Genomic DNA, 57,671 nt, shown 5'->3' on the forward strand with positions numbered 1-57,671 from the left:
ACGGCGTTCATGTTGTTTGCGATAGGCGCCCGGTTGCACGCCAATGGCCTTGGTGAACGCACGGGTGAACGCTGCAATGGATTGATAACCAACTGCCGCGCAGGCTTGTTCGACGGTATTGTCCTTCTGCAGCAACTGGCAAGCATGGCGCATGCGCAAGGCCAGCAACACGTGCCCGGGCGATTGCCCGGCATGTTCGCTGAAGCGCTTGAAAAACGCCGAACGCGACAGACCCGTACAAGCGGCCATGCTTTCAAGGGTCCACGGCTGCTCCGGGTGTTCGATCAATTGTTGCAACAGGTTGGAGAATGCCGGTTGGCGCGCCAGTGCCACCAGCCCCCCGAGGTCGGGGTTGTGGTTGACTTGCTGACGCAGCACGTACAGAAACAACAAATGACTCAAGCGCTCCAGCAAGGTGGCAGAAGGGGCCGGGACACGCTCGCACTCGTCCAGGATCAACTGGAACACGCTGCGCGCGGCGCTGGAGGACGGGTCGTTGGCACGCAGGATCAGCCAGGCGGGCAGGGCTTCGAGGATCAGGTCAGAAAGGCCCGGCTGAAAGTGAAAAAATCCGCACACCAAGCCGACGCCTTCTTCTGCGCGTGGATCGAGTGTTTGCATGGTCTGACGCGGCAACTGTGCGGCCACCTCAGCGTCACTCGCGCTGGAAAGCCGGTAGTTGATGTCTTGCAGCAAAAACAGCGCGTCCCCGCCATCCAGTTGCACACCGTGAGCCTGCCCTTCCACGTGTAGCCAGCAATGCCCTTGCACGACCACGTGAAAACTGGCGCGGGCCAGTCCTTGGGTGCTGCTGTGCCAGCCACCGCAATAGCGCCCGACATGGAACAGGCTGGCGTCTAGCTCAAGGCTTTCTAATAACCAATCGATCAGTGGACTGGACGAATTCATCTAATGGAAACACTCAGAAGCAAGTAATCGCTACTTTAGAATATGGAATCAAATTTTTATAACCAACAGACTGTTCAGACACCTTTTGCAGGAGTCACTTCATGTCTCGCGTCACGCTTCATACCCTCGATTCTGCCCCCGAAGCGGCTAAGCCCTTTCTAGACGCCGCGCAGAAAAATGCCGGGTTCATTCCAAACCTGTTGGGGATTCTAGCCAATGCGCCGGCTGCGCTGGAGACTTATGTCACGGTTTCGGGCATCAATGGCAAGGCCGAGCTCACCCTGCCAGAAAGGGAAGTGGTGCAATTGATCGCGGCAACGCGCCATGGTTGCGACTTCTGTGTCGCAGGTCATACCGCCGTAGCGCAGAACAAGGCCAAACTGCCCGACGACGTCGTCAGTGCCCTGCGTGGGCAAACCGAACTGCCTGTAGAACGCCTCGAAGCATTGGCCGCTTTCACCCGCGAAGTAATTGCCAAACGCGGGGACGTCAGCGACGCCACTTACAACGAATTCAAGGCCGCCGGTTTTACTGAAGGCCAGGCGCTGGAAGTCATTCTCGGCGTAAGTTTGGCGACCCTGTGCAATTTTGCCAACGTGTTCGCCCGCACCCCGTTGAACCCTGAACTGGCGCGCTATAGCTGGACACGTCCCGAGTAATCCGGCGGTCCCGATTTAAAGGAGAAATCGACATGCTAGACCCTGTACTGAGTCATTGGCTGGATGCCGAAGCCGAGGCGCTTGATCTCGGCCACAGTGACCCGCAACACGTCCTGTCGCAACTGGCATCGGCCAATGTGCTACGGGTCGGCATCAGCCCGCAGCTGGGTGGCACCGGCGGCAATCTGGCGGACGCACTGGAAGTGATGGCCAGTGTCGCCAGCCATTCGTTGGCCTCGGCGTTTGTGTTTTGGGGCCAGCGCGCATTTATCGAATACCTGTTGCACAGCCCGAACACCGGGCTGCGCGACCGGTTGCTGCCTGATTTGCTGAGTGGCCAATTGGCGGGCGCAACCGGGCTGTCCAACGCGATGAAATTTTTGTCCGGGATCGAATCCCTGCAAGTGCGCGCCCGTGCCGAGACCAACGGCTGGGCGCTGGACGGTCGCTTGCACTGGGTCACCAATTTGCGCAAAAGCGGGTTTGTGGTCGCGGCGGCCGTTGAGCGTGAAGAGGGCGGCGCGCCTTTTGTGCTGGCAATCCCGGATGGTCTGCCGGGCGTGAAGCGTTCCGATGACCTTGAGCTGATGGGGTTGCAGTCAAGTAACACGGCCGCGCTGGATTTCCAGGCGGTGCAGGTCGCACAAGAGTGGCTGTTGCACGACAACGCCAGCGTCTTTCTGCCTGCCGTGCGCCCGGCGTTTTTAGGCCTGCAATGCGGGCTGTCGATCGGCTTGGCACGGCGCTCGTTGCAGGAGGCCGAAGCACACTTGCAAGGCCCGCGCTCCGGGTTGCTTGAGCTGTTGAATGAACAAAAAACGCACTTGGAAGCGCAGGTGGATGCCTTGAAAAGCGGCCTGCTGGAAGGTCGCTTCCTGGCAAACCCTGCAGCATTGTTCAACATCCGCATTGCCTTGGCCCACGCCACGGCCAGCGCGGTCCAGTTCGAGCTGCAAGCCAGTGGCGGCAAAGCGTACCTCTGCGCCCATGGCAGCGCGTTTGCCCGACGCTGGCGCGAGTCGGCGTTTGTGCCGATCGTCACCCCGAGTCTGGTGCAACTGCGGGCCGAGTTGCTGCGTCAGGCCAAGGTCAGCGCGTGATGAGCCCGGTCGTGCTGGAGGCGCGTGATATCACCCTCGGGTATGCCCTGGGGCAGGGGTGGCAATCGGTATTGGAGGGTTTCGACCTGCAACTGGCGCCGGGGGAGATTGTGTCGGTGCTGGGGCCCAGCGGGGTGGGGAAATCCAGCCTGTTGCGGGTGTTGGCGGGGTTGCAATCCCCGTATTCAGGCACGGTCAAGCTGCTGGGCGAGGCGGTCACTGCGCCCCACCCTCGAGTTGCGGTGGCATTTCAGGACCCAAGCCTGTTGCCTTGGCTGAATCTTGAAAGCAACGTCGCTTTTGGTCTGGATTTCGAGCGCCAGCCTAACGTGCCCGCCGCGACGCGCAAGGCGCGGGTCGAGCAGGCCATTGCTGAGGTGGGCTTGCAGCACGCGTTGGGCCAGTACCCGGCCCAGTTGTCGGGCGGTATGGCGCAGCGTGTGGCGCTGGCCCGTTGCCTGGCGCGTCAGCCTCAAGTGTTGCTGCTCGACGAGCCGTTTGGCGCGCTGGATGAAGTCACCCGCGCCGACATGCAGCAGTTGTTGCTCCGTGTGATTGCGCGGCATAACACGGCGGCGCTGTTGATTACTCACGATATTGACGAAGCCCTGCTGCTCAGCGACCGGATTCTGCTACTGGGCCACAGCCCGGCGCGGACCGTCGGCGAGTGGCGCATCGACCTCGCGCAGCCGCGTGAAGACCGCATCGATGAGCTGGGTGCATTGCGTATCGATATTCTCAAAACTCTTCGGCGGGCGAGCCGCACCTCTGTCACTGAACCTTTACCCGACTCGCTGGAGCTAGCACATGTGCCTGGACGACTTCACTCACACACGGCGTGACATTTTAAAACTCAGCGCGATGCTTACCGCGGCAGGCGCCTTGCCGATGCTCAGCAGCTTACAGGCGCGTGCGGCGGCTGAACCCGATGCGCCGGTGCGCATCGGTTACCTGCCGATCACCGATGCCACCCCTCTGTTAGTCGCGCACAACAACGGCTTGTTCGAGGCCGAAGGCATCAAGGCCGAGCGCCCGGTGTTGCTGCGCAGTTGGGCGCAGGTGATCGAAGCGTTTATCTCCGGGCAGGTCAATGTGATTCACTTGCTCTCGCCGATGACAGTGTGGGCGCGCTACGGCAGCAAAGTGCCCGCCAAAGTCGTGGCCTGGAACCATGTCGGCGGTTCCGGGCTGACCGTGGCCCCCAACATCACGGCGGTCAGTCAACTGGGCGGGCAATCCATTGCGATTCCGTTCTGGTACTCGATTCACAACGTTGTGGTGCAACAACTGTTTCGCGACAACGGCCTGCAACCTGTGACGCGTCCGGTGGGCAGCGCACTGGCCGCCAATGAAGTGAACCTGGTGGTGATGCCACCTTCCGATATGCCACCCGCCCTGGCCACAAAACGTATTGCCGGTTACATCGTGGCCGAGCCGTTCAACGCATTGGCTGAAAACTTGAACGTCGGCCGCGTGCAGCGCTTTACCGGCGACCTCTGGCGCAATCACGCGTGCTGCGTGGTGTTTATGCATGAGCACGACCTGAACAACCGCCCCGACTGGTCGCAAAAAGTGGTTAACGCCATCGTCAAGGCGCAACTCTGGACCCGTGATAACCGGCAGGCGGCAGCTCAATTGCTGGCCAAGGACGGTGATAACCGCTATACGCCGCACAGCAGCGCTGTGCTGCAAAAAGTACTGGCCCCCGCAGCCAGTGATCGTGCGCGCTATGAGGCCGAGGGTGCGATCCAGCACAGCGAGTGGGATGAGCAGCGCATTGATTTCCAGCCTTATCCGTTTGCCAGCTACACCGAAGCGCTGGTCACGCGTCTTAAACACACGCTGATTCAGGGCGACAATCAATTTCTGGCGGGCCTTGACCCCCAGCACGTGGCCACCGATCTGGTAGACGACCGCTTCGTCAAAAACAGCATCGCCGCCGTGGGGGGGCTCAAGGCGTTCGGTTTGCCCGACAGTTTTGAGCGCAGCGAGGAGTTTGGCTTTTGAACAAGACAGCGCCTTCTGCGAAACGCCAGTGGCTCCTGGGTAGCGCAGGACTGTTAAGCCTGTTGCTGGTTTGGTGGCTGGGCATCGAACTGTTGGGCAGCGAGCAAGGCTTGGCCGCCCGGTTTTCGCCGCAGGCAACATGTGCCAGCCTGTATGAGTTACTGGGCAGCGCTCAGCTCTATGAAAACGTTGGCGTGAGCCTCAAGCGTATCGTCGTCAGTCTGGTGATGGCGTTATTGATCGGTGTGCCATTGGGGCTGCTGATTGGCGGTTCGCGCAATCTGGAAGCTGCCACTACGCCAGCCTTTCAGTTCTTGCGCATGATTTCGCCCCTGTCGTGGATGCCGGTGGTGGTGATGCTGATGGGCGTAGGCGATCAGCCCATTTACTTCTTGCTGACCTTTGCAGCGGTATGGCCGATCTTGCTCAACACCATCGCCGGGGTGCGCCAACTGGACCCGCGTTGGCTGCAACTGAGCCGCAGCTTGAGTGCCACACGCCGGGAAACCTTGCGTCGGGTGATCCTGCCCGGCGTAGTGGGGCATGTGCTGACCGGCGTGCGGCTTTCAATCGGCATTTTGTGGATCGTACTGGTGCCCTGCGAAATGCTCGGGGTGAGTGCGGGGTTGGGGTATTTCATCCTCGACACGCGTGATCGGCTGGCCTATTCGGAACTGATGGCCATGGTGTTGCTGATTGGCGTATTGGGGTTTGCGCTCGATGCAATCGCTCGCGGCGTGCATCGACGCTGGGTGCATGCAGCCTGACAACACTCAACGTTCGCTGAGCAGTCCGTTGCCCGGTGGGGTTCTGTGAGGCGCTGCGTGACGGCCAGTCAGGATGTACAACACGTCGACGCCGACCAGGGTGATAGCCGCCAGATAAGGCGCGCGCGGCAGGCTCATGTCGCGTTCATACAGGCTTTGCGCGTGCCGACCGACGCCCCCGGCCGCGGCCAATTGCTTTTGCGTGAGGTGAAGGCGCAGGCGCTCCTGTAGCAATCGTTTTCCGTATGTACTCATTTTGTCGCCTGTTCTAGGCACCGGTGGGATGTAAAAAGAGTAATAGAAGTGGGGAAAGAGGAAAAGGGTTGAAACATGGCCTGTAGCCATCGCGCCGAGGGTGTTCCAGGAAGGGGCAGGATCGCGGTGAGCGATCCTGCCCGTCGCCCGTGTTTACACGCGGTGTTTTTTCTCGGCCTCTGGCAGGAACCAGTTGAGCAGCAGGGCGCAAATACCGCCCGTCGCCACACCGGATTCCAGCACGTCGCGCAAGGAGGCTGGCATGTGCGCCAGGAACTCGGGCACTTGCGATACACCCAGGCCCAGCGCCAGCGACACGGAGATGATCAGCAGGGCTCGCCGGTCCAGCGTGGTACTGGCCAAAATATTGATCCCCGACGCGGCCACTGCACCAAACATCACCATGGCGGCACCGCCCAGCACAGGCTCGGGGACTGCTTGAATTGCCCCGGCAACGCTCGGGAACAGGCCGAGCAGAATCAGCATGGCGGCGATCCACACACCGATGTGACGGCTGGCAATGCCGGTCAGCTGAATCACGCCGTTGTTCTGGGCAAAGATCGAGCTGGGGAACGTATTGAAAATACCGGCCAGCAGCGAGTTGGCCCCGTTGACCAGTACGCCGCCCTTGATGCGCTGCATCCACAGCGGGCCTTCAACCGGCTGGCGCGACACTTTGCTGGTGGCCGTCACATCGCCAATCGCTTCCAGCGAGGTGACGAGGTAAATCACCAGCATCGGAATGAACAGCGCCCACGAGAACCCAAGGCCAAAATGCAGCGGCACCGGCACTTGAAACAGCTCGGCCTGATGCATGCCGGTAAAGTCCAGACGCCCCAGATAGCCTGCCAGCGCATAGCCCACGGCCAGTGCGATGACAATCGCGCAACTGCGCATCCACACCAGCGGGATGCGGTTGAGGATCACGATGATCGCCAGCACCACGCCCGAGAGCATGAGGTTTTCGCCATTGGCAAAAGTGCCATTGCCCATCGCGGTAAAGCCGCCGCCCATGCTGATCAGGCCGACCTTGATCAACGTCAGGCCGATCATTAGCACCACGATGCCAGTCACCAGCGGGGTGATCATCCGTTTGACGAAGGGCAGGACCCGCGAAATGCCCATTTCAACGAAGGAACCGGCAATCACCACGCCAAAAATTGCAGCCATTACGCTTTCCACGGGCGTGCCTTGTTTGACCATCAACGCGCCGCCCGCAATCAGCGGGCCGACGAAGTTGAAACTGGTGCCTTGCACAATCAGCAAACCGGCGCCGAACGGGCCGAAGCGTTTGCACTGCACAAACGTGGCGATCCCCGAGATCACCAGTGACATGGAGACGATCAAGTTGGTGTCACGGCTGGACACACCCAGTGCCTGACAGATCAGCAGGCCGGGGGTGACGATCGGAACGATGATGGCAAGCAAGTGTTGCAGGGCCGCCAGAAAGCCGATCCACGGCTTGGGGCGGTCCTCAAGGCCAAAGACCAGATCGCTGTTCTGGGACTCGGCTTCAAGCGGCGTTTTGGGAGTGGTCATGGCGAGCGCCCTTGGAAAAAAGAGCGCGATTCTACTGGTCTTGTGCCATGACGCCCAGCGTTTGCGTGCATAAGCGTTGCATTGAACCCGTCGCGGGCTTTAATCAGTCGAATGTTTAGGCCCGCCGACGGTCCGAAAGAATGCCGCCCCGGCTGTCAGTCCCCCTGAAACAAGGACCCGTGCCCATGCTTGAACCCACCTGGACCGCCCTCAAACACCACCGCCGCCTTCATCAGATCATTGCCACGCTGGTGCGTTTTGGCGCGCAGGACGTGGTGGTGCGACTGGGGCTCGGGCGTTTGCTCACTCAGGTCAGCGCAGAACCGGGCGAGTCGCTGCCTGCCAGCACCGCGCAGCGGGTGCGCATGGCGTTGGAGACCCTGGGCCCGACCTTTATCAAGTGCGGGCAGATTCTGGCCAGCCGCAGCGACATCCTGCCCCCGGCGTGGGTTACGGAGCTGCAAGGGCTGCACAGTCAGGTCGCGACCTTGCCATGGGAGGCACTGCAAGCGCAGGTGCTTGAGGATTTGGGCGGCGCGCTGGAGGAGGTGTTTGCGGCGTTCGACACTCATCCGCTGGCGGCGGCCTCAATGGCGCAGGTGTACCGCGCGCGCTTGCACAATGGCGAGGAGGTGGTGGTCAAGGTTCAGCGTCCCGGGTTGAGGGGCAAAATAACGGCGGACCTGCAACTGCTGGAAAGCGTCGCTCAGTTAATTGAACAAAATGAGGCACTGGCGGTGTATCAGCCACGCCAAATGGTGCGCCAACTGGCGCGGGCGATGCTTGAGGAACTCGATTTCACGCAGGAGGGTCAGCATTGCGACAGCGTCGCCCAGCATTTTGAACACGATCCTGCCATCGTGATCCCGCGTATTCATTGGGCCTATAGCAGTCAGCGCCTGCTGGTGCAGGAATTTCTCCCCAGCTTTACGCCGCTGGAGCGCGAGGCGTTGATTGCCCAAGGCCTGGACCCCGGTTTGTTGGCCCAACGCGGGGCCAAAGCGTTCATCAAAATGTTGCTGGAGGATGGTCTGTTCCATGGTGACCCGCACCCCGGCAACCTGCGGGCCATGAGCGACAATCGTGTCGGGTTTATCGACTTCGGCATGGTCGGGCGCCTGGATGAGCGGCGGCGGCTGGAGGTCATGACCTTTATGCGTGCTCTGACCCAGGGCAGCACCGAAACCCTGATCTCGGTCTTGATCGACTGGAATGGCGAGCGGGTGCAGGACGTGACGCTGATCGAACGCGCGGCGCGCCAATACATGGCACGGCACACCCGGCCACCTTTGAAGATGAGCGCGCTGATTACCGATTTTCTGGATGTGATGCGCGAATACCGCTTGCTGTTGCCCCCGGACCTGCTGGTGTTGTTCAAGGCGTTGATCACAGCGGATGGCGTGCTGACCCGGCTGGATCCGGAGCTGGACCTGGTGGCGACGGCCAAGCCTGCGGTGCAGAAGATGTTCCGTGAGCAACTCAGCTGGAAAGTCGCCCGGCGCCTGGGAATAGAAGGGCTGGAGTTAGGGCGGGGGGTGTTGGGTGACTTGCCGCAACTGACTCGCTTGATGGTGCATCGCCTCAAGCACGGGGTGCTGGACTTGAAAGTCGATGTGCCAGGTGTCGAAAAGCTGGAACGGTCGCTGCGCCTGGCTTCGACGCGTTTGTCGCTGGCGCTGTTGATCAGTGCGCTGTTGATCGCCTTTGGCCCTCAGATCGCGGCGGCGGGGCCCGTGTGGCAAGGGCTTTCGGCCATTGGCTGGCTGGCGGGGATTGCTACGCTGGGCGGGTTGCTGGCGTTTTTGTGGAGCTTATTCAAAGGCTCTTGACGCCACACGAGGCCGCGCCGTTGACGCCGGACGCAGCCTCGTGCATGCCAAAGTGTTACACGTGCAGCGCATGCCCCAAGGCGCGCAGGGCCGCTTCTTGCACCGCCTCGCCCAAGGTCGGGTGCGCATGAATGGTGCCGGCAATGTCTTCCAGGCACGCGCCCATTTCCAGGGATTGGCCAAAGGCCGTCGACAGCTCCGACACCCCGGCGCCGACGGCCTGCCAGCCGACAATCAAGTGGTTATCACGCCGTGCCACGACGCGCACGAAACCGGTTTTGGATTCCAGGGTCATGGCCCGTCCATTGGCCGCGAACGGGAAGCTGGCGCTGAGGCAGTCCAGCCCTGCCGCCTCAGCCTCGGCCGGGGTTTTACCGACCACGACGATTTCCGGATCGGTGAAACACACCGCGGCAATCGCCGCTGGGCTGAATTCACGTTGCTTGCCAGCGATGAGCTCGGCCACCATTTCCCCCTGCGCCATGGCGCGGTGGGCCAGCATCGGTTCGCCGGTCAGGTCGCCAATCGCCCACACGTTGCGCATGCTGGTCTGGCAACGGTTGTCGACACGGATCGCCGGGCCGTTCATGGCCAATGCCAGGGTTTCCAGGTTGAAGCCCTGGGTGCGCGGGCGACGCCCAACGGCCACCAGTACCTGATCGGTCTCCAACGTCTGGCTTTCGCCCATGCGATTGCGCATGGACAACGTGCGGGTGCTGGCCTGGAAACCTTCCACGCTGTGCTCCAGATACAACGTGATCCCCAATGCTTTGAGGGATTCAGCGACAGGTTGGGTCAGCTCCATGTCATAGGTAGGCAGGATGCGCTCGCGGGCCTCCACCACCGTGACCTCGGCGCCCAGCTTGCGGTAGGCAATCCCCAATTCGAGGCCGATGTAGCCGGCCCCCACGATGGTCAGGCGCTTCGGAATACTGGCCGGGTTCAGGGCCTCGGTGGACGAAATAATGGCACCGCCAATCGGCAGTATCGGCAGATCAACCGTCTGCGACCCGGTGGCCAGCAGCAAGTGTTCGCACTCCAGGCGCTGGCCGTCCACCTCAACGGCCTTGCCATCCAGAATACGCGCCCAGCCGTGGATGACCTTGACGCCATTTTTTTTCAGCAACGCGCCGACGCCTGTGGTCAGGCGATCAACGATGCCGTTCTTCCATTGCACGCTTTGATCGATGTCGAGGGTCGGGGCTGTGGTCTTGATACCCAACGGCGAACTGCCCGTACTGTAGCGTTGCGAGGTATGGAACTGCTCGGCCACGTGAATCAAGGCTTTGGACGGAATGCAGCCGACATTCAGGCACGTTCCGCCCAGCGACTGGCCTTCGATAAGGACCGTTGGAATGCCCAGTTGGCCAGCGCGGATGGCAGCGACGTAACCGCCGGGGCCGCCGCCGATAATCAGCAGCGTGGTGTGTTGAGTTGGCTGCATGTTCACTCCACAAACAGGGTGGCAGGTTGTTCGAGCAAGCCACGCATGGCCTGGATAAAGAGCGCCGCGTCCATGCCGTCCACCACGCGGTGGTCGAACGAGCTGGAGAGGTTCATCATTTTGCGCACCACGATCTGGCCTTTGACCACCACCGGGCGTTCGACGATGCGGTTGACGCCAATGATCGCCACTTCCGGCAGGTTGACCACCGGGGTACTGACGATTCCGCCCAGCGCGCCGAGGCTGGTCAGGGTAATGGTCGATCCCGACAGGTCTTCGCGGGCGGCCTTGCCAGTGCGCACGGCAGTGGCCAGTCGCGTGATCTCATCCGAAGCGCCCCACAGCGTCAGGGTTTCGGCGTGCTTGACCACGGGGACCATGAGGCCGTTGTCACTTTGCGCCGCCACCCCGACGTGCACCGCGCCAAAGCGGGTAATGACCTGTGCCTGATCGTCATAACGCACGTTGATCTGCGGGAAATCACGCAGTGCAACCACCATGGCCCGCACGAGAAAGGGCAGCAGGGTCAGTTTGCCGCGGCTGTCACCCCATTTCTGGTTGAGCTGGACGCGCAGTTCTTCGAGGGCCGTCACGTCCACTTCTTCGACGTAGCTGAAATGCGCGGCACGGCGCTTGGCATCTTGCATGCGCTCAGCGATTTTGCGGCGCAGGCCGATGACCGGAATCTGTTGCTCGTCGGTGCGTTTGGCGTAACCGGCCATGGGCGCAGGGCTGGTCTGTGTGTCCTGAGCCAAGTAGGCGTCCAGGTCATCGTGCAGCACGCGGCCAGCGGGGCCGGTGCCGATTACGAAGCGCAATTCGATACCGGCGTCCCACGCGCGTTTACGCACTGCCGGCGAGGCCAGCGGACGCTCATTGGCCTCACGGGCGACCGGTGCCGGGCGCGCCGCAGGTTGGGCAGGCGGGGCGGACACGGCGGCCACTTCGACCCGGGCCTGGGGTGCAGCTTTTGCCGCTGCTGGTGCTGGTGCTGCGGCGGGTTCGACGGGGGCGGCGGCACTTTCGCGCAGGTTGCCAGCCCCTTCGACTTCGATGCGAATCAGTTCGCTGCCCACGGCCATCACTTCACCGGGCTGGCCGCCCAGTGCCAACACCTTGCCCGCCACAGGCGAAGGAATATCCACCGTGGCTTTGTCGGTCATCACGTCGGCAACCACTTGATCTTCGCTGACCATGTCACCGACTTTGACAAACCATTCCACCAGTTCCACTTGCGCAATGCCTTCGCCAATGTCCGGCATCTTAATAACGTGCGTACCCATTCAGACCTCCATAACCCGTTGCAAAGCTGCTCCCACTCGCGCCGGGCCGGGGAAATAAGCCCACTCCTGTGCATGCGGGTAGGGCGTATCCCAGCCCGTAACACGCTCGATTGGCGCTTCCAGGTAATGGAAACAGTGCTCTTGAACCAGTGCGATCAGTTCGGCGCCAAAGCCGCACGTGCGGGTGGCCTCGTGCACGACAACGCAACGGCGGGTCTTTTTCACGGAATTGACGATGGCATCCAGGTCCAGTGGCCACAGGCTGCGCAGGTCAATGACTTCGGCGTCAATGCCGGTTTCTTCAGCTGCGACTTGCGCCACATACACGGTGGTGCCGTAGGTGAGGATGGTGACTTCAGTGCCGGGGCGCACGATGGCTGCGCAGTCCAGCGGAACGGTGTAATAGCCGTCCGGTACCAGGCTGGCGGCGTGTTTGGACCATGGGGTCACGGGGCGTTCGTGGTGACCGTCAAACGGGCCGTTGTACAGGCGCTTGGGTTCGAGAAAAATCACCGGGTCATCGTTTTCGATGGCGGCGATCAGCAGGCCTTTGGCGTCGTAGGGGTTGGACGGCATCACCGTGCGCAGGCCGCAGACCTGGGTGAACATCGCTTCAGGGCTCTGGCTGTGGGTCTGGCCGCCGTAAATTCCCCCGCCGCAGGGCATGCGCAGGGTCATCGGCGCAATGAATTCGCCAGCCGAGCGGTAACGCAAACGGGCAGCTTCGGAGACGATTTGATCAGACGCCGGGTAGAAGTAGTCGGCAAACTGGATCTCGGCCACCGGGCGCAGGCCGTACGCCCCCATACCGACCGCTGCGCCGACGATGCCGCTTTCGGAGATCGGCGCGTCGAATACCCGCGATTTGCCATATTTGGCCTGCAGGCCTTCGGTGCAGCGGAATACACCGCCGAAGTAGCCCACGTCCTGACCAAACACCACCACGTTATCGTCGCGCTCAAGCATCACGTCCATGGCCGAGCGCAAGGCCTGGATCATCGTCATGGTGCTGGTGCTCACGGCGTTCTCCATCTGAATTTTATTGTTGTCGTTCATCTGGTTATAACCCCAATTGCTGACGTTGCCGACGCAGGTGCTCGGGCATGTCCTTGTACACGTCCTCAAAAATCGTCGCCGCGCTCGGCATCTGCCCGCCCGCCAGGGTGCCGAAACGTTCGGCTTCCTTTTGTGCGCCGATGATTTCGGCTTCGAGCTCGGCGCTGACTGCCGCGTGTTCTTCTTCGGACCAATTGCCCGTGGCGATCAGGTGCTGTTTAAGGCGAATGATCGGATCACCCAGCGGGAAGTGGCTCCAGTCATCCGCAGGGCGGTACTTGGAAGGGTCATCAGAGGTTGAATGCGGGCCTGCGCGATAGGTGACCCATTCGATCAGCGTCGGGCCCAGATTGCGGCGGGCACGTTCAGCAGCCCATACCGAGGCCGCGTAGACGGCGATGAAGTCGTTGCCGTCGACCCGCAGGGAAGCGATGCCGCACCCCACGCCACGCCCGGCGAAGGTCGTGGATTCGCCCCCGGCGATGGCCTGGAACGTGGAAATGGCCCATTGGTTATTCACCACGTTGAGGATTACCGGAGCGCGGTATACGTGGGCGAAGGTAAGGGCGGTGTGGAAATCGGATTCGGCGGTAGCGCCGTCGCCGATCCAGGCGGAAGCAATTTTGGTATCACCCTTGATGGCCGACGCCATGCCCCAGCCCACCGCCTGTACGAATTGGGTGGCGAGGTTCCCGGAAATACTGAAGAAACCGTAGTCGCGTACCGAATACATGATTGGCAACTGGCGGCCCTTGAGTGGGTCGCGCTCGTTGGACAGCAACTGGCAGATCAGGTCCACCAACGGCACGTCGCGGGCCATCAGGATGCTTTGCTGGCGATAGGTGGGGAAGCACATGTCGTCAAGGTTCAGTGCCAGCGCCTGAGCACTGCCGATGGCTTCTTCGCCCAGGCTTTGCATGTAAAACGACATTTTTTTCTGCCGCTGGGCGACCACCATGCGGGCGTCAAAGATGCGGGTTTTGAGCATGGCGCGCATGCCGGCACGCAGCACGTGCATCGGAACGCCTTCGGCCCACGGACCAAGGGCCTGGCCTTGATCATCGAGCACGCGAATCAGGCCCTTGGCCAAGTCGGCGGTGTCTGCCGGTTCTACATCGATGGGCGGCTTGCGTACCAGGCCGGCGTCGGTCAAACGCAGGTAGCTGAAATCGGTCTTGCAGCCCGGACGGCCGGAAGGTTCAGGAACGTGCAGGCGCAGTGGTGCATATTCTTCATTCATGGCTTTCTCTACGCTCGATCTTGTCGTGTTTTATTAGGGCGCGGGAGCTAGGTACTGCATGCAAGAAATGTCAGGTGAACCGCCAGATCTTGTCCTACAACAATCATATTCCGGACAGTGAAGAATATTTATCTGTAGTTCGTTGTGCTTTACAGCGAATAAGGATAAGAATTCTGCATAAACATAAAAAACAGGTGGTTTTGTCTCATGCGCAAGCTGGATCGAACGGATATCGGGATTCTCAACAGCCTTCAGGAGAACGCGCGCATCACCAATGCGGACCTTGCGCGCTCGGTAAACCTGTCGCCCACCCCGTGTTTCAACCGGGTCAAAGCGATGGAGGAGCAGGGGTTGATTCGCGAGCAAGTGACTTTGCTCGACGCCGACATGCTGGGCCTGCACGTCAACGTGTTCATTCACGTCAGCCTGGAGAAACAGGTGGAAGAGGCCCTGCAACATTTCGAAGCTGCCATTTCGGACCGGCCTGAAGTGATGGAGTGCTATTTGATGGCGGGGGACCCCGACTATCTGATTCGCGTACTGGTGCCGAGCATTCAGGCGCTTGAGCGCTTCATGATGGACTTCCTGACCAAGGTGCCGGGTGTTGCCAACATCCGCTCCAGCTTTGCCCTCAAGCAAGTGCGTTACAAAACCGCGCTGCCGTTGCCGCCGGGCGGGTTGGTGCTTGAAGAACGCTGAGTCGGGCGGGGGGGGCTACCCGCCGCGATGTATCTCAACTCAGAACCGCAGGCGCCAGCGTTCGTTAAAACGCAAATCCACGATGGCTAATGGTTCTATGTCAATGAAGTTGAACGAGTCGGTGCTGGCAGCCAAGGCGTGCAAAATGGCGGCACGGATCACGAACGGATGTGTGACCACGGCAAAATGGCCTTCCTCACGGAACCCCTCTAGCCAAGTGCCGACCCGCAAGCAGAGGTCCTGCACCGACTCGCCATGGTGCGGCGCGGCATAGGGAGTGCTGAGCCAGTTGGCCACTGCTTGCGGGCAGCTTTCTTGCAGCTCTGACAGGCTTTGGCCTCGCCAGTCGCCAAAATCGTAGTCTTCAAGCGCAGGCACGATCTCAATGTCGCGGCCCAAGGCATGGGCGGTTTGCAGGGTTCGGATCTCAGGGGCGCAGAGAATCCGCACCGGCTTTTTCAGCACTGTGGCCAACTGCCCTGCCTTTTCCAAGCTTTTGCTTTCTGCCGGTTCATCTTCCGGGAACCGGCCCAGGCGCTGGGCCTCGGTACGGGCATGGCAAATAAGACTGAGACGAGTGGGCATGGTGCAGACCTCCAGCGTTCTGTCACACAATCGCCTGCAACGGCGGTTCTTCAATCGGATGCAGGTGAGTATATGGGCGCGCCCTGGCAACTCAAGGCGCATTGCCATGATGGCTGATTAGCGCAAGGTTCGGAGCAAGACTGGATGCGTGCGTCATGAGGGGGCAGCGCCGCGTAGCCGCCAGGCAGATGAGCGACTACGCGTTTTGGGGCATCGGTTAGCGGGTCAGATAAGCAGGAACAACGCCAGCAGCCCCCCGAAAATGGCCCATTTCTCCAGGTAATAGCGGGTGCGGTTGCGTTTTTTCAGTTCCTTGCCGCGCAGTCGGATCTTGTACAGCTTGGTAAATGCACGGTTGAGGCCGCCGACCTTGTCATTGGCGTCGTTTGGCGAGCTGGCGGAGGCCATGACCGTGCGGCTGAACCATTGGTTGAACGCAGCCGCCCAGCGGTACTTCATCGGGCGCTCAACGTCGCAGAACAGAATGATGCGGTTTTTGTCGGTTTTGTTTTCGGCGTAGTGGATAAAGGTTTCATCAAACATCACGCCTTCACCGTCCCGCCACGCATAATTCTGGCCGTCGACATTGATGTAGCAATCCGGATCGTTAGGCGTGTCCAGGCCCAAGTGGTAACGCAACGAACCCGCATAAGGGTCGCGGTGACGCACCAGTTTCGAGCCGGGCGGTAACTCAGCAAACATGGCGGCCTTGATCGTGCCAATGCCATTAAGCAGTTCGATGGTGCGCGGGCACAGCTCGACCGCCGACGGGTGATTGTCGCCGTACCATTTGAGGTAGAAGCGCTTCCAGCCGGTTTTGAAAAACGAGTTGAACCCCACGTCATTCGGTTGCTCAGAGCGTTTGATTTCGCCTGCCTGCATCAGCTTGCGCGCTTCTTCGCGTATTTCTTCCCAGTGATCTTGCAAAGGCTGCAGTTCTGGAAAGTCCGCAGGCTTGAGATAAGGCTGAGCGGGCACTTTGGAGAACAAATACAGAAAGCAGTTGATCGGCGCCAGGAAGGTGGAGTGGTCGCTTAATTGACGGCTCAGCTTATGCCGAACCTTGCCCCGCAAGTGGACATATGCGATGGACAAAACGTAGACAGCAATAATGATGAGTTTCAAGAGTATCGTCACAAGTCGAGAGAAAACGCCGCCCTGTTAGCACGCAAATGGCTCGGGAAACGTAAGCGTTTTCCGAAGGTTGGTGCTGTAGGAGGGAAGTCAAAGGGCAAGGTTAAAACAGCCCTTTGGGCATTTTCCAGCTTTTATGCAGGTTTTATACACTTCTGGTTACAGTCTTTGGTCGGGTTGATTGTAAGAAATACCCTTAAAGCTGTGCAGAAATGGAATTTGACCTGGATCGCTCAGGTGCGTTGATCGGCCAGGAACGCATCGATCTGCGCCTTGGTCGGTGCCGTGGCCGGCCCTCTGCGTGTGACCGCGATGGCCGCCGCTGCGTTGGCCCGGCGTGCGGCTTCACACGGGGCAACCCCGGTTGCCAGCGCGGCCAGCATCACCCCGGTATGAGCATCACCTGCGCCATTGGTGTCCAGCGCCTGCACTGTGAACCCGGCAATCGGGTGATGGCCCTGAGCATCGCTGACCCGGCAGCCATGCGGGCCATCACGGACCACCTTCAGGCAGGTACCGGGCAAACGTGCATCCAGGGCCTTCAAGGCTTCGTCCAGCGTGCGGGTACCTGTCAGGGCCTGGGCTTCATGACGATTGCTGGTCCACAGGTTCAGGCGCGGCAAGAGCGCGTCCAATAGGGCTGGCGCTATGTCGAGGAGCAACGGGCCGGGGTCAAAACTCAGGTGGATGTCGTTCGGCAACGCCAGCAGCCACGCGATTAACGGTTGCGCTTTGCCAGGCTCAAGCAGGCTATAACCGCTGACATACACATAGTCATCTTGCGCCACCCGTACCTGTTGCAGGTCATCAGCGGTCAACACGCCCTCGACGCCGATGTACGAAATGAAAGTACGTTCGGCGCTGGCTTCGGTCAGGGCGACGCATAACCCGGTGTCTTGGTGCGGGTCGGGCGGCAGGGTCGCGGTGATGCCTTCGCTGAACATGGCCTGACGCGCCAGTTCACCCATCTGGCCCTGACCGTGTCGCCCCAGGTACGCGGTGTCCAGGCCGCTGCGCCGCGCAGCAGCCATGACATTAAAGCCGCCCCCGGCCTGAAAGCTGGCACTGCTGGCCAGCGCATCACCGCCCGAGGGCGGCAGGGTGTCGAGGGCCATGACCAGATCGATGATGATTTGGCCTGTGTGCAGCAACCTAGGCATGGGCAGGCTCCGTGACACTCAGACGCCGGTCCCGGGCGCCGCCCAGCAGGGCATACAACCCGCCAGCCACCACAAATGTCACCACCCAGCCCATCCCGTTATGCCCCAGCCAGGAATCTGCCAGCGGGCCGACAAACCAGTCCGCTTCGCTGCTGCCCACTCGGGTAAAGCAGAACCCCAGGATCAGCGCCACGGCCCAGGCGCCCAAGGCGCGCCATTCAATGCCGCCGCTATACCAATAGGCACTGCGAGGGCTGGCGTCCATCAAGTCCCGGGGGCTGTAGTAATGACGATGGATCAGGTCCACAACAAAGATGGCGACCCACGCGGTAATCGGAATGGCCGTCAGGGAGATAAAGGTAATGAAGGGTCCATAAAATCCGTCTGCGTACAACATGAAGTAAATCGAACCACTCAGGATGGCGACGATATCCACGACCACCGCCTGAACCCGTTTGAGTTTTACCCCGAGGGTTAACGTGGTCAGGCCCGCCGAGTACACCGACAGGTGGTTGGACAGCAACAGGCCGCCGAAGGCGCTGAGCAGATAGGGCACGGCCATCCAGGCGGGCAACAGGTTGCGGATGGCGGCAACCGGGTCGGTGGCCGAGGCCAATTCATGATTGCCCACGGTCAGCAAACCGCCGAGCGTAATGAGCAGCACCAGCGGTATGCCGGCGCCCAAGGCGGCAGACGCTACCAGTTGCGGACCACTGACGCTGTGTTTCTGATAGCGCGACATGTCGGCCCCGGCATTCGCCCAGCCGATGCCCGTGCCTGCGGCCATGATGCCGATACCAATAATCACCGCACTCATGGGGGCCGAAGGCGCTGCAAACACGCCTTGCCAGTCGATAATTGCGCACAGGAATCCGCCGACCAGCACATTGAGGGCGCCAAACACATACGTGGCCCATTTTTGGATGACCAGCAAGGTGGCGTGACCCAGCCCGGAAACCGACAACGTGAGCAGGGCAAAAATGGCGATGAACAGCAGGGTCAGGAGCGGGGCGCTTTTGGCGTCGGTCGGGGTGCCAAAGAGGATGGCACTCAGGGCCAGCAACACAAACGCAGCAGTGATGGTATTCACGGTTTCCCAGCCCACCCTCGACATCAGCGACACCAGTGTCGGACCGATATTGCCGCGCACGCCGAAAATGGCCCGCGACAAGGTCAGGCTCGGTGCCCGGCCACGTCGGCCCGCAATGGAAATGACCCCGACCACGGCGAATGAGCCTGCGGCGCCGATCAACGCGACAAGCATCACTTGCCAGATCGCCAACTGGTGAAAGGCCACCAGCGTGGCGCCCAAGGGCAGGCCCAAAATACTGATGTTTGCAGCGAACCAAACCCAGAACAATTGCAGCGGATTGCCATTGCACTCTATGTCCGGGACGGGCTCGATACCCCGGGTTTCCAATTGTCCGGCGCTGTGGCCGACGTGAGGGTGGCTCATGGGTGTCGCTCCTGATGCTTTTTTATCGTTTTTAAACAGCGTGCCACGCCGGTTTCGGGCAGCAAGCCGGAGTGCAGTCCATTGCGAGGGGGTGAGCTAAGCGTTGCGAAGGGCCAATAGCGCCTGTACCAGCGGTTCAAGTTGCAAATGATTGACGTCTTGCACGTGCCCGATCAGTGCCGTGGGCCAGGCGCCAAGACCCTCACAGGCGCCCAGCATAGCCCCGAGCACGGCGGCGATGGTGTCCGTGTCGCCGCCAATGCTGGCGGCCATGCACACGGCATCAAAGCTGCTCATGTAGCCACTGGCCACCCGCTGTGCCAACGCGAAGGCGGCGACCACCGATTCTTGCGAAGCGACCGAGGTGCCTATGACGTCGTACAACAGGTCCCCGACGTTATCGTTGTTGCAATGCGCGCTGGCGTCCCGGGCCCAACGTAGGCGTGGCCCGATACGTGCACCCGCCACCCAGTGGCCGTAATGCTCGGCCATGTAGGCGATTTCAGTGGCGGCATTCAAGGCGTGTTCGAGTGGTTTGCCATTAATCCCGCTGGACACCACGGCTGCCACGGCGGCAGCGCTGGCGATGCCCAGGCTGGTGTTGTGGGTGACTTGGCAGGCTTGAACCACCGCGGTGATAAACCGTTCTTGCTGCGCCACATCGCTGACGATGCCCACAGGCGTAATGCGCATGGCCGCACCGTTGGTGATGCCATAACGGCCCGCTTCATCGGGGCTGTGGCCCGCCAGGATCAGGCTGATGGCCCGCTTGGTGGATGGCCCCAGCAAGTCTTGCGAGCCTTTGGCCTGCATTCCGGCCTCCCAGTCGATCAGCCGTTGTGCCAATTGGTCGGGAGGGATGCAGGCCTGGTTTTCGATAAGTAGCTGACCGACGAGCAGGGCTTGCTCGGTGTCGTCGGTGATTGAGCCCTTGGGCATGTTCGGCGCGATGGGCTGGTCGGCGGGCGCGTCTTCCAGCGTGGTGATGTGACCGAAGCGGGCAACGATGTCGGCACGGCTGAACGACTGCGTGGGCATGCCAAGCGCGTCCCCCAGGGCCAGCCCGTAAAACGCGCCCAGCGCCCGATCACGTTGTGTCATGTGGGTGTTCCGAATGACTGGTGCATGCGGAAGTGCTGCGGATCGAGCCAGCTTTCGACCTGCTCCATGAAACGGCCTTGCCGGTCATAGGTGGTGCGCAAAGCGCTGAGGAATACAGTGCCGGCGGGACGCCCGAGTAACAGCGCGTCTTCTTCGCCCAACGGCTCGGCACCGATCCATTGATCGCCACGCTCACCCACAAAGCCATAGGCGGCGAGGGTGATCGTGAGTGAATCGTCGATCAGTCCGACCCGTGGCAAGCTTTCAAGGCCGTTGGTGGCCGGCATCAATGAGCGCTCCAGTGACACCGCAGTGCCATCGGCGCGACGGCGTCGACGGTCCAGGGTAATGAACTGGCTGACACCAAACTGAGGGAGCAATTCTGGGCGCTCAATGGCTTCGAAACGCAACAGTTCGGTATGGATGCGCGCGCCGGTATCGGCCAGCGCCTGGGTCCAGCCATTGTGTTGGTCCAAGGTGATGCCGTCGTAGGTCACGACAGATCCGCCACCCGTGCGGGTCGCGATGTAACGGCGGCGTTCGAGTTCGCTCAAGGCCTGACGCAACGTATTGCGGCTGACACCCAGTTCTTGCGCCAACTTGTCTTCTTCCGGCAGGGGTAAACCATCAACTAAAAGCCCGTTTTCTATTCGGTGAACAAGTTCTTCTACCACGTGTTGTTTCTTATTGAATCGAGCTTGTCTAATCATGTGCAGAGTAATAGCTCAATAATGGCACTTCGGCAATAAATGGGCCTCTGGATCGAGGGCAAATTCCATGACGCGACGTCTGGGCGACGACGAGAAAAACCCTTGAACCTGGCGCAGATGCGGGATTCAAGGGTGTGTAAAAACGCGCGTAGATCTAGCCGCAGGCCTTGAGATTGACGGGCCCGACGAAGTCGTTACCCCGGCCCATGACACAGGCGACGGCCTGGTTACGCTGACGCTCCCAGGCTTGCACCGGGTACGTCTTGTTCCACGCTTCGTATAACTGGCGATCCTGTTTGGACAAGCGCAAATTGTAGCGTTTGCTCATGTAGAAATAGGTGCGTGCAATCATCCCCCGGATGGAAGGTCGGGGCATGACTTTTTTGGCCTTGAAGTCCACTTGGGTCAGGCACGAACCGTATTGCCCCGGCTGCTGCGGTAGCCAGCCAAAACTGAAATTGTTGCGATCGCCGTTGACCTCTCCAATGCTCGGCACCAGGTTATGCAAATCGGCTTCTGCCACTTTGTACACCGGGTCATTGCGGGTGCAGTTTTTACGTCCTCCTTTTTGCCAGCACTGGCGTTGATGGCCAATCTGCCAGGCGGGCACGATGTGTTCCCATTCGATGCGTGCCGCGCGGTTGGCATTCTTGCGCGGCACATAACCACAGGCTTGCAGGTTGACGCGGTTACCTGTGTATTTGCAGCCACAGTAAAACTCGGTGGATTGAGGTGCGTAGAGTTTCCAGGCAACCTTTTTCGCTTCACTAAAGGTTTGCGGCGCAGCCGCTTGAACGCTTAAAACAGTGAAGAGGCTGGCAAATGCCAGTAAACAAACCCTCATTGACTCAGTCTTCCTCAAGCACAGTCCAGAAAACATTCACACCACCATCATCGCGGTGTGCAACGGTGACGTTGTCGTTTTCGGAGATTTCTTCCAGCAGGCGCTCCCAGAACTCCGGGTTATCGCCTTCCTGAGGCAAAAGGACCGCCATTTTGGCTTTTTGTGCCTTGGGAGAGCTAATTTCTTTTTGTATGCGAAGTCCGAACAATTCGTAGGGGGACGGTGGAGTAGGTGCTTTCGCTGCTTTTTTAGCCATGATGCGGTCCTTGGTTAGCTGTATGTGCATACAGTATTTAACTGCGCGGCATTTCGCAACCTTTTGGTGCGTCGTCATGGCGGGTCATGCGCAGTCAACGCGTCTTGGGGCGCGGCGCCAACCCGGTTGTGCACGCGGTACATACACCCTCGACAGGGTATTACCTGTGGCTGAGCGCCGTGATGAGGGTCTCAATAGTCGCTTGCAACTGCGCCACCGGGTCAGCCCCGTCGGCGCGGATCACCACCAGCTCACTGCCGCTTTGTGCCACGGCGGTTTTCAGCGCTTCGCTGGGTGCGCGATGGTCCAGGACCAGCGCCACGTCGTTGTCTTTAAGGGTTTGCGTCAGGGTCTTGAGGGCTTCGGGGGTCCAGGGCTGGTCTGCTGGATGATCGATCGTCACCGGTTCCAGATTCAACCCTGCCACCAGGTAATCGAGTCGGTCGGACAGGTTGACGACGCTCATGTTGTCGACGTGGGCCAACTGCTGTTCGCTGTCGGCGCTGAGTTTCAACAGGCGTTGCTTGAGGGTGGCCAGATTGGCTTCGATCTGCGGCTTGGCGTCAGGGGCCAGCCGCGCCAGATCGGCTGCCATGACGTCCGCCATGCGCCCCATGTTATTGCTGACCAGCCACGGTTGGCTGTTCAGGCCATCGCGCTCGGCGCCCGGTTGCAAGGCGATACCCGGCAGGCTGCCATCCACCGGGCGTGCGGCGTCGATTTCGACGATGCGTATATTGCTGCGACGTGCCATGGGGTAGAGCGGGTCGTCGCGCCATACCGAGCGCAGACCAATCACGGCGTCGGCGTGTTCGGCCAGTTGGTGCAGGGCACCCGCGCCGCGCCCGCTGAAGTAAGCGCTTTGGCGGCTGCCCGGCAGATTGGCAGCTGCAGCGCGCTCCAGAATCACGCCTGTGTCCTTGAGCAGCAACTGGCCCAGGCCCACGGTGATCGGCACGCTGGCCAGAATGCGCACCGGTTGGGCAGGCAGGTCGGCGGCCATGAGTGGGGTGCTGAGCAAGCCGGTCAGGGCCAGTGTGAGGGTGAGTGTGCGCAGAGTTGGCATTTATCCAATATTCCCTTTCAGGCTGGGGAGCACGCCGCGGGCGATAGCGGCGAGGGCGAAGGCGATACCGGCCACCAGAATGATTGCGGCGCCGGAGGGGATTGGCAGGTCGAATACGATGGGCACCATAATTCCGCACAACGTACTGCACGTGGCGATCAACACCGAAATCCAGAAGAAGCCCTTCAGCGACTGGCTTAACAGCCGCGCAGCCGCTGCCGGGATCACCAGCAGGGCGCCGACCAGAATGGCGCCGATGACCTTGACCGCCGCGACCGTGATCAGCGTCACCAGAATCACGAACAGGTAATCCAGCGCTTTGACGGGCACACCGCGCACGGCGGCCAGTTGCGGGTTGAAACTGGCGAGCATGATGCGGTTGTACAGCGGCAGGCTCAGCCCCAGCACCAGTGCGCCAACAATCGCCAGTACCAGCAAATCGTTGCCGTTGACGGTGAGCACGGAACCAAACAGCACGTTTTCGAGAATATGAACGTTAATCTTGCCAGCCAGAATCAGCAGCAAGCTGGCACCCAGCGCCAGTGACACCGAGAGGAAAACGCCAATCAGGGTGTCGGGCGCCAAGCCGGTGCGGTTGCGCAAATAATTGAGTGACACGCCAAACAGCAGGCAATAGCCGAACAGGCTGCCGTATGGCCCGGTGTAGGGTTCGCCGAGCAAAATACCGATGGCCACTCCTGTGAGTGCCGCGTGGCCCACCGCTTCGGAGAAAAACGCGAAGCGCTTGACCACCACCAGCGTACCCAGCCCGCCGAGTACCGGGCCGATCAACAGACCCGCCAGCAACGCGTTGACCACGAACCCGTAGGCCAGCACCTCGGGCAAATAGCCAGCCGACGCCCAGCCTTGAACCATCAGGCGAAACGCTTCGTAACTCATACGTTATTGCTCCCGTTACCGGTGGGGTGTGTCGCAAACAGGTCCAGCAGGCGTTCCGGGCTCAGGGTCTGTCCGGGTGGGCCGTCGAACAGCACGCGCCGGTTGAGCCCCGTCACGCGTTCGGCCAATCGCTTGACGGCGGCCAGGTCGTGTTCGATCCACACCACGGTGACACCCGCCTGCTGCCAATCCGTGAGTAAGCGTTCAAACACGCGGGCGCCAGCTTCGTCCAGTGCGGACATGGGTTCGTCCAGTACCAAGAGCTGCGGGGCCGGGATCAGGCCCTGAGCCAGCAGCACACGCTGGCGTTCACCGCCGGACAACGCGCCCATGCGGCGCTTGCGTTTGTCCTGCATGCCGACCCGCTCCAGTGCTTCACCAATGGCGGGCGCCACCTTGCGCGACAGGCCCAGAAAGGCTGGGCGACGCTGGCACATGGCGGCCATGAAATCGTCCACGGTCATGGGCAGGCCACGGTCGAATTCCAGTGCTTGCGGCACGTAGCCGATCGGGCCCGTTGCGCCCGGCCAGTTCAGGCACAGCCGACCCTGGTGAGGCATTTGCCCCAGCAGGGTTTTGATGAGCGAACTTTTACCGCCGCCATTGGGGCCAACCAGCGCATGGACGCTGCCGGGGCGGATGGTGAAACTGACGTGATCGAGAATGGTTGTCTGTCCCAGGGTCAGCGAGACCTGATCGAACTCAACCCCCGGGCCGGTGGCGAGGGTGACCAGAGGTTGGGCAGCACTCATGCTCCGGCCTCCTGTATGGCGGTGACCACGGTGTTGAGGTTGCCGGTCATTTCTTTTTCGTATTTGTCGGCGCTGTAGTCGCCATAGGAAATGTGCGACAGCGGGTAGAGCTTGACCCCTGACTCACGCTGGATGGTGTCGACGTAGGTGGAGGGGAAGTCCATCTCCGAGAAAATCACCTTCACATCCAGTGCGCGCAGTTGGTCGATGGTCTTTTTCAACTGGCTCGGGCTGGGTTCGATGCCGTGGGCAGGTTCGACCACGGCCGTGACTTCAAGGCCAAACTCGCGCAATAGATAGTCATAGGCGGCATGCACGGTGGCCACCCGTAAATCTGCATTGGGGGCCCGGGTCAGTTTGGCCAGCGCATCTGCCCGCATCTGGCGTAGGCGTTTGCCATAAGCCCGGGCATTGGCGGTGTAGGTTTTGGCATTGGCCGGGTCCAGCTTGCCCAGCTCGCGGGCGATGTTGTTGACCTGGGCAATCGATGCGCTGATGGACAGGAAGGTATGAGGGTTGACCACTTTGCCTGCACCGCGCGCGGCATTGCCGGTGGCGGCCAGCAACGGCACGTTCTGATTGGCCTCTATCACCGGGATGCCGGGCGTTTCGCTGGCTTCGATCATGCGGTCAGCGAAGTCGTCATGGCCCACGCCGTTGAGCACGATCACATCCAGCGTGCCGATGCGTTTGATGTCTTCAGCCCGCGGTTCGTAGGCGTGAGGGTTAAAACCGGCGGGGATCAGCGGCACCACCTCGGCCTTGTCGCCGACGATGTTGCTCACGTAGCTGTAATAGGGGTGCAAAGTGATGCCGATGCGCAAGGGCTTGGCCAGCGGTGTCGGGGTGTCGGCCCAGGCGAGCGGGGCAAGGCACATGGCAAACAGGCCGGCCAGCAACAGGGTGCGGCGACGCAGAACAGATGAAATGGACATGGCGAGCAGTCTTCTCTGAGGTCAAGCGGTGGGTTCAGTGCCGATGCTGGCGAGTGACCCCGGCATCGAAGTGCGCGGTCACTTGCTGCCAGCCGCTCTGGATCAGGGCAGCGTCGCTGAGGTCGGCAGGTACGCTGAGCGTGCTGTTGCGGTTGAGCCATACATCCGGTTGGGTGCCAATGCGCAACAAAAACGAACCCGCGACCTCGGGGTGGGGGCTCACGCCCAGGTACGCCTGGTCGCCCAGCAATTGCCACACGTGGCCCCCACGGCTGACTGAGCTGGCATCGACAGCAAAAGGGGCAAACCCGTCAGCGGCGAGTTCGGACGGCTCGGGCAGCGCATTGGCGTCTTCGCGCAGCAGCCGGATTTCGTCGAGAGTGACCCGCAGGTCGGCGTAGATTCCTTGCTCGGCGGCGTTCATGTCCCGGCGTGCATCCACTTGATGGGCCGCTACCGGGGTCTCGGTCAGCGATTCGTGGCGCCACGCCACCACCGCACCGGCAATGCTCAGGATTAACAGGCATAACAGCAGGACGTACAGCGTTTCATGCCCGGCTCCGGCGGGGCGTACCACGTGAGTATTCATGGGGCCTCGATGTCGGCTTGGTCGATTTCGACGATGTGCCCGGGGCCGGCGTCAAACAGCACGTAAAACTCGCCATCGGGTTTTTTGAACGTCAGGCTTGAGTCCTGCCCCAGCTTGCCCGGCACCAGAATGGTTTCGTCGTAACCGATGACGTCGAGGGTGACGCCGGGCGCGCCACTGCCGTCCGAAAACCCGCCCGTACAGCGGATCTGCTCGCCGTCGAGTGCTTTGCATTCGCACATCGGGTTGTGCGCAAACGCCTGATTGCTCATGGCCATGCATGCTGCAAAGCCCGCAGCCATCAGGCGTCGCACAGGGAGTCGGGACAGTTGCACGTTCATTGCTTGCCTCCTTGTTGTTTTAACCAGGCCACGGTGGCCGGTGATGCCGTTTTGAGGGGGATGGATGCTTGATGCACCGAACCGTCCCAGCCTTCGAGGGTGACCCACAGCTCGGCATCCTCTTTAGTACGCAGCGGCACGGGAACGGTGGCGCCCAGGCGATACGGCGTGCCGAAGAAAATCACCCCGGCGGTGCGCAGGCTGCGGGGTTTGCCGATGCGCAGATAGACCGCCTTGACCGGTTCGATGCAGGCGTCGCACAAGGCCGCATTAAAGTTTTTCATGTAGCCCGCCGGCCCGTCCGGACGTGGCGCTTCGTCGCGCAGCTCGGCCAGTTGCAGGCGCCAGGGCCCGACCTGCAGGGTGCCGATGTCACGCTCGCCCAAGCCGCTGTCGCCGCGAAACAGCGACGCATCAGCGAAGTACTTGGGCATGAACCCCAGCGGCACCAGTAACAGCAGTATGTTCAGGTGGAAGCGCCATTTGTGCCACCAGCGGCTCAAGGGCGAGGCGGGCTGTGTGATCACGGCCTTGCTCATGCGTGGGTCTCCGAGGGCGCGTCGGTTCGCGCTTGGGCGGTGTGAGTGGCGTGCGTGCGGGCCGGTTTGTGGCTGCGTTTGAGGGCGTGGGCGGTGGCCAGCGCAGTGCGTTTGGTCCAGATCAGCAACCCGCTAAGCACCATCAGGCTCAGGATCAGGCCGAAGAAGAACCAGATCAACTTGACCCAAATGCCACCAAAGTCGCCGGTGTGCAGGGGGCGCATCGACTCGGTGACCAGCTCCAGCCCGGAGCGGTCGGCAATCATGCGCGAGCCTTCAATCAGACCGTTGTACGGGTTGATCTCGGCGGTCTGGAACAACAGCGGGTACCAGCCCGGGCCGCCGACTTCGATATGGCCGTAAGCATTGCTGGGCAGGCTGATGAAACTGGCTTCGAGCCCGGGGATCTTCTCGGCGGCAATCGACACGGCCTTGTCCAGACTGATCTGCGGCGCCGGGGTGCCGTCGGGCATGATCGGTACATCCTGACGCGCCACCACCGGCGGGTTGCCAGCCGTTGAAATGGAAATCTGGTTATCGAACATGAACGCCTGAATCAGAAACCACAGGCCGGTGATGGAAATCACCGCGATAAACCAGATCGACCAGATGCCGCACAGGCGATGGAAATCGCCCCAAAAAATCCGCGCGCCGTGCTTGAAGCGCAAGTTGGGTTTGAAAAAGCCTTTCCAGAATTTCTTGTAGACCACCAGCCCGGTAATCAACGAGCCCAGCAACGGCAGGCCGAGGAACGACACCAAATACCAGCCCCAGCTGTACCCATTGGTGAACGGCACCAGCCACCAGCCGTGCAGGGCGCGGGTGAAAGCCTTGAAGTTGAAACGCGGGCTCTCGCCCTGAATGGCGCCGGTGTAGGGGTTGATATACAGCGAAGGTGAGCGCCCGTCGGGGTACACCACATCGGCCACCAGCGCGAAGTGGGCCTCGTCCGGGCGGCTGATCGACTGCACTGCCAGGGTCGGCTCGGCCTGATGAAGGGCAGTGAGCACCTGTTCATAGCTGAGCAACGGCGCATCGTCCCAGGGCTGGCTGGCACGGGCTTCAGGGGTCGCCAGCCACACAATTTCCTGGCTGACCACCGCCAGGGTGCCGGTCACGCACACGATCAGCACGAAGAACCAGATCGGCAACGTGAGCCAGCTGTGCACCAGAAACCAGAGCTTGGAACGGGATTTTTTGGACATGGGTAACGGCAAACTCGCGGTTGAGCGGGTGTTAATCGCCATTGAGAAGCGATTGCTTATCCATGTAGGACGGATGAGCAGGCCGAAACCCGAACCTTGAGATGTAAAGAATTATTACAGCGCGTTTTCGTAGGGCATTTCAGAGAGGGTATTCAGTTTTGTTGATAGTCACATACATGGGCAAAAATATAGGCATTGCGACCTGTTAATTTATAGATTTATTCATGTGCATCCGTTAAAAACCAGATAAAAAGAAGAGGCAAGGAGTTGCAATGAACGTCAGTCGCCATAAAGAAATACAGGGATATGTGTTGGTGGTGTGTATGTCGCTGATGTCCGGATGTGGGACGTTGATGAGTGAGCGGTCAGGAGGGTTTAGCGGGGTTCGAGAAGATATGAAAATGGTCAAAGAGCCCTTTCTCTGGATAGGTACACTCGGGTTGCTCCCGATGATGGGAATCGCCTCCATGCCGGTGGATTTGGCAGTGGATATTGTTTTGTATCCGATTGATGTTTGGCTAAAGAAGAGGTCGCAGGTCAAAGATCCACCCCGTCCCGTGGGTTATTCGGCCCCGCTTTACAGTATTAATTTAACCGGTGGTGATGACTTCGATTATGCAATTTGGCCGCGTTATGATGCACCTCGAAACAACACTGATTTCATTGGCACGACTGCGACCCTGAAGGAGGATAGCTATACGGCTCGTGCCGTGTCAGCGCCCCGCTCCGCAGGGGGTATCAAACCCGTTGCAGGCGTCATCAACCCGCCACGGTTGTTTTCACGTTATCCCTACGATTCAGGCACAACATACAGTTTTCACAAAGTGGGTCCGGTGTATCAGGCGGCGAATGGTGAGCATTATCGAAATACAATAAAAATAAAAGAAGCACTTCTGGCCCCCGTCGACGAGGTCGCAGACAATTCCATCATCCTTTTTTTCATGCCGTGTAATGAAGTTGTGTTCTTTCGTTCCAGTCGGGCCGACTACGACGCGGGTGCGTTATACCGGCCTGATGTGCAGGCCTTATATAAAACATTGAAAAATCAAGCCGCGCTCGCTAAATGCCCTGTCCCTGATGTGAATGACAAGACAATTGTTATTCAGGGTGAAAAGTATCGAAAGTCCGAAGTTGATGTGTGATTAATTACCTGTTGTTGTCGAACGCGCTGACGGGTCAAGCAACTCAAGTGTGCGCGGTTGAACAGGGTTATGCTCAATCGCGACACACTTTAGTTGTTATTCCAGCGACCGCCCCTGTTTCCAATACCCCATTAACGTCAGTTGCTGACGTGCCAGCCCTTGTTCGTTGATCAAGAATTGTCGTATGGCCATCACGGCTGCGGACTCACCCGCAATCCACGCATAAAAGTCGCCCTGTTTGGCGCTGGCGCGTTCCCATGGGCGCTGCGTGTTCAAATCCAACGCTTCAACGGGCGTTGGAATATGCAGTGCTGCACGCATCGGCGGCAAGCTCGCCAGTTCCCGGGCCGCCAGGATCATGCCTTCGCCGTGGCGTTTGCCCAGGCTGGCGCGGGGCAGCCAATGCACCTTGGCATTGAGGCCGCAGAGCAGGGGCAGGCAGTCCGCCTCTTCGGGGACCTCGATAAAGGCTTGAACGTGCGGCGCATCGGGATGGTCGGCCAGTTGTTCCAGAATTCCGGCCAGCGCCGGCAGTGCGGTTTCGTCGCCGATTAATAACACGTGTCGCACCCCGTGAGGCGGCTGCCATTCATAGCCACCGGGGTCGCCACGGTACGCCGCATGGGGCGCGACGATCTGCAAGCGGTCACCCGGCTGGCAGTGCATGGCCCAGCGCGAGGCCGGGCCTGTTTCCCCATGCAAGACGAAGTCGATGTCCAGCTCGTGGGCATCGGGCCGCAGGTTGCGCAGGGTGTAGGTGCGCATGGGCGGTGTTTTCTCGGCGCTCAAGGCTCGTCGCGCCGCTTGCCAGTCACCGCTATTGGGCAGGCAGGGCGAGGTGCCATCGGTGCTCGGAAAGAACAGCTTGACCCGCTGATCCGGCGCCAGTATTTGCATCAGTCCCACCTCATCGCCGGTAAAAACGAAACGCATCAGCGAAGGGCTCAAGGCGATGCGCTGTTTGAGGCGGATGTCGAACAGTTCATAACCGCCGGGTTTGCTCAGGCGTTTGCGCAGAGCGTGCACCAGCGTCGCGGCGACAGACATAAACAGCACCTTGGTCAGTGGATGTCATGCTTGATAACGAGTGAGTGCTGCCGGTATTTAGCCGCAGCGGCCACCTTGAAAAACCTCCAATACCCGCCTGCCAGGCGGGTGCGCATGCAGGTTAATTTTCCGCCGCGTTCATCCGTTCCGTAGGGATAGCCGAGCCAACGCTCGATAGCCAATACGTACGGAAGAAGCCAGATGAATGCTGAGAAGTCCCTCAAACTTGCCCGCCGGTTCATCGAATTACCGCTGGAAAAACGCCGGTTATTCCTCGACGGCTTGCGCGGGGAAGGGATCGACTTTTCTCAGTTCCCGATTCCGAAAGACGTGGCGCAAGACGATCGCCATGCGCTGTCCTATGCACAGCGGCGCATGTGGTTTTTGTGGCAACTGGACCCGCACAGCGGCGCGTACAACCTGCCGGGGGCGGTGCGCCTCAAGGGTCAATTGAACGTCGCGGCCCTGGAGCAGGCGTTTGCGCATGTGGTACAGCGCCACGAAACCCTGCGCACGGTGTTTCGCCAGCACGCCGATGACAGCCTCGAGCAAGTGGCTTTGAGCCAGCCGCTTGCGGTTGAAGCAATGGATTTCACCCTGTTGCCTGCCGTGGAGCGCGATGGGGCGGTGGCGGCCGAGGCGCAGCGCCAATCGCTGTTGCCTTTCGATCTGGCCAATGGCCCCTTGTTGCGCATCAAATTGCTGAAACTGGCCGACGACGAACACGTACTGCTGTTGACCCTGCACCACATTGTGTCTGACGGCTGGTCGATGAATGTGCTGATCGACGAGTTTATTCGCGGTTATGACGCCTTTGAACGCGGTCAGTCGCCGCAACTGCCCCAATTGCCGATTCAATACAGCGACTATGCGCTGTGGCAACGCCGCTGGCTGGAAGCTGGAGAGCAGGCGCGGCAGCTCACGTACTGGCACGCCACGCTTGGCGAAGAGCACCCGGTCATCGCGTTACCCACCGACTACCCGCGCCCGGCGATGCCGAGCTATCGCGGCACCCGCTATGAATTCGCGCTCGACCCCGCACGGGTGGAGCAGTTGCGCACGTTGGCCCAACGGCACAATGTCACGCTGTTCATGCTGCTGCTGGCGGCGTTCAATATTGTGTTGCACCGCTACAGCGGCCAGACCGACGTGCGTGTTGGTGTACCGATTGCCAACCGCAACCGGCGTGAAGTCGAAGGGCTGATCGGCTTGTTCGTGAACACTCAGGTGTTGCGCTGTGAACTGAATGCCCAGACCCCGGTGGCCGACCTGCTGCGCGCCGTCAAGGAAACCGCCCTCGGTGCTCAGGCCCATCAGGAACTGCCGTTCGAGCAGTTGGTCGAGGCGTTCAAGCTGGAACGTAACCTGAGCCATAACCCGTTGTTTCAAGTGATGTACAACCACCAGCCGCAGGTGGCGGACATTGAAACGGTCAAGACGGCCTCGGGCCTTGAACTGGGGCTGGTCGAATGGGAAGGGCGCACCACCCAGTTCGACCTGAGCCTCGACACCTGGGAAAAAGGCGGGCACCTGAATGCGGCGCTGACCTATGCCAACGATCTGTTCGATGCTGCGACCATCACCCGCATGGCGCGCCACTGGAGCAACCTGCTGCGGGCGCTGGTGGCAGATACCGAATGCCGGGTGGGCGAGTTGCCGATGCTCGATGACAGCGAGTGGCACACGCAGGTACACGAGTGGAACAACACGGCAGCCGCCTACCCGTCCCATCGCAGCCTGCATCATTTGCTCGAAGCGCAGGTCGCGCGTACCCCGCAATCCTGCGCGCTGGTGTTCGGGGACCAGACGCTCAGTTATGCGCAACTCAATGCCCGCGCCAACCAGTTGGCACGTCACCTGCGCGCGCAGGGCGTGGGCCCGGATGTGCTGGTGGGCATTGCGCTTGAGCGTTCGATGGACATGGTGATCGGCCTGCTGGCCATCCTCAAGGCGGGGGGTGCCTATGTGCCGCTGGACCCTGACTACCCGCAAGAACGTCTGGCCTACATGATCGAAGACAGCGGCATCGGCCTGTTGCTCACGCAGCAAGCGCTCGTGGCCGGTCTGCCCACGGCCGACATTCGGGTTATTGCCCTCGATGACCGCGCCCAAGCGCTGCAAGGCTATGACGACAGCAACCTGAACCTCGCCCATGACGCGCAGCACCTGGCTTATGTGATTTACACCTCGGGCTCGACCGGGCGCCCGAAAGGCGCGGGCAACACCCATGCGGCGCTGGTCAATCGTTTGTGCTGGATGCAGCAGGCGTATGGCCTGCGTGCGCACGACACGGTCCTGCAAAAAACCCCGTTCAGCTTTGACGTGTCAGTGTGGGAATTTTTCTGGCCGCTGCTCACGGGGGCGCGGCTGGTGGTGGCGCAGCCGGGAGAACACCGCGAGCCGCTGCGCCTGATCGACACTATCCGCCAGCATCAGGTCACCACCCTGCATTTCGTGCCATCAATGCTGCAAGCCTTTATCCACGAGACCGGCGTGGAGCACTGCATCAGCTTGCAGCGCATTGTGTGCAGCGGTGAAGCGCTGTCGGTGGACGCTCAACAACAGGTGTTTACCAAGCTGCCGGGCGCCGAGCTGTACAATTTGTACGGCCCGACCGAGGCCGCCATCGACGTCACGCACTGGACCTGTGTCGATGAAGGCGCAGCCAGCGTGCCGATTGGCCTTCCGATTGCCAACCTGCGCACCTGGGTGCTCGATGCTGACCTGTCGCCGGTGGCGCTGGGGGTGGCGGGCGAGCTGTATGTAGGGGGCGCCGGTCTGGCCCGTAATTACCATCGACGTCCGGGCTTGACCGCCGAACGCTTCGTGCCGTGCCCGTTCAATGATGGCGAACGCCTGTACCGCACGGGCGACCTGGTGCGCCAGCGCGTGGACGGGGTGATTGAGTACCTGGGGCGTCTCGACCATCAGGTCAAGCTGCGCGGGTTGCGCATTGAGCTGGGGGAAATCGAGGCGCGCCTGGCAGAGCATGCTGGCGTGCGTGAAGCCGTGGTGCTGGTGCTCGACGGCAAACAACTGGTGGCGTACGTGGTCCTGCAAGACCCGGCCACGGCTGGCGATTGGCAAGCTGCGTTGACGGCCCATCTGCTGCGCGGCGTACCGGACTACATGGTGCCCGGCCACTGGATCAGCCTAGAGCGCCTGCCGCTGTCGCCCAACGGCAAGCTGGAGCGAAAAGCCTTGCCGCGTCCCGACCCGGCGTCGACGCAGCAGGTGTACACCGCGCCTGCCAATGAACTGGAACAGCGTCTGGCCGCCATCTGGCAGGCCGTGCTGGGCGTGGCGCACATTGGCGTTGACGACAATTTCTTTGCGCTGGGCGGCGACTCGATCATCTCCATTCAGGTGGTCAGTCGGGCGCGTCAGGCGGGCATCGCCTTCAGCCCTCGTGACTTGTTTCAGCACCAGACTATCCGCAGCCTGGCGCGGGTTGCCGGGCTGAGCACGCACACGTCGATCGATCAGGGCCTGGCCCAGGGCCCGGTGGCATTGGCACCGGTGCAGCATTGGTTCTTCGAACAGGCGATGCCGTCACGCCATCACTGGAACCATTCCTTACTGTTGCACCCGCGTCAGCCGGTCAAGGCCGCGCCGCTGGAGCACGCGCTGCGGCAACTGCTGACCCATCACGATGCCTTGCGCCTGCGTTTCGAGCAGCGCGATGGCCAATGGCAACAAGCTTATGGCGAGCTGTCGGCCGAGCCGTTGCTGTGGCATCAACACGCTGCTTCGCTGGACGAACTCAACAGCCTGTGCGAACACGCGCAGCGCAGCCTTGATCTGCAAGCTGGGCCTTTGTTGCGTGCAGTTCTGGTGGAAATGCCCGACCACAGCCAGCGGGTGCTGTTGGTGGTGCACCATTTGGCTGTGGATGGCGTGTCGTGGCGGGTGCTGCTGGAGGACTTACAACAGTTCTACGAACACCCTGCACAGGCGCCACAGGCCAAAACCAGTAGCTATCAGGCCTGGACAGCGCAATTACAGGCGGCTGCGCAGGCGCGTTTGCCGGAACTTGCGCAATGGCACGCTCAACTGAGCGGGGCCAGCAGTGCGTTGCCATGCGACCGTGCCGGGGGCGGGTTGCAGAACCGTCATGGGCAAACACGTGCGTTCAGCCTCGACGCCGAACGTACCCGGCAGTTGCTGCACGTGGCGCCAGCGACCTACCGCACCCAGGTGAATGATCTGTTGTTGACGGCGCTGGCACGGGTGATTTGCCGCTGGAGCGGGCACAGCAGCAGTCTGATTCAACTCGAAGGCCATGGTCGCGAAGACCTGTTCGACGGTCTTGACCTGTCGCGCACCGTGGGCTGGTTTACCAGCCTGTTCCCGGTGCAACTGACGCCAACCGACGGCATGGGCGAGTCGATCAAAGCCATCAAGGAACAATTGCGCAGTGTCCCGGACAAGGGCGTCGGCTATGGTTTGCTGCGCTACCTGGCGGGCAGCGACGCGGGGGCGCAACTGGCCGCGCTGGCCACACCGCGCATCACCTTCAACTACCTGGGGCAGTTCGATCGCCAGTTCGATGCTCAGGCGATGTTCGTCCCGGCCGCGCAAAGCGCCGGTCAGGCGCAGGATGAACAGGCGCCGCTGGCCAACTGGCTGAGCATCGAAAGCCAGGTCTATGGAGGCGAGTTGAACCTGCAATGGACCTTCAGCACAGCGATGTTTGAAGAGGCGACCATTGGCGCATTGATGGACGACTACCAGCGCGAACTGTCCGCGCTGATCGAGCACTGCGTGACCCACAAGAGCGGCGGCATGACGCCGTCGGACTTCCCGCTGGCACGCCTCACTCAGCAGCAACTGGAGAACCTCACGGTGGCGCCCGCCACCATTGAAGACATTTATCCGCTGTCGCCGATGCAGCAGGGCTTGCTGGTCCACACCCTGCTCGAACCGGGTTCGGGCATCTATTTCATGCAAGACCGCTACACCATCGACAGCGAAATCGACCTGCCGCGCTTCACCGCGGCTTGGCACGCCGTGGCCCAGCGTCACGATGCGTTGCGCGCGTCGTTCAGCGTCGACGATGACGGCAACATGCTGCAAATCATCCACCGCGACGCAGCGCCGAACGTGCAGGTGCATGACTGGACCGATCGGCCCGAGTCCGAACACGAAGCGGCGTTGCACGCGTTGCTGGCGCAAGAGCGTGCAGAAGGCTTTGACCTGCTCAACACGCCGCCCTTCAGCCTGCGCCTGATTCGACGCAGCGCCGGGCATTACTGGTTCATTCTCAGTAACCACCACATCCTGATCGATGCCTGGTGCCGCTCGCTGCTGCTGCAAGACTTCTTCACGCTCTACAGCGGCCAACGCAGCTTGCCCCCCGCAGGCCGTTACCGCGACTTCATTCAGTGGCTGCAAGCGCAGGGCGAACGGGAGGCACTACAGGCCTGGACACAAGAGCTGGCGGGCTTTGAACAACCGACCCCATTGCCGTTTGACCGGCCCATGCGGCGTCAGGGTGGTTTCTCGCAGATCGGCGATGTGTACGCCGATCTGCAGGTCAGTCAGGGCCGAGCCCTGCGTGCGTTGGCCCAGCGTTATCAGCTCACCGTCAACACCCTGACCCAGGCGGCCTGGGCATTGGTATTGCAGCGCTACAGTGGCCTCGATGAAGTGTTGTTTGGTGTGACCGTGGCCGGTCGACCGGTCAATCGCCCCGAGATGCAGGACACCGTGGGCCTGTTCATCAACAGCATTGCGCTGCGCATACAACTGCCGCGTGCCGGGCAGGACGTCAGCGTGCAGGCGTGGCTGCAAGGCCTGTTTGAACACAACCTGGCGCTGCGTGAGCACGAGCATTTGCCGCTGTTGCAGATTCAGGCGTGCAGTGGGCTGGACAAAGGCCAGTCGATATTCGACAGCTTGTTTGTCTATGAAAACGCGCCGGTGGAAAGTGCCGTGGTCACAGGCGCCGAGCAAATCAGCGCCAAGTCCGACAGTGCCCGCACCCACACCAACTACCCGATGACCGTGGTGGTGTACCCCGGCGATGCGCTGGGCCTGCACCTGTCTTACGACAAGCGTTTCTTCGACGACGCCACGGCCGAGCGTTTGCTGGCCGATTTCAAACGCCTGCTGCTGGCCATTGGCGAGCATGCAGACGGGCAATTTGCCGATCTGCCGGTAGTCGACGCCGCCGAGCGTGAGCACCTGTTGCAAGCGGGCAATCACACCGACCGCGACTACCCGCTGGCCGAAGGTTATGTGCGCCTGTTTGAAGCGCAGCACGACGCGCACCCGCAACAGGTGGTGGCGACGTGCCTCGATCAGCACTGGACGTACCGCGAGCTGGAAACCCGTGCCAACCGACTCGGCCATGCCTTGATGGCGGCGGGGGTGGGCGTCGATCAGCCGGTGGCGCTGCTGGCCGAACGCAGCCTTGAGCTGCTGGGCATGATGCTGGGCAGCTTCAAGGCTGGCGCTGCTTACCTGCCGCTGGACCCGCAACTGCCTGCCGGGCGTTTGCTCGACTTGCTGCAACTGGGTCACGTGCCGGTGCTGGTGGCCACTGCGGCCTGTGGCGATCAGGCGCGGGCATTGCTGGCGCAATTAGCCCCGGCGCACCCCCCGCGATTGGTGGTGTGGGATGACGTGCAGGCGCAGGGGTTCTCCAGCGCGCGGCCGGGTATCTACACCGGGCCAGATCATTTGGCGTACGTGATCTTCACCTCAGGTTCTACCGGCACCCCGAAAGGGGTCATGGTCGAGCAGGCAGGGATGCTCAACAACCAGTTGAGCAAACGCCCCTACCTCGACCTGGGCCGTGACGCTGTCATTGCCCAGACCGCGTCCCAGAGTTTTGATATTTCGGTGTGGCAATTCCTCGCTGCGCCGCTGTTGGGGGCGCAGGTGGACATCGTGCCGAACACCATCGCCCATGACCCGGCCGCGCTGCTGGGCCATGTGGCGGCACGCGGTATCAGCGTGCTGGAGAGCGTGCCGTCGCTGATCCAGAGCCTGTTGGACGAACCTGATCGCCCCTTGACGGGTTTGCGCTGGATGCTGCCCACCGGCGAGGCCATGCCGCCTGAACTGGCGCGACGTTGGCTGCAGCGTTACCCCGGAATCGGTCTAGTCAACGCCTACGGCCCGGCAGAGTGCTCGGACGACGTGGCGCTGTTCCGGGTGGATGCAGCTTCGGCCGAAAGCGCGTACCTGCCGATTGGCCTGGCCACCGACAACAATCGCCTGTACGTGCTCGATGGCGGGTTGCAGCCGGTGCCGACCGGGGTGGTGGGCGAACTGTATGTGGCTGGCACCGGTGTAGGACGCGGTTACGTTGGCGATCCGTTGCGCACTGCCTGCGTGTTCTTGCCCAATCCTTACGCCCGGCAGCCGGGTGAACGGCTGTACCGCACCGGCGATCTGGCGCGCCGTCGAACAGACGGCCAACTGGAGTACGTGGGCCGTATCGACCAACAGGTAAAAGTGCGCGGGTTCCGCATTGAGCTGGGTGAAATTGAATCGCGCCTGCGCGACCTGAACGGCGTGCGTGAAGCGGCCGTGGTGGTGCAGGACAGCCCGACCGGCAAAGCGCTGGTGGCGTTTGTCGTGGCGCACGACTCGGCGCCGCAGTGGTCAACGCTGCGTGAGCAACTGAAAGCTGCGCTCAAGGCGCAGTTGCCCGATTACATGGTGCCGTTGCAATGGCTGCCTCTGGACCACTTGCCGCTCAATGCCAACGGCAAGGTGGATCGCAAGGCCTTGGCCCAGGTGCACGCGGCCGACTGGCAGCGGGAGGTGGTGGCCCCCCACGCGGGGATTGAGTCGCGTATTGCCGCGATCTGGCAGGAAGTCCTCAAGCTGGACGCCGTCAGCCGCGACGACAATTTCTTCGAACTGGGCGGCCATTCGCTGTTGGTGGCGCAAGTGGTGTCCCGCGTGCGTCAGCAATTGATGATTGAACTGCCCCTCAGCAGCTTGTTTGAAACCAGCGTGCTCAGCGAGTTTGCCGCCCGTTGCCAGGCGCAACCGCAAATGCAAAGTGCACCGGCCTTGCGGCCGATGGCGCACGGTCAGGCGGGCGTGCTGTCGTACGCACAACAACGGCAGTGGATTCTCTGGCAACTGGACCCGGCCAGCGCCGCTTACAACATCCCGGTCGCGCTGCGGCTCAAAGGCGCGCTGAATCGCGACGCCCTGCTGCGTAGCTTCAATGACCTGCAAGCGCGGCACGCCACCTTGCGCACCACCTTTATTCAGGATGGCGAACACGCACGAGGCGTCGAGCATGCCAGCCTGCCGTTGGCCCTGCGCGAGCTGACCCTGGCGGCCCCGGCCGAGGCCGAGGTTCAGGCGCGGGTCGCTGAAGAGATGGGTCAACCCTTCGACCTGCGTAACGGCCCGCTGCTGCGCGTGTTGCTGCTCACGGTCGGGGCCGAGGAACAGGTGCTGGTGCTGACGGTGCACCACATCGCGGCCGATGGCTGGTCGATGCAAGTGATGGTCGATGAGTTCAGCGCCTTGTATCAGGCCCACGTTCAGGGGCAAGCACCCGAACTGCCTGCCCTGGCGGTGAGCTACGCCGATTATGCAGTCTGGCAACGGGACGGGTTGCAGGCCGGGGAGGGCGAGCGTCAGTTGAGTGCCTGGACGGCCCATCTGGGTCACCAGCACCCGCCCCTTGAGTTGCCCAGCGAACTGACCCGACCGGCGATTCGCAGCGAACGCGGGGCGCGCCTGGAACTGGCCGTTGAGCCTGAACTGGCGGCCGGTTTGCGGCAGTTGGCGCAGCAACACAACGTGACCCTGTTCATGTTGCTGCTGGCCAGTTACCAGGCCGTGCTGCATCGCTACAGTGGCCAGTCGGCGATCAACGTCGGCGTGCCCACGGCCGGGCGCAACCACCTTGAGACCGAAGGCCTGATCGGTTTTTTCATCAACACCCAGGTGCTGCGCGCCGACATCGACGGCCAACAGACGTTTGCCAGCCTGCTGCAACAGGTCAAGAAAACCGCGTTGTGGGCGCAGGCCCATCAAGAGCTGCCGTTCGAGCAACTGGTGGATGCGCTGCAACCCGAGCGCAGCCTGAGCCACAGCCCGTTGTTCCAGGTGCTGTTCAATCACCAGCGGCAGATCGGTGAGAGCGTCGAGCGCAGCGTGCCGGGGCTGGTCATCCAGCGCATGGTGTGGCAACAGCACACGGCGCAGTTCGACCTGGCGCTGGACACCGAAGAACAGGGCGAGCAATTGCACGCCAGCCTGACCTACGCCAGCGATGTGTACGACGCCGCCACGATCGAACGCTTGGCCGGGCACTGGCTGAACCTGTTACGTGCTGTGGTGCGCGAGCCCCAGCAACGGATTGCGGCGCTTGAGCTGTTGGCACCCGGCGAGCAACAGGCGCTGCTCCGGCACTGGAACCCGCAGGTTGAAGTTCAGCCCGTGGCGCCAGCCTTGCATCAGCTGTTTGAGGCGCAGGCGGCTGCCCAGCCGCACGCTGTGGCGTTGCGCTGTGGCGAACAGTCGCTCGATTACGGCGACCTTAACGCACGTTCCAATCAGCTGGCGCGCAAGCTGCGCGAACGGGGTGTCGGCCCGGAGGTGCGGGTGGGCATTGCCACGGAGCGTGCGATACCGCTGGTGGTGGGCGTACTGGCCATCCTCAAGGCTGGTGGCGCTTACGTGCCTTTGGACCCGCACTACCCGGCCGAACGCTTGAGCTACATGATCGAGGACAGCGGCATCCGCTTGCTGCTGACTCAGGAGCACCTGTTGGAGAACCTGCCGCCGCACGTCGGGGTTCAGACCCTGTGCCTGGAGCAGATGGCGCTGGACAGGTTCAGTGCCGACAACCTGCCGAACCTGACCCAATCGGACAACCTGGCTTACGTGATTTACACCTCGGGTTCCACCGGGCGGCCTAAAGGCGCCTTGCTCAGCCATGGCAACGTCACCCGTTTGCTGAGCGCCACCGAGCAGGTGTTTGGTTTTAACCCGAACGACGTGTGGACGCTGTTCCATTCCTACGCTTTTGACTTCTCGGTGTGGGAGCTGTTTGGCGCCCTGTGCAGCGGGGGGCGACTGGTGATCGTGCCGTATTTCATCAGCCGCGAGCCGCAAGCGTTTCATCAGTTGTTGTGTGACGAAGGCGTCACCGTGCTCAACCAGACCCCGACCGCGTTCCGGCAACTGATACCGGTGGCGTGCCAGAGCCCGCAAGCGCTGGCTTTGCGCTGGGTGATTTTTGGCGGGGAAGCGCTGGAGCTGTCGAGCCTGCGACCGTGGTATGAGCGCTTTGGCGAGCGCGCCACAACGCTGGTCAATATGTACGGCATTACCGAAACCACAGTGCACGTGACGTTCCGTGCGCTGAGTCCGGCCGATCTAGAGGCCAACGTCCAGAGCCCGATCGGTCGCCCGCTCAGCGACTTAAGCTGGTACTTGCTCGACAGCCAGTTGCACCCCGTGCCACCGGGATGCGCGGGGGAGCTGTACATCGCTGGCCAAGGGCTAGCGCGGGGCTATCACGGCCGCGCCGGGCTCAGCGCTGAACGCTTTGTGCCCAGTCCGTTTGCGCCGGGCGAACGCCTGTACCGCAGCGGCGACTTGGCCCGCCAGCGCGCGGACGGCAACATCGACTACCTGGGCCGCATCGACCAGCAAGTGAAGATTCGCGGTTTCCGCATCGAACTGGGGGAAATCGAGACCTGCCTCAAGCAGCAACCCGGGGTCGCTGAGGCGGTGTTGACGGTGCATGCGAGCGCCCAAGGCCCCCAACTCTGCGCCTACGTGGTAGCCATCGACACGCCAGCCGATCCGCTGGCCTGGCGCGAACACTTGCGTGCAGCGCTCAAGGTCGACCTGCCGGACTACATGGTGCCTAGCCACTGGAGGCTGCTGGACGCGCTGCCCTTGACCGGCAACGGCAAGCTCGACCGCAAGGCCTTGCCGCCACCCGAGGCTGAAGACGGGCAGCGGCCTTACAGCGCCCCGGTCGGGGAGCTGGAAACCCGGCTTGCGGCCATCTGGGCCAGTGTGTTGCACGTGGAGCGGGTGGGTCGTCATGACAATTTCTTTGAATTGGGCGGGCACTCGTTGCTCGCAGCCCAGGCCAATGCCCGGGTTGAACTGGAACTGGGCATCGAGCTGGCGCTGCGTGCGCTGTTCGAAGCTGCCGACCTGCAAGCCTATGCCGCAGTGGCACAGGCACAAACGCCTGCGGATAACGATGCACGTTTGAGCGCGCTTGAATCGCTGCTCGACGAGATGGAGATCAACTGATGGAAAACGCTACCGCGTGGCGCATTGCCAACCGTTTCGCCGCCCTGGCGCCGCACCAGCGCCGTGATTTTCTGCAGAAAATGCAGGAGCAGGGCGTCAGCTTCGGCCAGTTGCCGATCCCGGCCACAGCCCCCACCGATGCGCCCTGCGAGCTGTCCTACGCGCAACAGCGGCAATGGTTTTTGTGGCAACTGGACCCGCAAGGCGCGGCGTATCACATACCGACGGCTTTGCGGCTGCGCGGTGCGCTGAATGTCGAGGCGTTGCAACGCAGCTTCGACGCCTTACTGGAGCGCCATCACAGTTTGCGCAGTGTCTTTGTCGAGCCAGACCCGGTGGTCGCAGGCGCAGGCGACGAAGCCGCGCCCCAGGCCTTCAAGGTCGCCGCGTCAGTGCAACCTGCCGTCGCCAGCGGCCCTTCTGTGAAGCTCGTGCGCCACGACCTGCGGGATCAGCCCGACGCCGAACGCATGAGCCAGGCGCTGGCCTGGGTGGAGCAGGACATTGCCCGCCCGTTCGACCTGCAACACGGCCCCTTGCTGCGGGTCAGCCTGTTGCAACTGGACACGGACGATCACGTGTTGGTCGTGACCCTGCACCACATCGTGGCCGATGGCTGGTCGATGGGGGTGCTGGTCGATGAGTTTTCGCAGCTGTATGCCGCGCATGCCCGGGGCCAATCCGTGACCTTGCCTGAATTGTCGATCCAGTACGCCGACTACGCGCTGTGGCAACGGCGCTGGATGGAGGCTGGCGAACTGGAGCGTCAACTGGACTGGTGGCGGGCGCAACTGGGGGACGAGCAACCGGTGCTGCAGTTGCCCGCTGATCGCCCGCGTCCGGCCCATCCGACCCGGCAGGGGGCGCGTCTGGACTTCACCCTTGAACCGCAGCTGGCGAAAAACCTGATGGCATTGGCCCGGCAGCAGGGCGTGACCCCATTCATGCTGCTGCTGGCCAGTTTTCAGACGCTGCTGCACCGCTACAGCGGCCAGCGTGACCTGCGCATCGGTGTGCCGGTGGCCAATCGCACGCGCGCCGAGACCCGTGGGTTGATCGGTTTTTTCGTCAACACCCAGGTAGTGCGCGCCGAACTGGAGGGGCGCCTGCCATTTTCTCGCCTGCTGGAGCAGACCCGCGACCGAGCGCTGGATGCGCAGGCCTATCAGGACTTGCCGTTTGAGCGTCTGGTGCAGGCGTTGCAGGGCAAGCGCAGCCTGAGCCACAGCCCGTTGTTTCAAGTGATGTTCAACCACCAGCAAAGCCGACCCGGCGCGCTGAGCGCGATGCTGGCCGGGTTGCAAGTTGAGCAGGTGGAGTGGCAGGGCCGCACCACGCAATTTGATCTGCAACTGGACACCCATGAGGAAGGCGAGTGCCTGATGGCCAGCCTGACCTACGCCACCGATCTGTTTGATGCGCCGCGTATCGAGCGGTTGGCGGCACATTGGCGCAACCTGCTGGCGGCGATTGTGGCCGATCCCGATTGCGCGGTAGGTGAATTGCCGATGCTGTCGGCAGCCGAAGTTGAATCCACCTGCTACCGGCTCAATGCCACCGAACACCGCTATCCCGGCCCCGCGTGCGTGCAGTTGCACTTCGAAGCGAACGCCGCCGCCACGCCTGACGCCTGTGCACTGGTGTTTGGCGCGCAAAGCCTGACCTACGCCGCGCTGAACCGGCGTGCCAATCGTCTGGCCCGGCGTTTGCGCGAAGCGGGGGTGGGGCCTGAAGTGCGGGTCGGTGTGGCGTGCGAACGCTCGCTGGAGCTGGTCATCGGGCTGCTGGCAATTCTCAAGGCAGGGGGCGCTTATGTGCCGTTGGACCCGGAATACCCGGCTGAGCGTCTGGCCTATCTGTTTGAAGACAGTGCGATCAGCCTGTTGCTGACCCAAGCGCATGTGCAGGCCCACTTGCCGCTGCCTGAAGGGTTGCCCGTTGTGTGCGTGCAAGCGGACGAAGCCTGGCTGGCCGGTGACGAGGACGGCAATCTGCCTAACCTCGCCTGTGCGCAGAACCTCGCCTATGTCATCTACACCTCAGGCTCCACCGGGCGTCCGAAAGGCGCGGGCAACAGCCACGGCGCGCTGTACAACCGCCTGGCGTGGATGCAAGCCGCCTATGACCTGAAGGCAACGGATCGGGTGTTGCAGAAGACGCCGTTCAGCTTTGACGTGTCGGTATGGGAGTTTTTCTGGCCCCTGATGCACGGCGCCACGCTGGTGGTGGCAGCGCCCGGCGCACACCGCGACCCGCAACAGCTGGCGGCGCTGATCGTGGAGCAGGCGATCACTACGCTGCACTTTGTGCCGTCGATGTTGCAAGCGTTCATCAGCGTCGATCAGGCTCGCCAGTGCACGTCGTTGCAACGCATCGTGTGTAGCGGTGAAGCGTTGCCGATCGAATTACAGCGCCAGACCCTGCGCAGCTTGCCGAGCGCGGCGTTGTACAACCTGTACGGGCCGACCGAAGCCGCGATCGACGTCACCCACTGGACGTGCGTGGAAGAAGGCCGAGACAGCGTGCCCATCGGCCGCCCGATTGCCAACCTGCGCACATACATCCTGAGCCCCGAATTGCACGCGTTGCCAGGGGGCGCAATCGGTGAGCTGTACCTGGCCGGCAGTGGTTTGGCCCGGGGTTACCACGCCCGTCCGGGGCTGACGGCCGAACGCTTTGTGGTCGACCCGTTTGGCACCGGCGAGCGTTTGTACCGCACCGGCGATCTGGCCCGATATCGCGACGATGGCGCCATTGAATACTGCGGCCGCATCGACCATCAGGTAAAAATTCGCGGCTTGCGCATTGAGTTGGGGGAGGTCGAAGCGCGCCTGCAAGAACTCCCGCAGGTACAGGAAGCCGTGGTGCTGGCGCTGGACAATCAGTTGGTGGCGTACCTGGTGCCGACCGATGCGCCATTGGCACACGACGTTCAAGCGCAAGGTCCTTGGTGCGACGTCTTGAGGGAGCGCTTGCTCAAGAGCCTGCCTGACTACATGGTGCCTACCCACCTGCTGCTGATTGAGCGGATGCCGTTAAGCCCTAACGGCAAGTTGGATCGCACGTTGCTGCCTGCGCCTCAGGTGAGCGTCAGTCAGCGCGTTTTTGAAGCGCCGCGCAGTGACAACGAGCGCCAACTGGCTGCGATCTGGCAGCAGGTGCTGGGGGTCGAACAGGTCGGCCGCCAGGACAACTTCTTTGCGTTGGGCGGCGACTCGATCATCTCGATTCAGGTTGTGAGCCGGGCCCGACGTGCCGGGCTGCGTTTGCAGCCGCGCGACCTGTTCCAACAGCCGACCTTGCAGGCGTTGGCGGCGGTGGTCAGTGAGCAGGTGGTGGTGCACTGTGCCCAAGGGCCGGTTGTGGGCACGCAAACCTTGACCCCGGTGCAACACTGGTTTTTCGAGAACCAGACCGTTCAGCCACAGCACTGGAACCAGTCGGTGTTGCTGGAGGTGCGCGAGCCCCTGGACCTGCTGCGTTTGCAGACCGCTGTGCAGCGGGTGTTGGCGCATCACGATGCGCTGCGCCTGCAATTTCGTCAGACCGATGGGCAATGGACGGCACGTTATGTGCCGCTCGACAGCGCGGCCGCCACCGATCTGCTGTGGACCGCGCAGGTGCAGAGCGAGGAGGCGTTGCAAGGGTTGTGCGACGAAGCCCAGCGCAGTTTGTCGTTGCATGACGGCCCGCTGTTGCGTGCGGTGTTGATCGACCATGAAGGCGGCGGGCAACGTTTGCTGTTGGTGATTCATCACCTGGTGGTGGACGGTGTGTCGTGGCGGATTTTGCTTGAAGACCTGCAAGCGGCGTATGCCGATCAGCCGTTGCCTGAGAAAACCGGCGCTTTGCAAGACTGGGCGAACCAGCTCGGCGCCTACGCCACAAGCGAGGCGTTGACGGCTGAATGCAACGGGTGGCAACAGCACTTGCAAGATGCCTGCGCTGTGTTGCCCAACGCCCGCCCGCAGGCCAGCCAGGCCGTACGTCACCGGCAGGTGGTCAGCCTGGGGCTGGACCGCGAACGCACGCGCCAATTGCTGCAACAGGCGCCGGCGGCGTACCGCACGCAGGTCAATGACCTGTTGCTCACCGCGCTGGCTCGCGCCCTGTGCGACTGGACCGGCGACGCCAATGCGTTGATTCAACTGGAAGGCCATGGTCGTGAGGACTTGTTTGACGCCATCGACCTGACCCGCACCGTGGGCTGGTTCACCAGCCTGTTCCCGGTCAAGTTGACCCCGACCCCGGACCTGGCGACGTCGATCAAAGCCATCAAGCAACAACTGCGCGAGATTCCCGGCAAAGGGCTGGGGTTTGGCCTGTTGCGCTACCAGGGGCCAGCCGAGGTGCAGGCTCGCCTTGCGGCCCTGCCGACCCCACGGGTCACGTTCAACTACCTGGGGCAGTTCGACCAGAGCTTCAGCGACGACGCCCTGTTCGTGCCCGCCCGTCAGGCCAGCGGCGCGGCGCAGAGCCCGGACTCGCCCTTGGCCAACTGGTTGTCGGTGGACGGTCAGGTGTTTGGTGGGGCGCTGAAGCTGGACCTGAGCTTCAGTCAAGAATGCTTCGACAAGGCGGATATTCAGGCGCTGGCAGAGGCCATCGAAGCGAACCTACACGCGCTGGTGGCACACTGCATCGACCCGCTCCACAGTGGCGTGACCCCGGCCGATTTCCCGCTGGCTGACCTGAACCAGGCACAACTGGATCAATTGCCGGTGGCCGCGCGGCAGATCGAGGATGTTTATCCGCTGTCGCCCATGCAGCGCGGGTTGCTGTTTCACAGTGTGTACGAGCCGCTGGCGGGCGCGTATGTCAACCAGCTCAGCGTCGAGGTTACGGGGCTGGACGCGACGCGTCTGGGTCAGGCGTGGCAGGCGACGCTGGATGCACACCCGATTCTGCGCAGCGGCTTCCATTGGCCGCCGGGTGCGGCACAACCGGTGCAAGTGGTGCAGCGCACGCTGGAGCTGCCCTTGACCGTGCTGGACTGGCGCGGGCGCGCCGATCAGGCTGCCGAGTTGCACCTGCTGGCACGCAGCGAGCGTTTGCAGTTCGACCCGGCGCAACCGCCGTTGCTGCGGCTGGCGCTGGTGCGGCTCGATGAGCAACGTCAGCAACTGATTTACACCCATCACCACCTGCTGCTCGATGGCTGGAGCAATGCGCTGTTGTTGGGCGAGGTCTTGCAGCGCTACGCCGGGCAAGCAGTGGCGAGCCATCACGGGCGTTTTGCGGATTACATCGGTTGGTTGCAAGGGCAGGATGCGGTGGCCGATGAGGCGTTCTGGCGCACTCAACTGGCCGGTTTGGAAAGCCCGACGTTGCTGGCTCAGAGCGTGGCGTACACGGCCTCGGAACCGGCAGGTGAATACGCGGACCATCGCCAGGTCTTCGACGCGACGAGCAGTGCGGCGTTTACCGCGTTTGCCCGCCACCATGCCATTACCCTCAACACGCTGGTCCAGGGCGCGTGGGCGTTGTTGCTACAGCGTTACAGCGGCCAGCAGACTGTCGCGTTCGGCGCCACGGTCGCGGGGCGCCCGGTTGACCTGCCGGGTGCCGAACAGCAACTGGGGTTGTTCATCAATACCTTGCCGGTGATCAGCCAGCCGCAGGCCGCCGAAAGCGTGGCGCAATGGCTGGGCCGCCTGCAGGCGCACAACCTTGAATTGCGTGAGCACGAATTCACCGCGCTGAGTGATGTGCAGCGCTGGGCCGGGCGTGCGGGCGAACCGCTGTTCGACAGCTTGCTGGTGTTCGAAAACTTCCCGATCGCCGAGGCTCTTCAACAGGGCGCCCCGGATGGATTGCGCTTCTCGCTGCCGGACAACCATGAGCGCACCAATTACCCGCTGACGCTGGCGGCGGTGAGTGAAGGGCACTTGAGCCTGACCTGGAGTTACCTGCTCAGCCACTTTTCGCCCTCGGTGATTGCGCGCATGAGCCAGCATTTGGCCTGCCTGTTGAACGCCATGGTGGCCGCCCCGCAGGCCCGCCTGGGTGAATTGCCATTGTTGAGCGAGGGGGAGCGCCAGCAGTTGCTGCATGACTGGAACCCGGCACCCGAGCCGCAGACCGGGCACTGTGTGCACCAGTTGATCGAAGCGCAGGCTGCGATTCGCCCCGAGGCCACGGCGCTGATAGCTGCCGACACCACCTTCAGCTATTACGACCTCAATCAACGTGCCAACCGCTTGGCCCATCGCTTGCGCGAGCTGGGCGTCGGCCCGGAAGTGCGCGTAGGGCTGGCTGTCGAGCGGTCGCCACAGATGATTATCGGCCTTCTGGCGATTCTCAAGGCCGGGGGCGCTTACGTGCCGCTGGACCCGGCGTACCCGGCCGAGCGCCTGGGCTATTTGATGCAGGACAGCGGCATTGCCCTGCTGTTGACCCAGTCGTGGCTGCGCCAGCAAATGCCGCAGGTCGAAGGGTTGTCGGTGCTGGAACTGGACCGTGAGGCCGTGGCGCATTTGCCGGGCACTGACCTGCGCAACCTGACCGACGCGCAGAACCTTGCGTACCTGATTTACACCTCGGGTTCCACCGGGCGCCCGAAGGGTGTCAGTGTCGCCCATGGCCCGCTGGCCATGCATTGCCTGTCGATCGGCGCGCTGTACGGCATGACCCCGCAAGACCGCGAGTTGCAATTTGCTTCCATCAGCTTCGACGGTGCTCACGAGCGCTGGCTGACCCCGCTGGTCTTCGGCTCGGCGTTGATGCCCCGTGACGATGAGCTGTGGAGTGTGCAGCGCACCTGCGAGGAGATTGAGCGGCACGGCATCACCATTGCCTGCTTCACCCCAAGCTACTTGCTGCAAATGGCCGACTACATGGGCGAAGCCGGGCGCGGCTTACCAATCCGCTCCTACACCGTGGGCGGTGAAGGCATGCCCAAACACGCCTTCGATGAAGTGCAGCGGGTGTTGCAACCGCCGCGCATCATCAACGGCTATGGCCCGACAGAAACTGTGATCACGCCGCTGATCTGGTGCGCGTACCCCGGCACGCAGTTTGACTCTGCGTTCCTGCCCATCGGCCGTCCGGTGGGGCAGCGCAGTGCTTACGTGCTCGACAGTCAATTGCAGCCACTGCCCGTGGGCGTGGCGGGCGAGCTGTACCTGGGCGGCGAGGGCATTGCTCGCGGCTACCACCAGCGGCCTGACCTGACGGCGGAACGGTTTGTGCCTGACCCGTTCGTGGCAGGCGCGCGCCTGTACCGCAGTGGTGATCTGGCGCGGCTGCGCGAAGACGGGGTGGTCGAGTACCTGGGCCGTATCGACCAGCAGGTGAAAATCCGGGGTTTCCGCATTGAGTTGGGAGAGATCGAAGCGTGCCTGCTGGAGCACGACGGTGTGCGCGAAGCCTTTGTGGTGGACCGCGAAGGCCCGCTCAGCCGTCAGTTGGCCGGTTATATCGTGGCCCGCGACCCGCTGGCCGATGAAGCCGGGTTGCGCGAGGCGCTGATGACGCACCTGCGCACCCGCTTACCGGCGCACATGATGCCAGCGCATTTGATGTGCCTGGCCGCGTTGCCTTTGACCCCTAACGGCAAGCTTGACCGTCAGGCGCTACCGGCGCCCGAGGCCAGCCGTCAGGTTGCGGAGCGGGTCTTGCCAGCCACCCCGGCAGAGTCGCTGCTGGCAGTTGTCTGGCAAGACGTGCTGGGGCTGGACGCCGTGGGTGTGACTGAAAACTTCTTCGAACTGGGGGGCGACTCGATCATCTCGCTGCAGGCCGTGAGCCGCGCGGGCGCGCTGGGGTTGGCATTCACCCCGAAACACTTGTTCGAGGCGCAAACCATTCGTGCGCTGGCACAACGGGCCGTGGCGGCAACACCGCGGGTCACGCAGGCCCTGGACACGGTGCCCTTTGCTCAAGTCCCGGCCACCGTGCCGGTGGCCCGCAACGGGCTGGACGACCTGTATCCGCTGTCACCGATGCAGCAGGGCATGTTGTTCCACTGCATCGAATCGCCCGAGCTGAACCTGTACGTCAATCAGCTCAGCGTGGCGGTCGAAGGGTTGCAGGTCGACCGCTTTCGCGCCGCCTGGGGCACCTTGCTGGAGCGCCATGAGGTGTTGCGTGCGGCGTTCCTCTGGCGCGACGGCCTGGCGGACCCGCTGCAAGCGGTGTATCAGCACGTGCAGGTGCCAATTGCGGAACTTGACTGGCGTGAACACACCGCCCCCGAGGCCGCATTGCAGGCCTTGGCAGCGGACGATCAGGCCCGCGGATTCGACCTCAGCAGCCCACCGTTGATGCGTTTCACCCTGGTGCGTCTGGGCGATAACCGTCACCAGATGATCTGGACCTACCACCACTTGCTGCTGGACGGCTGGAGCGCGTCACGCCTGCTCGGCGAGATGCTGCGCCTGTATGCCCATCAGGCCCTGCCAGCGCTGACCGGGCGCTATGCCGATTACATCCACTGGCTGGCGCAGCAAGATGCGTCGGTGGCCGAAGGATTCTGGCGCGAACGCCTTGATGGGCTGCAAACGCCAACGATTCTGGCCAATGCGGTCAACAGCGACGGCAGCGGTCACGGGGTGCTTTATAGCTACCTGGACAGCGATGCGACCCGACGTCTGCACGGGTTTGCCACTCAACAACGGGTGACACTGAACACGTTGGTTCAAGCGGCCTGGCTGCTGCTGTTGCAGCGCCATACCGGGCAGCGCAGTGTGGCATTCGGCGCCACGGTAGCGGGGCGTCCCATCCAGTTGCCAGGCGCACAGGACATGCTGGGCCTGTTCATCAATACCTTGCCGGTGATTCAGACCCTCGATCCGCAACAAACGCTGGGCGACTGGCTGCGCGAATTGCAGGATTACAACCTGTCGATCCGGGATTTTGAGCACACGCCACTGGCCGATATCCAGCGCTGGGCCGGGCAGGGCGGCCAAGGGCTGTTCGACAGCATCATCGTGTTTGAAAACCACCCGGTGGACCGCGCTCTGCGCGGTGAGCAAGACGGTGAGTTGAGGTTTGCCGAAGTCGGCAGCGGCGGTGTCACCAACTTCCCGATGGATGTGATGGTCAGTGCCACCGACCAAGGGCTGGAGGTGGAATACCTGTACTTGCGCGAGCGCTTTACGGCGCCGCAGGTCGAGGCCATTCGCGCCCAGTTCGAAGGGCTGCTGGCGCAGTTGCCGCAGGATGCACAGTGCCTGATCGGCGACATTGGCTTACCTCAGGCACGGATCGAACAGGCACGGGTGCAGGCGCCTGCGACGGATCTGGTGCAGGGGTTCATGGCTCAGGTGTTGCGCCAGCCGCACGCTGTGGCTTTGATCTGCGACGGGCGTGAACTGACGTATGCCGCGCTGAACCGTCAGGTCGACGCCTTGGCGGCCCACGTGCAAGGGCGCGGCATTGGCCCAGAGACGTTGGTGGCGGTTGCGTTGCCGCGTTCGGAGCAGACGATTGTGGCCTTCCTTGCGGTGCTCAAGGCGGGCGCTGCGTACGTGCCGCTGGACCTCGACTACCCGGCTGAGCGGCTGGCGTTCATGCTGGCCGATTCAGGGGCCAGCCTGTTGCTGTGCAACAGCGATGTGGACCTGCGGGTGGCGTTCAGTGCGGCCACCCCGCGTCTGTTGCTCGACCAATTGAGCGGTCAGGCGCCGTTGCCACGGGCGGTTGAATCACTGGCCGGGCATTTGGCGTACCTGATCTACACCTCGGGTTCCACCGGCCAGCCCAAAGGCGTGGCCGTGGCACGCCAGCCGATTGCGCGGCACTGCCAGGGCATCATCGACCTGTATGGGCTCAACCCGGACAGCCGCGAGCTGCACTTTATGTCTTTCGCCTTCGACGGTGCGCAGGAGCGCTGGCTCAGCGTGTTGCTGGCCGGTGGCAGTCTGGTGATCCGCGACGATCAACTGTGGACCCCTGAACAGACCCTGCTGGCACTGCGCGAACAGCGCGTGACGGTGGCGTGCTTTCCGCCCGCTTACTTGCAACAACTGGCGGAGGTCGCCTTGGTCCAAGGCAACCCGCCGCCGGTGCACACCTATTGCTTTGGCGGCGACGCGGTTCCGGACGCCAGCTTCGAGTTGGTCAAGCGAGCCCTGCGCCCGCAACGGCTGATTAACGGCTATGGCCCGACGGAAACCGTGGTTACCCCGCTGTTGTGGCGGGCCGAGATGACGGACTGCTGTGAAGCGGCCTATGCGCCGATTGGCCGTGGCGTCGCCGGGCGCGGTCTGTATGTGCTGGACGCGGACTTGAACCCGTTGCCCGCAGGTGTCAGCGGCGAACTGTACCTGGGTGGGGAATGCCTGGCCCGTGGCTATCACCGGCAACCGGCGTTGAGCGCCGAACGCTTTGTGCCGGACCCGTTCGATGCCAAAGGTGGGCGCATGTACCGCACCGGGGACCGGGTTCGCCAGCGCGAATGCGGCCTGATCGACTACCTGGGGCGTCTGGACCAGCAGGTGAAAATTCGCGGCTTCCGCATTGAGTTGGGGGAAGTCGAAGCGTGTCTGCGTCAGTGCGAAGGGGTACAGGATGCGGCCGTCAAGGTCGTCGAGGGCGCGACCGGCAAACAGCTGGCGGGCTATGTGGTCGCCTCTGGCCCGTTGCTGGAGCGTGCCCTTAAAGCGCAATTGCAGGCGCAACTGCCGGACTACATGGTGCCGACCCATATCGTGCAGATGGCGCGTTTCCCGCTGTCTGCCAACGGCAAGCTGGACCGCCGCGCCCTGCCGGAGCCGCAGGTCGCCCAAGGCACTTACCGGGCGCCGCGCAATGCGCTGGAACAGGCATTGGTGCAGATCTGGCAGGAGGTGTTGGGGCTGGAGCAGGTTGGGATCGACGACAATTTCTTTGAGTTGGGCGGTGATTCGCTGCATGTGCTGAAAGTGATTTCACGGGTGCGCAATCAGTCGCTGCCGGGGTTCAGTTTGAAGTTGCGCGACCTGATGCAGAAGCCGTGCATTGCCGAACTCAGTGGCGTTGAACCGGCGGCTATCGCCCAGGCGCCGGACCCGCTGCTGGCGCTCAATAGCCGCGTCAGTGACGTGCCCCCGTTGTTCTGTCTGCACGCAGGTTTCGGCACGGTGTTCGACTACGAGCCGCTGGCCCGTCAACTGGACGGGCGCCGCAGCGTGTATGGCGTGCAGTGCCGCATGTTGCTTGACCCTGAGTGGCAGGACACCTCGTTGCAGAACATGGCGCAGGCGTATGCCGGGCGCATCCGTGAGCAGCAGGCCGACGGCCCGTATTACCTGCTGGGTTGGTCATTGGGCGGGGCATTGACCCTGCTGGTGGCGCAAACCCTGGAAGCGCAAGGTCAGCAGGTGGCGTTTGCGGGGCTGGTGGATACCTATGTGGCGGGCACGGCCGAGGCCACTGACGGGCGTGAAGACTTGCAGGATTTCTTGCGCTTTGTGCTGGGGTTGTCCGAGCGCCAAGTGTGCGGGTTGATGGATGAGCAGGGGCGCAGCGCCGAGCAAGTGATTGCCGCAGCTTTGGCCGAGCCGCACCCGGGGTTGGGCGGGCACGGCCTGCTCGGCGCGGCGGAGCTGAGTCACATCTTCGCCGTGGGTGCGCGTCTTAAGGCGTTGGCCCTGCAACAGCCGATGTTGCCTGCAACCCGGGTTCAGGCGCACCACTGGTGGGCAGCCGGACGCGACGACGAGCGCCATGTGCATGAGGCGCAAGTTGGCGCAGGCGCCAGTCATAGCGTGCTCAAGGGCGGGCATTACACGTTATTGCGTCAAGCCGCATTGCTGAACCGACTGGAGCAATTACTGGCAGGGCAGGCCGAGCGGGTGTAACCGCACGGCATGCACCTGCGGTGACTTTCAGCGCTAACGATCACCGCCTTCGGCTACGACAGCCGAAGGCTATTTGCAAGGACACACGTATGTCAGTAGTACCTGAGCTGGAGGCCTTTTTGGAGCTGGCCGAGTTAAGCCGCATGACCGGCAAGAGCCGCGCCATGCATGACCTGAGCCCGGCGCAGGCCAGGGTGGAGTTTGAAATGAGTGCCGAGGTGCTGGACGTGCCGTTGCCGGGCATCGACAGTGACGACCTGCGGATCCCGGCCCGGGATGGATTCAGCCTGCCTGCGCGGTTGTATCGCGCGCCACGGCGGGCGCCGGAGCCGCTGCCGGTGGTGGTTTACTTCCACGGTGGCGGTTATGTCATTGGCAGCCTGGACAGCCACGACGGGTTGTGTCGGCGGTTGGCCAATGCCGGGCACTTCGCGGTGCTGGCTGTGGATTACCGGTTGGCCCCGGAGTGGGTGTTCCCCACGGCGGTGCATGATGCCTGCGATGCGGTGAACTGGTTGCAGCGCGAGGGCGCCCGTCATGGACTGGACGCCACCCGCGTAGCGTTTGCAGGTGATAGCGCGGGCGGCACGTTGAGCACGGTGCTCGCGATTCTGGCTGCGCATGATCCGCAAACGGTGGCCATCGTGCCGCGCGCGCAAGTGCTGCTGTACCCGGTCACTGACGGCAGTTGCAAACGTGAATCCCACCAGCGGTTTGCGCAGGGGTATCTGCTCGAAACCGCCACCATGGACTGGTTCTACCGGCACTACACCCGAACAGCGGCGGATGTGCAGGATTGGCGCCTGTCACCGTTATTGGCCCCGGATGTCAGCGGCGTGGCGCCGGCGTTGGTGTACCTGGCCGGGTTTGATCCGTTGCATGACGAGGGGGTGGCCTACGCCACCAAATTGGAGCAGGCGGGCAATGAGGTGGTGAGGTGGGAAGAACCGGGCATGACCCATGACTTCATGCGCATGGGCGGTTTGCTCGAAGAGGTCGCAGGGATTCATCAGCGGGTCGCGGGTTGGCTGGATGAGCGGCTGGCGAACTGAGCGCAATCCTCACCTGGCCCGAAACCGGCTGAGGGTGCCCGCGTCGGCAGGGCTTTCATGCATTTTCAGGGCGGCGGGGTGGTGATCTGCCCCGACGGTCAGTCCTGAGCTGGAGCGAGGCGGGGTCCGCCTGTTACCATTCGCCCCTTTGTTTTATCTCTACTTCGAGACCGCCCATGACCACCGTTCGCACGCGCATCGCGCCATCGCCTACCGGCGACCCCCACGTCGGCACCGCTTACATCGCTTTGTTCAACTACTGCTTCGCCAAGCAGCATGGCGGCGAGTTCATCCTGCGGATCGAAGACACCGACCAGTTGCGTTCGACCCGCGAGTCCGAACAACAGATTTACGATGCCCTGCGCTGGCTCGGTATCACCTGGAGCGAAGGCCCCGACGTCGGCGGTCCGCACGGCCCGTATCGTCAGAGCGAGCGCAGCGACATTTATAAGCAGTACACCCAGCAACTGGTCGACATGGGCCATGCGTTTCCGTGTTTCTGCACCGCAGAAGAGCTGGACCAGATGCGCGCCGAGCAAATGGCCAGGGGCGAAACCCCGCGCTACGACGGCCGTGCGCTGTTGCTGTCCAAGGAAGAAGTCGCCCTGCGCCTGGCTGCGGGCGAGCCGCACGTGATCCGCATGAAAGTGCCGACCGAAGGCGTGTGCGTGGTGCCGGACCTGCTGCGTGGCGATGTCGAGATCCCGTGGGACCGCATGGACATGCAAGTGCTGATGAAGACCGACGGCCTGCCGACGTACTTCCTGGCCAACGTGGTCGACGATCATTTGATGGGCATCACCCACGTATTGCGCGGTGAAGAATGGCTGCCATCGGCGCCGAAACTGATCCTGCTCTACGAGTACTTTGGCTGGGAACAGCCGCAATTGTGCTACATGCCGCTGCTGCGTAACCCCGACAAAAGCAAGCTGTCCAAGCGCAAGAACCCGACGTCGGTCACGTTCTATGAACGCATGGGTTTCATGCCTGAAGCGATGCTTAACTATTTGGGGCGCATGGGCTGGTCGATGCCTGACGAGCGCGAGAAGTTCTCGCTGCAAGAGATGGTCGACAATTTTGACCTGTCCCGTGTATCGCTCGGTGGTCCGATTTTCGATATTGAAAAACTCTCCTGGCTCAATGGCCAATGGTTACGTGACTTGCCGCTGGAGGAGTTCGCCAGTCGTGTCCAGCAATGGGCACTGAACCCTGAGTACATGATGAAGATCGCACCGCTGGTACAGGGTCGGGTCGAGACGTTCAGTCAGATTGCGCCGCTGGCCGGGTTCTTCTTCTCGGGTGCCTTGCAACTGGATGCCAAGCTGTTCGAGCACAAAAAGCTGTCCGGCGATCAAGTGCGTCAACTGATGCAACTGATCCTGTGGAAGCTCGAAAGCTTGCGGCAGTGGGAAAAAGACGCCATTACCGGTTGCATCCAAACCGTGGTCGATGCCCTTGAGCTGAAGCTGCGCGATGCGATGCCGCTAATGTTTGCCTCGATCACCGGACAGGCCAGCTCGGTGTCGGTGCTGGACGCCATGGAGATTCTGGGCCCTGACTTGACGCGTTTCCGTCTGCGTCAGGCGCTGGACCTGCTGGGCGGTGTTTCGAAGAAAGAAAACAAAGAGTGGGAAAAGCTGTTCAACGCAATCGGTTGATCGGTTTTCACGTGCAGTCGTTGCCGCAGGTCGGTATCAGGACCGCTCTGCGGTCCATGGAGGCCTGTGGCAGGGGCTGCGCGTTTGGTATGCGGGGCCCGTATTTACGGGGTGGGAAGGGTAAGTGGTTGTTCTCTCGACCATTTTTTTTAAAAAACTTTGAAAATAAGTTTGACAGCCTTCCGATCCAGTCTTAATATGCGCCCCGTCCACACAGCAACACGCAACACTGACTGTTTGGGGCTATAGCTCAGCTGGGAGAGCGCTTGCATGGCATGCAAGAGGTCAACGGTTCGATCCCGTTTAGCTCCACCAAATTTACAGCTCAATGCCTGGCCACACCGGCATTGAATCGATCAGCACTCAGCGCTGGTCATTGTTAGAAGGTTTGTGTCCCCTTCGTCTAGTGGCCTAGGACACCGCCCTTTCACGGCGGTAACAGGGGTTCGAGTCCCCTAGGGGACGCCAGTTTTACAGAAGCAGCACTTCGGTGTTGCTCCGCCGCCAGGCGATAAATCGGGGCTATAGCTCAGCTGGGAGAGCGCTTGCATGGCATGCAAGAGGTCAACGGTTCGATCCCGTTTAGCTCCACCAAATTTACAGCTCAATGCCTGGCCACACCGGCATTGAATCGATCAGCACTCAGCGCTGGTCATTGTTAGAAGGTTTGTGTCCCCTTCGTCTAGTGGCCTAGGACACCGCCCTTTCACGGCGGTAACAGGGGTTCGAGTCCCCTAGGGGACGCCAGTTTTACAGAAGCAGCACTTCGGTGTTGCTCCGCCGCCAGGCGATAAATCGGGGCTATAGCTCAGCTGGGAGAGCGCTTGCATGGCATGCAAGAGGTCAACGGTTCGATCCCGTTTAGCTCCACCAATTTACAGTTCAACGTCGGGCCACACTGACGTTGAATCGATCAGGCAAATGCCTGATCACTGTTAGAAGGGTTTGTGTCCCCTTCGTCTAGTGGCCTAGGACACCGCCCTTTCACGGCGGTAACAGGGGTTCGAGTCCCCTAGGGGACGCCACGATTACCCGCTCTGCGGGATTTTTAAGGGTCATTCAATTATTGAATGGCCCTTTTGTTTGTCTGACGCTTTTGTCGTTCTCGCCATCATGCTTGCTTTGCCCAGCGCCACTCCCCACCTTGAACACACATGCTGCGTTACACTGCGCCCTTTATTCACGCGTGGAGGTTGGGCATGAGCTGGGATTTGGCAACGCCGTTCATCATTGACCTGCAAGTGCAGGCTGAAGACATTGATGGTTTTGGCCACGCCAACAACGCTGCCTATGTTGTCTGGCTGGAGCGATGCGCCTGGCGTCACTCTCAGCGCCTTGGGCTGGACCTGACTGAATACCGTCGCCTTGAC

37 protein-coding genes and 6 tRNA genes (2 of these 43 cut by a window edge) are annotated in these 57,671 nt (G+C 61.8%); 19 read left to right on the forward strand and 24 right to left on the reverse strand.

Going from position 1 to position 57,671, the window contains the following annotated elements:
* Positions 1 to 909: the 5' portion of an AraC family transcriptional regulator gene (locus tag HBN68_RS08290; protein WP_094994468.1), read on the reverse strand. 3 nt of this gene lie to the left of the window's left edge; 909 of the gene's 912 nt are visible here — the first part of the coding sequence; its start codon is at positions 907 to 909; the stop codon falls past the left edge of the window.
* Positions 910 to 1,010: 101 nt separating this feature from the next.
* Between HBN68_RS08290 and HBN68_RS08295 the strand changes: the two genes are divergently transcribed.
* From HBN68_RS08295 to HBN68_RS08315, 5 genes are read left to right on the forward strand one after another with little or no spacing between them, the layout of a single operon-like run.
* On the forward strand, positions 1,011 to 1,568 hold the full coding sequence (locus HBN68_RS08295; protein WP_094994467.1) for a carboxymuconolactone decarboxylase family protein: 558 nt from the start codon (positions 1,011 to 1,013) through the stop codon (positions 1,566 to 1,568).
* Positions 1,569 to 1,600: 32 nt separating this feature from the next.
* Positions 1,601 to 2,668, forward strand: coding sequence for an acyl-CoA dehydrogenase family protein (locus HBN68_RS08300; protein WP_169963436.1), 1,068 nt, complete (start codon positions 1,601 to 1,603; stop codon positions 2,666 to 2,668).
* Positions 2,668 to 3,510: an ABC transporter ATP-binding protein gene (locus HBN68_RS08305; RefSeq protein ID WP_169963434.1), complete on the forward strand. Its 843-nt coding sequence runs from the start codon at positions 2,668 to 2,670 to the stop codon at positions 3,508 to 3,510. Before HBN68_RS08300 ends, HBN68_RS08305 begins: the two co-directional genes overlap by 1 nt.
* Positions 3,476 to 4,675, forward strand: coding sequence for an ABC transporter substrate-binding protein (locus HBN68_RS08310; protein WP_169963431.1), 1,200 nt, complete (start codon positions 3,476 to 3,478; stop codon positions 4,673 to 4,675). The genes HBN68_RS08305 and HBN68_RS08310 overlap by 35 nt, the downstream gene beginning before the upstream one ends.
* Positions 4,672 to 5,442, forward strand: a complete 771-nt coding sequence (locus HBN68_RS08315) for an ABC transporter permease (RefSeq protein ID WP_094994463.1) — start codon at positions 4,672 to 4,674, stop codon at positions 5,440 to 5,442. The genes HBN68_RS08310 and HBN68_RS08315 overlap by 4 nt, the downstream gene beginning before the upstream one ends.
* Positions 5,443 to 5,448: 6 nt before the next feature.
* Here HBN68_RS08315 and HBN68_RS08320 read toward each other — a convergent pair whose 3' ends face one another.
* Together HBN68_RS08320 and HBN68_RS08325 are read right to left on the reverse strand one after the other, a co-directional pair.
* On the reverse strand, positions 5,449 to 5,697 hold the full coding sequence (locus tag HBN68_RS08320) for a transcriptional regulator (protein WP_094994462.1): 249 nt from the start codon (positions 5,695 to 5,697) through the stop codon (positions 5,449 to 5,451).
* Positions 5,698 to 5,850: 153 nt separating this feature from the next.
* Positions 5,851 to 7,236 carry a uracil-xanthine permease family protein gene (locus tag HBN68_RS08325; RefSeq protein ID WP_169963429.1) on the reverse strand — a complete coding sequence of 462 codons (1,386 nt, stop codon included), beginning with the start codon at positions 7,234 to 7,236 and terminating at the stop codon, positions 5,851 to 5,853.
* 185 nt (positions 7,237 to 7,421) lie between these two features.
* Here HBN68_RS08325 and HBN68_RS08330 point away from each other — a divergent pair, with 185 nt between their 5' ends.
* Positions 7,422 to 9,065, forward strand: a complete 1,644-nt coding sequence (locus tag HBN68_RS08330; RefSeq protein ID WP_169963427.1) for an AarF/UbiB family protein — start codon at positions 7,422 to 7,424, stop codon at positions 9,063 to 9,065.
* A gap of 55 nt (positions 9,066 to 9,120) precedes the next feature.
* On the opposite strand, the gene lpdA is transcribed toward HBN68_RS08330, so the two are convergent.
* The 4 genes from lpdA to HBN68_RS08350 are packed head-to-tail and all read right to left on the reverse strand — an operon-like array spanning position 9,121 to position 14,088.
* Positions 9,121 to 10,509 carry a dihydrolipoyl dehydrogenase gene (gene lpdA / locus HBN68_RS08335; RefSeq protein WP_169963425.1) on the reverse strand — a complete coding sequence of 463 codons (1,389 nt, stop codon included), beginning with the start codon at positions 10,507 to 10,509 and terminating at the stop codon, positions 9,121 to 9,123.
* 2 nt (positions 10,510 to 10,511) lie between these two features.
* Positions 10,512 to 11,792, reverse strand: coding sequence for a dihydrolipoamide acetyltransferase family protein (locus HBN68_RS08340; RefSeq protein WP_169963423.1), 1,281 nt, complete (start codon positions 11,790 to 11,792; stop codon positions 10,512 to 10,514).
* Positions 11,793 to 12,848, reverse strand: coding sequence for an alpha-ketoacid dehydrogenase subunit beta (locus HBN68_RS08345; RefSeq protein ID WP_094994457.1), 1,056 nt, complete (start codon positions 12,846 to 12,848; stop codon positions 11,793 to 11,795). It abuts the gene before it with no gap.
* A gap of 4 nt (positions 12,849 to 12,852) precedes the next feature.
* Positions 12,853 to 14,088 (reverse strand): 3-methyl-2-oxobutanoate dehydrogenase (2-methylpropanoyl-transferring) subunit alpha, encoded by a 1,236-nt coding sequence (locus tag HBN68_RS08350; protein ID WP_169963421.1) that lies wholly within the window; start codon positions 14,086 to 14,088, stop codon positions 12,853 to 12,855.
* Positions 14,089 to 14,295: 207 nt separating this feature from the next.
* Here HBN68_RS08350 and bkdR point away from each other — a divergent pair, with 207 nt between their 5' ends.
* Positions 14,296 to 14,787 (forward strand): Bkd operon transcriptional regulator BkdR, encoded by a 492-nt coding sequence (bkdR, locus tag HBN68_RS08355; protein ID WP_094994455.1) that lies wholly within the window; start codon positions 14,296 to 14,298, stop codon positions 14,785 to 14,787.
* Between the two features lie 39 nt (positions 14,788 to 14,826).
* On the opposite strand, the gene HBN68_RS08360 is transcribed toward bkdR, so the two are convergent.
* From HBN68_RS08360 to HBN68_RS08435, 16 genes are all read right to left on the reverse strand, one after another.
* The gene (locus HBN68_RS08360) at positions 14,827 to 15,372 is read right to left on the reverse strand and encodes a histidine phosphatase family protein (RefSeq protein ID WP_094994454.1); all 546 of its coding nucleotides are present in this window, start codon (positions 15,370 to 15,372) and stop codon (positions 14,827 to 14,829) included.
* 225 nt (positions 15,373 to 15,597) lie between these two features.
* On the reverse strand, positions 15,598 to 16,497 hold the full coding sequence (lpxO, locus tag HBN68_RS08365; protein ID WP_094994453.1) for a lipid A hydroxylase LpxO: 900 nt from the start codon (positions 16,495 to 16,497) through the stop codon (positions 15,598 to 15,600).
* Between the two features lie 242 nt (positions 16,498 to 16,739).
* Entirely contained in the window at positions 16,740 to 17,666 is a 927-nt protein-coding gene (locus tag HBN68_RS08370) for a PfkB family carbohydrate kinase (RefSeq protein ID WP_169963419.1), read from the reverse strand.
* Positions 17,659 to 19,122 carry a cytosine permease gene (locus HBN68_RS08375; protein WP_169963418.1) on the reverse strand — a complete coding sequence of 488 codons (1,464 nt, stop codon included), beginning with the start codon at positions 19,120 to 19,122 and terminating at the stop codon, positions 17,659 to 17,661. Before HBN68_RS08375 ends, HBN68_RS08370 begins: the two co-directional genes overlap by 8 nt.
* A gap of 96 nt (positions 19,123 to 19,218) precedes the next feature.
* Positions 19,219 to 20,223: an ADP-ribosylglycohydrolase family protein gene (locus HBN68_RS08380; RefSeq protein ID WP_169963416.1), complete on the reverse strand. Its 1,005-nt coding sequence runs from the start codon at positions 20,221 to 20,223 to the stop codon at positions 19,219 to 19,221.
* On the reverse strand, positions 20,220 to 20,933 hold the full coding sequence (locus HBN68_RS08385; protein WP_169963415.1) for a GntR family transcriptional regulator: 714 nt from the start codon (positions 20,931 to 20,933) through the stop codon (positions 20,220 to 20,222). Before HBN68_RS08385 ends, HBN68_RS08380 begins: the two co-directional genes overlap by 4 nt.
* 154 nt (positions 20,934 to 21,087) lie before the next feature.
* Positions 21,088 to 21,777, reverse strand: a complete 690-nt coding sequence (locus tag HBN68_RS08390; RefSeq protein WP_169963413.1) for an endonuclease I family protein — start codon at positions 21,775 to 21,777, stop codon at positions 21,088 to 21,090.
* A 4-nt stretch (positions 21,778 to 21,781) separates the two neighbouring features.
* Positions 21,782 to 22,033 carry a DUF1654 domain-containing protein gene (locus tag HBN68_RS08395; RefSeq protein WP_094994447.1) on the reverse strand — a complete coding sequence of 84 codons (252 nt, stop codon included), beginning with the start codon at positions 22,031 to 22,033 and terminating at the stop codon, positions 21,782 to 21,784.
* Between the two features lie 160 nt (positions 22,034 to 22,193).
* Complete coding sequence (locus HBN68_RS08400) at positions 22,194 to 23,099, reverse strand: zinc ABC transporter substrate-binding protein (protein WP_169963411.1); 906 nt, start codon at positions 23,097 to 23,099, stop codon at positions 22,194 to 22,196.
* On the reverse strand, positions 23,100 to 23,999 hold the full coding sequence (locus tag HBN68_RS08405) for a metal ABC transporter permease (protein ID WP_169963409.1): 900 nt from the start codon (positions 23,997 to 23,999) through the stop codon (positions 23,100 to 23,102). It abuts the gene before it with no gap.
* Positions 23,996 to 24,751: a metal ABC transporter ATP-binding protein gene (locus tag HBN68_RS08410; RefSeq protein WP_169963407.1), complete on the reverse strand. Its 756-nt coding sequence runs from the start codon at positions 24,749 to 24,751 to the stop codon at positions 23,996 to 23,998. Before HBN68_RS08410 ends, HBN68_RS08405 begins: the two co-directional genes overlap by 4 nt.
* Positions 24,748 to 25,686 (reverse strand): metal ABC transporter substrate-binding protein, encoded by a 939-nt coding sequence (locus tag HBN68_RS08415; protein WP_094994443.1) that lies wholly within the window; start codon positions 25,684 to 25,686, stop codon positions 24,748 to 24,750. The genes HBN68_RS08410 and HBN68_RS08415 overlap by 4 nt, the downstream gene beginning before the upstream one ends.
* A gap of 34 nt (positions 25,687 to 25,720) precedes the next feature.
* Positions 25,721 to 26,275 carry a DUF6162 family protein gene (locus HBN68_RS08420; RefSeq protein WP_094994442.1) on the reverse strand — a complete coding sequence of 185 codons (555 nt, stop codon included), beginning with the start codon at positions 26,273 to 26,275 and terminating at the stop codon, positions 25,721 to 25,723.
* Positions 26,272 to 26,577: a hypothetical protein gene (locus tag HBN68_RS08425; protein ID WP_169963619.1), complete on the reverse strand. Its 306-nt coding sequence runs from the start codon at positions 26,575 to 26,577 to the stop codon at positions 26,272 to 26,274. Before HBN68_RS08425 ends, HBN68_RS08420 begins: the two co-directional genes overlap by 4 nt.
* Before the next feature lie 35 nt (positions 26,578 to 26,612).
* Positions 26,613 to 27,155 carry a thiamine pyrophosphate-binding protein gene (locus HBN68_RS08430; protein ID WP_094994440.1) on the reverse strand — a complete coding sequence of 181 codons (543 nt, stop codon included), beginning with the start codon at positions 27,153 to 27,155 and terminating at the stop codon, positions 26,613 to 26,615.
* Entirely contained in the window at positions 27,152 to 28,360 is a 1,209-nt protein-coding gene (locus HBN68_RS08435) for a PepSY domain-containing protein (RefSeq protein WP_169963616.1), read from the reverse strand. The genes HBN68_RS08430 and HBN68_RS08435 overlap by 4 nt, the downstream gene beginning before the upstream one ends.
* A 272-nt stretch (positions 28,361 to 28,632) precedes the next feature.
* Here HBN68_RS08435 and HBN68_RS08440 point away from each other — a divergent pair, with 272 nt between their 5' ends.
* Positions 28,633 to 29,502, forward strand: a complete 870-nt coding sequence (locus HBN68_RS08440) for a YceK/YidQ family lipoprotein (protein WP_169963405.1) — start codon at positions 28,633 to 28,635, stop codon at positions 29,500 to 29,502.
* Between the two features lie 96 nt (positions 29,503 to 29,598).
* Here the strand turns inward: HBN68_RS08440 and HBN68_RS08445 are convergent, their stop codons facing one another.
* Positions 29,599 to 30,549 carry a siderophore-interacting protein gene (locus HBN68_RS08445; RefSeq protein WP_169963403.1) on the reverse strand — a complete coding sequence of 317 codons (951 nt, stop codon included), beginning with the start codon at positions 30,547 to 30,549 and terminating at the stop codon, positions 29,599 to 29,601.
* A gap of 201 nt (positions 30,550 to 30,750) precedes the next feature.
* Between HBN68_RS08445 and HBN68_RS08450 the strand changes: the two genes are divergently transcribed.
* The 11 genes from HBN68_RS08450 to HBN68_RS08500 all read left to right on the forward strand — a co-directional run.
* A complete protein-coding gene (locus HBN68_RS08450; RefSeq protein WP_169963400.1) occupies positions 30,751 to 41,808 on the forward strand; it encodes a non-ribosomal peptide synthase/polyketide synthase in 11,058 nt (3,685 codons plus the stop codon).
* Positions 41,808 to 53,591: a non-ribosomal peptide synthetase gene (locus HBN68_RS08455; protein WP_169963398.1), complete on the forward strand. Its 11,784-nt coding sequence runs from the start codon at positions 41,808 to 41,810 to the stop codon at positions 53,589 to 53,591. The genes HBN68_RS08450 and HBN68_RS08455 overlap by 1 nt, the downstream gene beginning before the upstream one ends.
* 89 nt (positions 53,592 to 53,680) lie before the next feature.
* Positions 53,681 to 54,643 carry an alpha/beta hydrolase gene (locus tag HBN68_RS08460; RefSeq protein ID WP_094994435.1) on the forward strand — a complete coding sequence of 321 codons (963 nt, stop codon included), beginning with the start codon at positions 53,681 to 53,683 and terminating at the stop codon, positions 54,641 to 54,643.
* Positions 54,644 to 54,819: 176 nt separating this feature from the next.
* A complete protein-coding gene (gltX, locus tag HBN68_RS08465; RefSeq protein WP_169963396.1) occupies positions 54,820 to 56,301 on the forward strand; it encodes a glutamate--tRNA ligase in 1,482 nt (493 codons plus the stop codon).
* Positions 56,302 to 56,540: 239 nt separating this feature from the next.
* A tRNA-Ala gene (locus HBN68_RS08470) sits at positions 56,541 to 56,616 on the forward strand.
* A 77-nt stretch (positions 56,617 to 56,693) separates the two neighbouring features.
* Positions 56,694 to 56,769, forward strand: a tRNA-Glu gene (locus HBN68_RS08475).
* Positions 56,770 to 56,819: 50 nt separating this feature from the next.
* Positions 56,820 to 56,895: transfer RNA gene (locus HBN68_RS08480), tRNA-Ala, on the forward strand.
* 77 nt (positions 56,896 to 56,972) lie between these two features.
* Positions 56,973 to 57,048, forward strand: a tRNA-Glu gene (locus tag HBN68_RS08485).
* Positions 57,049 to 57,098: 50 nt separating this feature from the next.
* A tRNA-Ala gene (locus HBN68_RS08490) sits at positions 57,099 to 57,174 on the forward strand.
* Between the two features lie 76 nt (positions 57,175 to 57,250).
* Positions 57,251 to 57,326: transfer RNA gene (locus HBN68_RS08495), tRNA-Glu, on the forward strand.
* A gap of 174 nt (positions 57,327 to 57,500) precedes the next feature.
* Positions 57,501 to 57,671 carry the start of a thioesterase family protein gene (locus HBN68_RS08500; RefSeq protein WP_094995148.1) on the forward strand. Its footprint extends 264 nt past the window's final position, so the window shows 171 of its 435 coding nt (coding positions 1-171); its start codon is at positions 57,501 to 57,503; its stop codon lies beyond the right edge, outside the window.

It is taken from the genome of Pseudomonas sp. WS 5078 (genome assembly GCF_012985745.1).
GTDB classification, from domain to species: Bacteria; Pseudomonadota; Gammaproteobacteria; order Pseudomonadales; family Pseudomonadaceae; genus Aquipseudomonas; species Aquipseudomonas lundensis_A.

What these genes read in the sequence shown, in the direction of transcription:
- HBN68_RS08390 (WP_169963413.1), bottom strand. Translation starts at nt 21,777, where the DNA reads ATGAGGGTTTGTTTACTGGCATTTGCCAGCCTCTTCACTGTTTTAAGC.
- HBN68_RS08370 (WP_169963419.1), bottom strand. Translation starts at nt 17,666, where the DNA reads ATGCCTAGGTTGCTGCACACAGGCCAAATCATCATCGATCTGGTCATG.
- HBN68_RS08450 (WP_169963400.1), top strand. Translation starts at nt 30,751, where the DNA reads ATGAATGCTGAGAAGTCCCTCAAACTTGCCCGCCGGTTCATCGAATTA.
- HBN68_RS08455 (WP_169963398.1), top strand. Translation starts at nt 41,808, where the DNA reads ATGGAAAACGCTACCGCGTGGCGCATTGCCAACCGTTTCGCCGCCCTG.
- HBN68_RS08310 (WP_169963431.1), top strand. Translation starts at nt 3,476, where the DNA reads ATGTGCCTGGACGACTTCACTCACACACGGCGTGACATTTTAAAACTC.
- bkdR (WP_094994455.1), top strand. Translation starts at nt 14,296, where the DNA reads ATGCGCAAGCTGGATCGAACGGATATCGGGATTCTCAACAGCCTTCAG.
- HBN68_RS08340 (WP_169963423.1), bottom strand. Translation starts at nt 11,792, where the DNA reads ATGGGTACGCACGTTATTAAGATGCCGGACATTGGCGAAGGCATTGCG.
- lpdA (WP_169963425.1), bottom strand. Translation starts at nt 10,509, where the DNA reads ATGCAGCCAACTCAACACACCACGCTGCTGATTATCGGCGGCGGCCCC.
- HBN68_RS08430 (WP_094994440.1), bottom strand. Translation starts at nt 27,155, where the DNA reads ATGAGCAAGGCCGTGATCACACAGCCCGCCTCGCCCTTGAGCCGCTGG.
- HBN68_RS08305 (WP_169963434.1), top strand. Translation starts at nt 2,668, where the DNA reads ATGAGCCCGGTCGTGCTGGAGGCGCGTGATATCACCCTCGGGTATGCC.
- HBN68_RS08405 (WP_169963409.1), bottom strand. Translation starts at nt 23,999, where the DNA reads ATGAGTTACGAAGCGTTTCGCCTGATGGTTCAAGGCTGGGCGTCGGCT.
- HBN68_RS08415 (WP_094994443.1), bottom strand. Translation starts at nt 25,686, where the DNA reads ATGTCCATTTCATCTGTTCTGCGTCGCCGCACCCTGTTGCTGGCCGGC.
- HBN68_RS08320 (WP_094994462.1), bottom strand. Translation starts at nt 5,697, where the DNA reads ATGAGTACATACGGAAAACGATTGCTACAGGAGCGCCTGCGCCTTCAC.
- HBN68_RS08380 (WP_169963416.1), bottom strand. Translation starts at nt 20,223, where the DNA reads ATGACACAACGTGATCGGGCGCTGGGCGCGTTTTACGGGCTGGCCCTG.
- HBN68_RS08445 (WP_169963403.1), bottom strand. Translation starts at nt 30,549, where the DNA reads ATGTCTGTCGCCGCGACGCTGGTGCACGCTCTGCGCAAACGCCTGAGC.
- HBN68_RS08395 (WP_094994447.1), bottom strand. Translation starts at nt 22,033, where the DNA reads ATGGCTAAAAAAGCAGCGAAAGCACCTACTCCACCGTCCCCCTACGAA.
- gltX (WP_169963396.1), top strand. Translation starts at nt 54,820, where the DNA reads ATGACCACCGTTCGCACGCGCATCGCGCCATCGCCTACCGGCGACCCC.
- HBN68_RS08440 (WP_169963405.1), top strand. Translation starts at nt 28,633, where the DNA reads ATGAACGTCAGTCGCCATAAAGAAATACAGGGATATGTGTTGGTGGTG.
- HBN68_RS08300 (WP_169963436.1), top strand. Translation starts at nt 1,601, where the DNA reads ATGCTAGACCCTGTACTGAGTCATTGGCTGGATGCCGAAGCCGAGGCG.
- HBN68_RS08385 (WP_169963415.1), bottom strand. Translation starts at nt 20,933, where the DNA reads ATGATTAGACAAGCTCGATTCAATAAGAAACAACACGTGGTAGAAGAA.
- HBN68_RS08425 (WP_169963619.1), bottom strand. Translation starts at nt 26,577, where the DNA reads ATGGCTGCGGGCTTTGCAGCATGCATGGCCATGAGCAATCAGGCGTTT.
- HBN68_RS08295 (WP_094994467.1), top strand. Translation starts at nt 1,011, where the DNA reads ATGTCTCGCGTCACGCTTCATACCCTCGATTCTGCCCCCGAAGCGGCT.
- HBN68_RS08360 (WP_094994454.1), bottom strand. Translation starts at nt 15,372, where the DNA reads ATGCCCACTCGTCTCAGTCTTATTTGCCATGCCCGTACCGAGGCCCAG.
- HBN68_RS08350 (WP_169963421.1), bottom strand. Translation starts at nt 14,088, where the DNA reads ATGAATGAAGAATATGCACCACTGCGCCTGCACGTTCCTGAACCTTCC.
- HBN68_RS08435 (WP_169963616.1), bottom strand. Translation starts at nt 28,360, where the DNA reads ATGTCCAAAAAATCCCGTTCCAAGCTCTGGTTTCTGGTGCACAGCTGG.
- HBN68_RS08330 (WP_169963427.1), top strand. Translation starts at nt 7,422, where the DNA reads ATGCTTGAACCCACCTGGACCGCCCTCAAACACCACCGCCGCCTTCAT.
- HBN68_RS08410 (WP_169963407.1), bottom strand. Translation starts at nt 24,751, where the DNA reads ATGAGTGCTGCCCAACCTCTGGTCACCCTCGCCACCGGCCCGGGGGTT.
- HBN68_RS08420 (WP_094994442.1), bottom strand. Translation starts at nt 26,275, where the DNA reads ATGAATACTCACGTGGTACGCCCCGCCGGAGCCGGGCATGAAACGCTG.
- HBN68_RS08345 (WP_094994457.1), bottom strand. Translation starts at nt 12,848, where the DNA reads ATGAACGACAACAATAAAATTCAGATGGAGAACGCCGTGAGCACCAGC.
- HBN68_RS08400 (WP_169963411.1), bottom strand. Translation starts at nt 23,099, where the DNA reads ATGCCAACTCTGCGCACACTCACCCTCACACTGGCCCTGACCGGCTTG.
- HBN68_RS08375 (WP_169963418.1), bottom strand. Translation starts at nt 19,122, where the DNA reads ATGAGCCACCCTCACGTCGGCCACAGCGCCGGACAATTGGAAACCCGG.
- HBN68_RS08325 (WP_169963429.1), bottom strand. Translation starts at nt 7,236, where the DNA reads ATGACCACTCCCAAAACGCCGCTTGAAGCCGAGTCCCAGAACAGCGAT.
- HBN68_RS08460 (WP_094994435.1), top strand. Translation starts at nt 53,681, where the DNA reads ATGTCAGTAGTACCTGAGCTGGAGGCCTTTTTGGAGCTGGCCGAGTTA.